We start from the raw sequence: 57,671 nt of genomic DNA, 5'->3' as shown, positions 1-57,671 counted from the left end.
CATCCAACCACTGTGTGCCTCTTAAAAAGAATTCAAGTTTTTTTGGAAAAGTATCATCAATTTTTAAGGGAACAATATGTTTATTGCTTTCAAATGCTGTTTCAATTTCTCGATATACATATTTTGAATCGTCAGAATCTTTGGAATATATTAAAACTATTACTTTAGCTTCATTTAATCCATCAATAATCTCCTGAGCAAAATTTGTAGCTGTTCTGATATTACTAGTGTCAAGCCAGCATTTAATGCCCTCATTGTCTAATTTTTCATGAACAGCATTAGCGTATTCAGCATTTTTAGATGAATAACTAATAAAAACCTCGTGTGCCATGACTTCATCATCTCAAATATTTTATAGATAAATATTTCATTTTTTTAATATATAATAATAGTGGATAACAATTCTAAACTAATTGAATAAAAAAAGAAAAAAGGAATAAATTCATGAAATCTATCCCTAAACTGTACGGAAATATTTTGTACCTTTTGTTGCACTCTTTTTGAGCTTGATTGAATTGGTTGCAGATCCCTTATATTTAATGCTTACCGGCATAAATTTAACCTTATGCTCTCCTGCACTAAACTTATTTGTGGAAAAACCGACCGCTCCATTGTATGTTGCCTGTTTACCTTTAATCTTTTTGGTCTTTAGAATGAAAGTCTTATATTTTTTACCGGTATAGATTAAAACCTTAATCTTAATTCCGTTGACTCCCTTGTTGGTCTTCTTGTTTAAAACTGTATATGAAAGCAAAGACCCCTCCTTATCATTAACTTTGGCCTGAAGTTTGAATTTTAAAGGAGTTGGTTTTATTACCTTAATGGAAGATTTTAGGGAAACGAAATTATAACCTGGATGTGAAGCGCTTATGACAACATTATGACTGCCTTTTGACAGGCCTTTTGTACTGTAGGTAGCTTCGCCTTTGGAATTGGTTTTAAGGTTTACAGTCTTATATTTTTTACCGGTATAAACCTTTAAGGAAACGTCCATATTTGCAATAGGATTATTGCTTTTTGAATCCACAAGTTTAATTGTCCAAACAGTACCGCTTTTAAGAGCAACAGTCAATTTTGAAGCCTTGATTACAGCTGTTGCCTTTTTAACAGTGACTGTTAAATTTTTACTTGTTGAATAATGGTCCTCATCCGGAGTTGTAATTACGGACAATATGTAATTTCCAACATTCAAATTGGAAACTGTCAGGACATTGTTGATTAAAGAAATTCTGGCTTCAGGATGATTTATGACTGAAACGTTTTTTAAAGAGATGGTTCCGCCGGTAACCTTTACATATATGGAACCTGATGAAGCATAATCAAAAATCAAACCTGTACTGATAAATTCAACGCTGGATTCGATTTTTTCAACAGTGAAATTATTATTGCCGCCTATTTCCAAATTGTTTCCATAGATTGCTTCACTTTTACTTTCATCATACCTGAGAACAAAGTCATTGGCCAATACATATGCCTTTGAGGTGCTGTAAATATGATTTCCCAATGAAGCGTAGTTCCTATTGAAATATGAGTTTTTAACTTCATTGCTTTTGCCCAAACTTATGGCACCACCATATGATTCAATTGCCCTGTTTTCATTAAAGGAGCAGTTGTTAATGTTTAAGGCATCGCCATTACTGTAGATTGCTCCTCCACTTGCAACGGAAGTGTTTTTTGGAGAATTAGAAATATAATTGCCATCAAATTTGGAGTTGGAAATTATATTGTCCTTTGCGACAACAGCAATTGCTCCTCCATATCCTTCACGAACATAATTTCCATTAAATGTACAGCCATCAACGCTTAATGATTCGCAGTCACTGAAGATCGCTCCCCCATAGCCAATGGAAGTATTGTCCAGGGAATTGTAAACATAATTGCCCTTAAATGAGCAGTTGGAAATGTTATTCTGCTTTCCGGAGATGAAGATTGCTCCACCCTTTTTATAAGCATTGTTGTTGTTAAAGGTGGAATTGATGACATTACAGTTATCAGCTTCAATAGCTAAAGCACCTCCAAATCCCTCACCCTGAACATTATTGTCGGTGAATACACAGTTACTTATGATTCCTCCATTGCCCTTCCAAAGAACGGCGGCTCCCAAATCAGAATTGGAGTTGCCTGTGAATATCAAGTTATCCAAAACTACATTGGATGCTGAAGATTCGATGTTGAAGAACCTGAATTTGGTGGCAACCAATGCATGCTTCAGGTTAGCTCCATCGCCGGTCCCGACAATACTGATTGTTTTATTGATGTTGATTGTCTTTGTGAAGCTGAAAGTTCCTGTAAGTTCAACTGTATCTCCTTCACTAGCCGAATCGATTGCATTTTGAATGTCATCAAATGTATTGTTATTTGAATCGATCTTATGGGTGGCGGTTAAGAGTGTTTCATCATCCGCCACACCTACAATTTCATCGGCGCTTTGATGTGAACTCTGCAGGCCAGTTGCATTATCTGCTGCACTTACCTGTGAAATAGCAAAAATACTGATTAAAATAAGAAAAATCAGCAATATCTTCTTACTCATTTAATTCACCACATGATTAAATTTGACGGAAATATTTCGGGCGTTTTGTAGCACTTTTTGTAATTTTAATTGTAGTGGTAACTGAACCCTTATATTTAATGTTATCCGGCATGATTTTTACTGTATGCTTTCCTGCTGAGAAGTCATTTGTAGCAAATCCGATTACTCCCATGTAAACTCTCTTTTTATCCTTGACTTTTTTAGTCTTGAGAGTGTAGGTCTTAAATGTCTTGCCTGTGTAGATTAAAACCTTAATCTTCATTCCGTTGATTCCCTTTTTGGTCTTCTTGTTCATTACCATGTATGTACGTAAAGACCCATCCTTGCCGTCAGTCTTCTTATAGAGCTTGAATGTAATAGGGGTTTGTTTAACCACAGTAATTGAAGATGAAATAGGATTGAATGAATAACCTTCATGAGTTCCGCTTACAACAACATTGTGAGTGCCTTTTGCTAGACTTTTTGTACTGTAGGAAGCCATACCGTTTGCATTGGTGGTAAGATATACTGTTGCATATTTACTTCCGGTGTATACTTTTAAAGTGAGTTTCATATTGGCCACTGGCTTGCCGTCTCTTGAATCAACAATTTTTATTGACCATGAAGAACCGCTCTTTAAAGCAACTGTAACTTTAGCCGCAGTGACTACAGCAGTTGCCTTATTGACTGTGATGCTTAAATCTCCACTGACTGAAGTGTGATTTTCATCAGGAGTTGTGACCGCACGCAAGGTATAGGACCCGACACCCAAATTAGAAACTGTCAATATATTGTTTACAAAATTGATTTTCGCTTCCGGATGATTCAAAACTGTAATGTTTACAAGATCTATACTTCCACCGGTAACCTTTACGTAAATGGAACCTGAAGCCCCATACAGGAAAACCATACCTGTATTGAATTCAACGCTTGAATTCATTTTGGTTTTGATGAATGTATTGGCAGCTACAACTGAATCGAATACATCAGGATTTACACGAATGGCATCATGCTGGGTTTCGTTGTAATCAAGAACAAAAGTGTTTGAGGTTATGTTCTTACCGTAAGAAATATCATTTCCATATAACGCATAATTTTCATTGAAATAGGAATTTTTAAGGGCGTCATTTGTGGATAGACTAACGGCTCCGCCCAAAGCTCTAGGAGCCCCGTTTCCAGTAAAATTACAGTTATCAATTAGCAGTCCATTACATGCGCTTAGAATTGCTCCTCCACCGTGAGTATTGTTTGCATCTAAAGCGCCTGCCACATAGTTCTCTGTGAAGTTACAGCCGACGATCCTGTTGCCCTCATTAAGTACGGAGATTGCACCTCCCCAATCGGTACCGTGATTTTTAGTGAAGTTACAGTTAACAACAGCATAATCAGTTCCCCACAATACAACGGCACCACCATGGCCTTTATTACCTGTGACGTAGTTTTCTCTAAATTCACAGTTGCTTATGATACCTCCTGTACCGTTGCATAGAATTGCACCTCCGTACAAACCTGCATGGTTTCCGGTGAAGATACAATCGGAAATTCTGAAATTATCCCCCATCAAAAGTAGGGCTCCTCCAGAAGCAAGATCACCTGTTGCAAAACAGTCCTTAAATTCACAGTTTGTTATGGAACCGTTATCACCCTGCCAGGTAATAGCGCCTCCCCAATAACAGTTTCCTCCAATGAATGTTATGCCTGTCAAGTTTACATTGGCAGCGTTATTAATATGGAAGAATGGAGTTACAAGTGGATTAGAGCTGTTATACTTAATAGTTGCGCCATCAGTTCCAACAATGTTGACCGATTTGTTCACATTAATCAGATAGTCTCCAACATACTCGCCCTTAAGGTAGATTGTACCGCCCTCTTCGGCAGCATCAATATCCTCCTGAATTTTTCTAAATTCAAGGTTTACATCGCCAAGCTTATCATCATCACAAACCTGACAATTGTCCAAATCATCATCTTGCCCAATAATCTGAATATCTGTTGAGTTATCGCTTGCAGCAAAATCCGAATCGTCTGCTGCACTGACATGTGATACTGCACAGATACCAACAAGAATTATCAAGAGCAATATTATTTTTTTGTTCATAGCTATTCACCTTTAAATATATCATATATTTGTTTAAACCATTATTTAAGTTAATTAAATTAGATTGTTTACTTTATTCACCCATTAGTGAAAAAACAATAGGAATAATATTAAACCTCACGGAAATATTTCGGACCTGAAGTGGCCTTTTTCTTAATTTGAATACTGGTAGTCAAAGTTCCTTTGTATTTGATGCTTGCAGGTATGAATTTAACGGTGTGCTTACCTGCCGAGAACTTATTGGTTGAAAAACCGATAGCTCCATTATAGGTTCCTTTTTTACCTTTAACCTTTTTAGTTTTTAAAGTGTAAGTCTTGTACTTTTTACCTGTAAATATTAAAACCTTGAATTTAACGCCATTAACGCCCGCATTGGTCTTTTTATTTGAAACCGTATAAGACAGCAATGATCCCTCATTATCATTCACCCTAGATTTTAAAGTGAACTTCAAAGGAGTCTGTTTTATTACTTTAATTGAAGACATGTATTTGTTGAAATTATATCCGATATGATCAGCAGTTACAACAATATTATGTGTACCTTTAGACAAGGATTTTGTCTGATATCTGGCTTCTCCTTTAGAATTGGTTGTTAAGCTAACAGTTTTAAATTTTTTACCTGTGTAAACTTTCAAGGTAACCTTCATATTACTAATCGGCTTGCGGTATTTTGAATCAACAAACTTCATAGTCCAAAGTTCACCACTCTTAAGTGCAACAGTTAATTTGGATGCTATAATGACGGCAGTGGCTTTTCTAACTGAAATACCAACAGTGCCATCACCTGTTTTATGATCACTATCAGGGATTGATTCAACACGTAATGTATAACTACCCGGATTTAAATTAGATACTGTAATCATATCCTTAACAAAACTTATTTTAGCTTCTGGATGGCCAATTACCTGAATGGTTTTACCATTGACACTACCACCATCAACAGTAACATGAATAGTGGCTGAACCACCATATTCGAATGCAACACCTGTGGAGAATGTTACTTTGGATTTAACCATATTGACATTAATGTTTAAAGTGGCATTGACGGGATTATGATAATCATCCGGAATTGTTTCAACAAGCAATGTGTAATTTCCAACTGACAAACCAAATACGGTAATTTCATTATTGGTTACACTGATTTTAGCTTCACTATGGCCAATGACACTGACATTGCCTATAATTCCCCCATCAATTGTGAAGTTTGTAGAACCGTATTCTCCAAAATCAAAAGTAATGTTATTTGTGAAGTTTATTGAACAGTTCAGTTCATTTGTAATGATTATATTATTAATGTATTCATCTTCAAATTCTTTGAAAAATTTGTCAACAACTACAGATACGGAGTATGTTCCTTTAGGGAAAGGAATATCATAACTAGCAATACCCTCATCATTAGTGACAATTTGCGCTTTTTCACCATTGTTGAATGCTAAATTAATGATAACATTCCTGAATATGTCCAGATTATATGAATTATATAATTTAAACATTAATGTTTTATTACCGTTTAATAATTGATATGAAATTGAACCAAATATCTTATTAATCTCAATGTCTGTTATTGATATGTTGTTGACATCCACGTATTCTTGATTAATGCTTGCCATAACATCATATGTTCCCGGATTGAACGGTATTCTATAGCTGACCAATCCATCAACATCTGTTGTTAAATTAACAATTTCCCCATTTGAAAATTTAACTTCAATTGGAGCTCCTGAAATTGGTTTTTTATTTTTATAATTTGTTAATGTGAATATTAAAAGAGTATCATTGAAATATTTACCGTCAATTTCACAGGTTAAAATTCCCCTATAATCAATAATATAAACGCTCACATTAGTGAAACTTGGATGATTGTTGTCATCACCTTCAAAAGCTACATTCAAATCAAATTTACCTTTACCTGTCAAATAATTCAATACATTAAACTCAACAACACCATATTGATTTGTGGTTCTTCGATAATCAACTCCATCTAAAGTAAATATGACCGTTTTATTGACTAACGGACCTCTCATATTATTTAAACTGCCTGTCAAAATTCCATACTCATTTTTATATAAAACTAATTCAGGAACATTCAAGCTGGAATCATGCTTCTTAATTATAATTGTTACATTAACTGAAGATGGATTGATATAATTGTCCCCATCAAAACTAACCGTTGCATTATATAATCCCATTTTATGTAAATAATTTTCAATATTAAAGTAAGCAATACCATTCAGATCAGTAGTTGTATTATAACTAACACCATTGATTTTTATAAATATCCTCTTATTAGTTAAAGCACCTCTTAAATCAGATAAATTAACCATCATCCTACCAGTTTCACCATTGAAATAAGTTAGATTGTTTGCCAGCAGATTAGAAACATAAGTATAATCCACATTATTGGGATATCTATCAAAAATACAATCCTCAACAACATAAACCTCCTGTGTCAGATTATAGGCTAAAAAGATATTATCTTCACCAGAAGTGCAACCTAAAAAAGTACAATGAATTATATTCGCACTTTTATTCCAATAAATTGCTCCACCTTTACTGTGAGCATGGCAACTTATAAAATCACAATAGGTTATATTACCATTATTTTCAAGATATATTGCACCACCAGTTAAATTAGCTTGATTATTATTAAAAGTGCTGTTGAATGCATTTCCATCATATATGGCACCACCATAAGTGGCAGAGTTATTTATAAAAGAGGAATCATTAATTTGAGAACAATATTTTTCATAAAAACCAGTCAGATACCCAGTAGAAATAAATTCCTCATAAAATCCATATATAGCACCACCATAACTGGCAGAATTATTAACAAAACTACATCCGACAATGCTATATGCCCTTGAAACGGCTCCACCATAAATCGCTGAATTATTAATAAAAGTACAATTCAATATTGAGGAATGAATGTATTCTGAGTAAATTCCTCCAGTTTTATAATTTCCAAATATGGCACCGCCTTCATCTGCACTATTATTGATGAAAGTACAATTTACAATACTCTGCGCACCATATATTGCACCGCCTTCATCTGCACTATTATTGATGAAAGTACAATTCGCAACATATTTTGCTTCTGAAATAGCCCCAGCAGTATTATTTATAAATGTACAATTCACAACAGAACCCCCATTTAGGGCGCGATGATAATTGCCAATGAATTTACAATTCATAACTGTTAAATATGAATATGTAGACAATCCAATTGAATTATTAATAAAACTGCAATTATTAGCATTAACATTTTCAACAGCACAATCGGAGGTATTAATAAATGTACAATTAATTGCAATGCATTCATCATTAAAAGAGGCAGCTCTTATTCCAATTGTATTATTAATGAAGATACAATCTATAACAGACCCGGGATTTTCAGCAAATTTCATTGCACATTCCGCATTATTGATAAAAATACAATTTTTAGCACTTGAATCACGTAAAGCGCCGGCGGAGTGGGCATCATTATTTTTGAAAACGCAATTTGTAGCTGAACCCTTATTTATTGCACCCCCAAATACTGCATGATTATTAATGAAAGTACAATTTTTAGCTTCAGAAATCAAAGACATTGCTCCACCATATGAACTAGCAGAATTATTTATAAAAGTACAATTTGTAGCACTTCCCCTATTCATAGCACCTCCACCCCAATCAGAATATTGGCTAGAAGATGTAACAGTATTATTACTAAATAAACAATCAACTGCATGAACCGTTTGAGTAGCGCCACCCATTTCATTAGCAGAATTATTTATAAAAATACATCCAGTTGCACTACCATAATACATAGCACCACCTTGCCCTTTAGCAGTATTATTTATAAAAATAGAATCAGTTGCACTACCATAATACATAGCACCACCATATGAACCAGCAGAATTATTTATAAAAGTACAATTCACAACACTACATCTGCCATTTATAGCTCCGCCAGAGGAATCGCATTTTCCATTAATAAAAGTGATGTTTTTGAATATGACTCCACCAGATGATACATCGAATAATCTTATATTTTTATTTCCATCGACAGTTGCATCATTTATGCCGAAAAAAGTTAATTGCTTAGAAACGGTGATTGTATTTTCAAGTACATACTTTCCATCTAAAATTATTGTGTCTCCATCATCTGCATCATCAATTGAACTTTGAATATCCGCACTTGTCGGCGGAGTATAATTAGTGCTAATTCTATCTAAATTTTCACTTGCACATAATCCATTGTCCTCATCAGCATTTAAAATGTATTCACTTAACTTATCATTATATGATACATCACTTTCATTTAAATCACTTGCACTTACACAAGCAATAACTGACATTCCAATTATACACATCAATAAAATGAAAATTACGTGTTTCTTTTTCATTATAACTAAAACCTCCAAAATTGTATAAAATACATTACATCATCATGGATGTACAACTATAATATAGTCTATGAAATTTAGAGATATATATTAGTTTTGAAAAAGTTTCAAGCAAATAAAAAGCTTTCATTAACAAAAAAAGAAGAATAAAAATTTTTTCGTTAAACTTTTGTTTCACAATCCGAACTTAAAAAAATATTAAAATAAGGACGTTAAATCCTTATTTTTTTACTTTTATAGATTTTTTGACGGTATCTTTCAAGTAGGTTGCCTGGTATTTTACTTTTTTACCCACTTTGAGTTTCTTCAAGTCTTTGGATTTGATGGTTGCTTTTGCCACTCCTTTTTTGTTGGTTTTAGCAGCATACTTTTTACCGTTGAACTTGAAGGTTATTTTTTTGCCTTTAAGATATTTTCCGTTGACTTTCTTGAGTGTTGCCTGAAGCACAAGCTTTTTGGCTGACTTTTTAACCTTAGCCTTCTTGAGTGAAAGAATATGATTTACATTTAAATTCTTGGTAACGCTTACACCCAAAGCTTTGGAAGTAATCTTGTAGGATCCAGGAGCGTTTGTTATAACAACACTAGCAATACCTTTGGAATCAGTGTTTACAGTCTTGAAAACCTTATTGTTTATTGAGAATGTCACGGCAACTCCACTAGCTACTGCTCCATCAGCATTGTAGACAGTTACTGAATATTTGCCGTTGGCATACAATACATTCGCATCACCTGCATTGATTCTTGCAGTGTTATGTTTAACATTTAAAGGCAGTGAATTGGAGGATGATCCATATTTTTTGTCCCCTGAATAAATCCATGAAAGCACAAAGTCCCCTTCCTTAAATTGGGAAATGTCCAATGTTGCAATACCGTTGACCACTTCCACAACAGCGACCTCAACGCCGTCAATGAAGAACTGAACAGTACCTTCAGCATCCCAGGCGATGTTTCCTGTCTCATTATCACGGACATAAATGGTAACGACCTCCCTATTTGACTGACCTTCTGAGGTAGTTTCCTTAGGCAGGATATGCAACGGATAGTCAATCTTGGTTCTTCCATCTTCCTCATAGAAGATAAATCCGTCAAAGGACTTACCGAAGTAATAGAAGTTTACGGTGTGGTTTCCGTGAGAATATCCTTCTGTTGAGAATGTGTAATTCACAATACCCTCTTCAATTCTTAAAACCTTAGGATCCAAACCGTCCATTGCAATTACAACATCTCCAGTTGCGTTATCCAGGTCCATGAATATGGTTCCGTTGTCCCCCATCACAACATCCTGGGAGATATAAACCTTAGGCATTACTCTGAAAGTAGCTGAAAATGATTTGACTTCATAGTCATCACCATCATAGTAAGCCCTAATCTCATATATGCCGACACCGACATTGCTCAAATCAATGACCGCTTTGCCGTCAACGACTGGAATGCAAGCCAATACTGACTTTCTGTTGTCATTATAAACAGTCAGATTGCCTGTTGCATTAGACGGAAGCATCAAACTGACATATCTCTCATAATCTGACACTTCACCAACAACGGCATAGTGAGTAACATTCAAGATTTTGCTGTAAGTATCGCGAGGATAGCTATTGTCTCCAGAATATGTAAAGATCATTATATGTTCGCCCATAGTCAAATCGGTGACTGTAAATGTCGCCTTACCATCCTTAACTGCAGACTCATAAATTTTTCCATTATCATTTTCATCAGCGCCAATCAGGCCGCTGCCCATACTGCCTGCACCATCGACAGAAAGGCGAACAGTACCTGTGGCATCATCCGGCAGAGTAACGATAATGGCATAAGATCCTTTTAACGGATATCCTTCAACAGTTATATCGTCCTTAAAGATATAGGTCGCATATAATGTTCCTTTCCTTACAAGCCTGTCATGGGTTGCATCTCCTGAGTAAGTAACAACATAGGAATGATTTCCGTATCTGTTTGCACCGGTAATGTAATCAGTCAATTTGAACTCTGCACAACCGTTAGCCAAATCAACAGTACCAACCAATTTACCGTCGATTTCAACTGAAACGCTTCCTGTTGCACCTTCACCCAAGTTCATTCTGATTGTATCATCATCATCTAAAACCAAAGGATCAGGAACTGTTAACCAGTGACCGTCATCACCAACAAATACGTACAGATAGTTGTTATAGAATGATGTGGTGTCATTATTCTCATATAAAACCCATAATGTGTGATTTCCATATGGCAATAAACCTAAATCAATAGCATTTCTGCCTTTAACCAAATCACGATAATTATTTACACCATCAATCTGAATCAGCACTTCCCCATCCTGAGGAACAGTTATTGTCAAAATAACATGCTGATTTTCCTTGACATTATCGTTAAGTGTGACTTCGACATCATCAGTTTGAGCTAAAACCTCAAAGGCAACTGTTGATGAATTTAAAAGTGATCCGAATTCATTGTTTATGACCCTAATTTCTGCAGTGTGATTTCCGACAGCCCATCCGGCTGAAGAAACAAAGACAATCAGACCATCATCAAAGCTGGTTTTATGAGCATACAATTCACCGTCAATGTATAAGTCAACATAAGCGTTTGTTGGCTCAAAGACTTTAACGCTGGCGAAAGGCACTTCAAAATTGTATCTTAATGTTTCATTGATGGTAATTAAAATATTTCTTGAAAATGCAACGTTTAAAGTGTTGTTGGTTATATCCAGGATGTCTTCGCCGTTGGCCGTGAATTTAACGTCGACATCATAGTCCCCATCATCCTCATAGAATCCCAAATCGGAGAGAGACAATTTGAATCCGTCGGCATAGTTTGCCTTAATGTCTGCAACATTGAATCGGTAAACAGCCTGACTTCCAAAGTCACTGGTTACATTCATGTTTGGAAGGTTGGTTGAATGATTTCCCTTGAATTTAAGGGTAACGATTATCTGGCCTGTAGTCAGCAAATCAGGAATGTTAAGATTAATGAAGTCTCCGTAATAGTCGTTAACGTCATCACTTACATCAGGTGTGAAATCAGTGGAATTAACATCTTTCCACAATACATCAATGGTGGTGTTACCACTTCTTTCGCTACCAACATAAATTACGGAAATCTTATCTCCAAAGTCCTTGTTTGTAAAGTCAGAGTATTTAAGGTAATATCTGCCTTCATCATCCTTGGATAAACTTTTAATGTTTGACTTGAATATTTCCTCACCGGCAGAATTTAAAACTGCAATATTTCCGGTTACATCATCAATTACACCGTAATATGTATCCAAGTACAATAGGACAGGATCCATACCGAAACCTGTCAGAACCTCCGAAGTCGCATTTTCGACTTTAACGTTTGATGTTAATGTGACGTCTTGGTCTAATAATAATGTAGTTTCATTATCCAAATGATTATCACCGCCTCTAGCATGATGATATACTTTAACGTTGTAGATACCGTTTTCTGTAATATTCAAGTCTTCCAGTGAAATGTATAGTTCAGGTGTTCCTTCATTGGTACTGGTTAAGCGGAAGAGTTCAAGTTCTGTTTCACCATTCCATCTGTTGATTCTTCCTAAATCTTCAACCTTAACATCATTTATATAGACTTCAAAGTATCCTCCACCCAAATCAATATTTATGCTTTGTCTGTTTGCATCAACAGCAATGATACTTATTGCAATTCCTTCACCCTGACATATTACATTTTTCTCAATAGTTACATTGAACAATAAGGATATGTCATAAGGAGTGTTAATTTTATATAGGCTATCACCAATTCTTACGGCTTTACGGGAAATGCTGTTATTGGCGTAATTGAATGAAAATGTCATATTAACATTTTCAGGGAATTTTCCGTAAATTGATTCATCTGCATTTATAACATATTCCCAAGACTGATGGTCTTCAACAAACTCTAAACTGAATCTGGAATCTGAATTGTCAAATGATGTGAGGGATTTGCTAAACAACACTTCACCAGTATCATCACGAATGATAACTATTTCTCCTTCTTTTATGTCCCTGTATTCTGGAATTTCAAGCACGATAAATGAACCGTCTGAAATTGAACCTGCAACTCCATAACTCGGATTTGCTAGCTTTTCATAATGGATATCGAAATTGATATCAGTATACAACTCAAAGAATTGTACATTATCCTCATCAACAATACGGTAGATTAATGTAGCTGATTGAATCACCTTACCCTCAGAGACTACTGTGAAATTAATCAAGTCCTTATCCTTAAGGCCTTCGAGGTTAAAACCTTCGAAAGGAAGATAGTATCTGGTTCCGCCAGCAGCATAAACATCTTTCTGTTCCAGTTCTGATAATTTTCTGGATAGAATAATCTTATCTCCACTGAAAATAACTATCTCACCATCAGTTACGTTATATTCCTCTCCAATGGTTACTTCTGCAAATATTTCCCCAATTTTAGTGTCATTGAATGTTACAGGAATGTTTTCATCATCATCCTCTTCACCATGCATCAAGATGTTGAAATCAAGGAGCATATCATTTTCATCGAACAAGTATAATTCAAGCGTATTCTTTTTAAGGAAACATGTATAAGTATTTTTACTGTTGTCGGCTTTTTTTATTGTGAAAATAACTTTGGCCTTATCCGGAATGCCTGCAAAGTCATTTACAACACCCCGATTGATTACATAGATATAATTATAATTGTACCATATGTATTCTGAATCCCCATTGAAGTTTATGAAATATTCAAGATCTCCACTGGTGATTGTAACATTGACATTGTCACCGAAGTTATCATATGGTAGAAATACATAAGCTATCTCATTTTTAGAATCAAAGAAGTCATCATGGGAATCATGATAGTTGATGCTGATTCCAGGATAAGTTTTAACATTCTCCGGAGATTCTTCAATGTTTACATTTTCCCCATTACAGGTAACACCATTACATTCCAGGTAAAAATTGCTATTTAAAACATCTTCAATCAGTTCATTTAAATCAACATTCTCCCGATAGTCGATTTCGAAATTGCAAATTGAATTTTCCTCATCCCCGATGCGATATAAATCGACTATAAAAATCTTTTCGCCTTCCTCATCAGTGCTTTCACGGAATTTAGCAGTATACATGCTTTTCAAATCAACACTGTCAACTAAATCATTTATATTAATCCATTTATTATAGTAGGTACTGTTTATTTTGAGTTCAAACTCATCAACACAAGACCAATCATCTGCCTCATGAATTAAAGAAACAACGATAGCGACATCTGAATTCTCAGGAGCAAACAAGTATAAATTATAAGATCCCTCATCGTCCTCAGGATTAGGCTGTCTTTTTACCCTGGCAGTATCGTTTAAAAATTCAACAACATTTAAAGTTTCATCACATAGTATTTCTTCGCTGCCGTCATTTCCAATGAATTTGACGGTGACATTAGATTGACCCGGTGCAGTGATGTTTAAGCTTTCCAGATTCCATTGATACTCCCTATCTGGTTTAACTTTAAAGGAATACAGCTTGACATCGTTTACAATGACTTCAAGTCTTCCGAAATTGCCCCTAGGAATATCAATTCTAATTACACTAGCATCACAATCAAGATAAAGAGGATACTCATCATTCCATACGTCAGGATTAATCTTTTCGACTGAATAGCTCATTGAGAAATGATCAACTTCATCATCACTATCATCCCTAACAAGTATGTCAAAGCCATACTCATTGCCGTCATGCATGAATCCCAAATCTTTTAATAAAAATTCAATCCAGTTATCCTTATCCTCAGCTTGTATTGTATAGTCTTCATCATGTACACTTACAGGGTCTTCATCTTCTTCGCGTCTTTCAACACTGATATAAATAGTTCCGTTTGCATAATCAGGACAATAGATTTTAATAACCTCTGAATCCTTATCCAGTAATGCTCTGAATGCATCATAGTTAAATGTGGTTACATTTAAAAACCCTTCATCAATGTCTTCTTCTTCGTTTATTCCATCATCTTCCCAAACGCGTTTAACGTTGATTTCATATTCACCGGCCTCGGTGATTCCCAAATCACTTAATGACCAGTCATTATAATCATTACCATCAATATCCCAAGTTATCCTTTCTTCGCCATTAACAAGGATTAGAATAGTTCCCCATCTTTCATCATCAGGGATTTCAATTGATATGACCTCATCAGTGCAATCATCATAAAGCACTCCTTCATCCCAGAAATTAACTCTGATTTTTTCCTCAATACAATCAATGTAAAAGTTAATCTGTGCTACCTCTTCATCACCATCAAAGATTCTGACATCATAATCTCCATTTTCATAGATGTTCAAATCCTCCAAGTTCCAGCTCATCAGGGAATCGGTAATCTCCAATTCGGATTCCTCATCATTTACACTTAATGTAAAGGTTTCACCAATTTTATCATCTGGAGATAGGAGGTATAAAACCGGGCCATCCAACTCCCAATCTGAAATACCCAAATCATCAGAAATTAATATGAATGAATCTGTATCATTATAAACATTTAAATTAAATGAAAATTCATCTTCACATTCATCGTTGCTTGCTTTAACAGTGATGGTGTATTCCCCAACTTCTGTAATGTTTAAATCGGATAATGTCCATCTTAACGGGTTTTCTTCTCCATTACTATATGAAGTGCCATTTAAAATAACTTCAACATTGACATCTTCACTCCAAACCCTTATAACATCAAATGGGTATGCAATGTGAATATTGCCCTGATATATATTATATGCAAATTCGGTTAATACTAAAGTGCATTCATCACATAAACCAAATTCTACCTCATCACCGACATATTTCAAGGTTATGAGATATTCTCCAACATCATTAAGTATATCATGCTCCCTTAGCTCATCTAATGACCAATAGACATCATGGTCCTCATTTGCATTTTCTTCAATGGATTTCACTTCACTGAAAATAATTTCGCCATCTCTGACGATAGTTAGGTTTATGCCCCCTTCCTGAACATTGTAATCTACATGAACATTAACTATACATGGGTCTTCCTCAGAATTAACCTGTTCGAAGCTGGACACCCAAGGATTGAAGCTTTCCGATGAAATAATGCAGTTAACATCAAGCCATATGAATGCAAATTCATTATCATCCGCATCACATAATCTGATGCCATGACCACCATTGGAATCTATTCCAAGCTCGGCCAAATTCCAACTCATCCAATTGGAAACGACATCAAAATCATCAAAATACTCATCATCAACATACATGCTAATCTTTTCACCAATCCTGTCTCCAGGTGAAAAGAGATAAATCAATGGAGTTTCCAAATCATTGACCTGATTATCAAATGAAGAATAAGCACAAAACTCATCCAAATCATCAACAACATTCAGATTAAAAGTCAAATTATCAACAACATCCCCATCATCATAAGAAATGAAAGTAATATTATAATCACCAGTGCCGGAAATGCCTAAATCAGACAAAGTCCAATAAATCCCATCCTCATTAAGCATCTCACAAGGAGTTGAATCGTCATTAACATAAACCTCAACATCAGCATCCTCACTGAAAACCCTTAAAACTTCAAAAGGATACTCAAAATAGATTCTACCATCCATAGCCCTGAAATTAACCTGTGTCAAAGTAAAATTACAAGAATCCAATTCCAAATCATCATTATAATATACATTAAAAGCATAAACTCCAGGCTCATCAACAATATCCAATTCACCTAACTGCCAATAAACCTGATTATCCTCCATATCATTCTCAATATCTTTGGAATAACATTGAGAATCGCCATTAGATTTGGTGACATTCAAAACCAAAGTTCCGACACTGACCTCATTCGGCCAAACCTGAACTACAGTAAAATCATTATCCGCCATATAGGAATAAGAATGGAAAAAACAATTAAAGGCATATTTATCTATAACTTTCTCATCAAGTCTAATTACATTTCCATCAAAATCAACATCGTATGTTTTTGTGACAAAATCAGTATCCTGATATTCTAAAACAAATCTTAAAGTGTTTGCAGATGAGACTTCATCATAAAAAGTATTTCCATTTTGAATATGTTCAGAAATATAATTATTTACATCCTCAAAAGAAACTCCGAAGCAGAATTTACCCTCTTTTTCATAGTACTTATCACTAGAGGACAAATAATCTCTATACACTTCTTTTGAATTTTCACCGTCATCACAGCAAATTACAAAGTTTCCAACCCGTTCCGTTACAGAAATAGTAGTAAAATTAGCACTAGGGTTGGCAGTATCAATATCTTCCACTGCAATGCTGACATCATCTTTGTTCATGTCGCTTAATTCATCATTATGAGATATATCCAATATATCTCCATCATCACACGCTGACAGCTCATCGGAAGTAATATTATCCGATGCACCAACAGCGCCTATTGTTAAAACTGCCAGTAAGATAATGCTTACTAGCAAAATCTTTTTAAACTTCATATTTCAACAACCCAAAAATATAAATTTTTCAATACACTATTATTTCTTTAAAATAAATTATATATAATTTAATATAAAGTTAGAACTTTCATCAGCATTTTTGGGAAATTGAAAAAAAATAAGATAAAATAAGGAGAGTTAATTCCTTATTTTTTGACTTTAATGGTTTTTTTGACAGTGTCTTTTAAGTAGGTCGCTTGGATTTGTATTTTTTTACCTACTTTAAGCTTTTTCAAGTCTTTGGACTTAACAGTTGCTTTTGCAATTCCTTTTTTATTGGTTTTAGCAACATATTTTTTGCCATTGAACTTGAAAGTAATTTTTTTGCCTTTAAGATATTTTCCGTTGACCTTCATAAGCTTTGCCTGAAGCACTAGCTTTTTGGCAGACTTTTTAACCTTGGCATTCTTAAGGGAAATAATGTGATTGACATTTAAATTTTTAGTGACACTTATTCCTAAAGCATTTGCGGCAATCCTGTAAGATCCAGGAGAGCTTGTAATCACAACTCTTGCAACACCGTTTGAATCAGTATTTGCAGTCTGATAAAATTTATTGTCAATTGAGAATGTCACTCTAACTCCTCCGGCCACTGTGCCATCAGCATTATAGACTACAACGGAATAAACATTTCCCGCAGAGTACAGGACACTGGTATCCTTGGCAATAATTTTTGCGACTTCATGGTTTACATTTAAAGGCAGCGAATTGGAAGATGATCCATACTTGTTGTCCCCTGAATAAATCCATGAAAGCACGAATTCCCCTTCCTTGAAACCTGAAATGTCCAAGGTAGCGATACCGTTGACCACTTCCACAACAGCGACTTCAACACCGTCAATGAAGAACTGGACGGTACCTTCAGCATCCCATGCGATATTTCCTGTCTCATTATCACGGACATAAATGGTTACAACCTCCCTGTTTGACTGACCTTCAGAAGTGGTGTCCTTAGGCAGAATATGTAAAGGATAATCAATTTGAGTCCTTCCATCCTCTTCAAAGAATATGTATCCATCAAATGACTTACCGAAATAGATGAAATTGACGGTATGGTTTCCATAGGAATATCCTTCTGTTGAGAAAGTGTAATTCACTATACCATTTTCAATTCTTAAAACCTTAGGGTCCAAACCGTCCATCGCAATAAGAATATCTCCAGTTGCATTATCCAAATCCATGAATATATTGCCGTTATCGCCCATTACTATGTCCTGAGTGATATTAACCTTAGGCATTACTCTGAAAGTGGCTGAAAATGATTTGACATCATAGTCATCGCCATCATAGTAAGCCCTAATCTCATATATTCCCACAGGAACACTGCTCAAATCAATGGCAGCCTTACCATCAACAATTGGAACAGAAGCCAATACTGACATCCTATTGTCATTATAAACAGTCAGATTGCCTGTTGCATTAGAAGGAAGCATCAAACTAACATATCGTTTATCACCGGATACTTCACCAACAACAGCAAAGTAATTAACATTTAAAACTGTAGCATAGTCATCACGAGGATAGTTACTGTCACCTGAGTAAATGAAAACGAGCAAATGTTCTCCCATTGTCAAATCGGTGATTGTGAATACCGCCTTACCGTCTTTAACTGTAGATTCAAAATCTTGTCCGTTTCCACCATCGACAAGCAGATGAACAGTACCTGTTGCATCATCAGGCAATGTAACGGTAACAACATAAGAGTCCTTCAAAGGATATCCCTCAGCAATAATGTCATCCTTAAAGATGTAAGTCGCATAGAATGTTCCGTTCCTAGATAGCCTGTCATGATTTGCATCACCGGAGTAGATGACATTGTAGGAATGCATTCCATATTTGCTTGCGCCTGTAATGTAGTCAGTCAATTTAAACACAGCACAACCGTTAACCAAATCAACGGAACCTACAGGTTTACCGTCAATTTCAACTGAAACACTGCCTGTTGCACCCTCACCCAGATTCATCTTGATTGTATCGTCATCACCTAAAACCAATGGATCAGGAACATCCAACCAGTGCCCATCGTCACCGACAAAGACTGAAACGTAATTGTTATAAAATGAAATGCCTCCGTCATCAAGCTGCACTTCGTATAAAACCCACATTGTGTGGTTTCCATAGGACAATTTTCCCAAATCAATAATGTTTAAACCGACATGCAATTCATAACGGACATCATCAATAGTTACATTACCCTCTTTTGGAACGGTAATATTAACGCTAACATGCTCATTTTCTTTAACATTATCTCCAACAGCCACATCAACATCCCTTGTTTGTGTCAACACTTCAAATGTCACTGCTGATGAATTCAATAATCTTTCAAATTCGGATTGAACTACCCTGATCTCAGCAGTATGCATGCCGGGAGCCCATGATTTTGATGAAATGAATTTAATTAAACCCTCTTCAAATGAGGTCATATGAGCAAATAGATTGCCGTCAACGTATAAGTCAACATAAGCGTTTGTTGGTTCAAATACACGCACTCTTGCAAATTCCTGTTCAAAGGCATATCTGGTTGTTTCATCAATAGTGATTAAAATATCATCTGAAAATGCAACTTTGAGTGTATTGTTGGTTATGTCCAATATGTCCACACCATCGGCGGTAAATTTAACATCCACTTCATAATCACCGTCATCCTCATAGAATCCCAAATCAGACAGAGATAACTTGAATCCGCCAGCGTAGTTTGCTTTAATGTCTGCAACTCCAAACCTGTAAATTGCCTGACTTCCAAAGTCACTGGTTACATTCATGTTTGGAAGGTTTGTTGAGTGATTTCCCTTAAATTTCAAGGTAACGATTATCTGACCTTCGCTCAGCAAATCAGGAATGTTCAAATTGATGAAGTCACCGTAATAGTCGTTTACATCATCATTTACAGCGGGAGCAAAATCAGTGGAATCAACATCTTTCCACAACACATCAACTGTTGTGTTTGCGCTTCTCTCATTACCTTCATACATTACAGTGATTTTATCTCCGAAATTCTTATCCTTAAAATCAGAGTATTTCAAATAGTATCTGCCATTTTCAGAGGACAAACTCCTAATGTCTCCCTCAAATATTGCCTCACCTGCAGAATTTAAGACTGTGACATTGCCTGTCACATCATCAATTTCGCCATAATAGGTATCCAAGTACAATAAGATAGGATCTATACCGAAACCTGTCAGCACATCTGATGTCGCATTTTCAACCTTAACGTTAGAAGTCAATGTGATATTCTTATTGAACACTTCAGTTTCAGAATTTGGAGCCGCAGTGCCGTCGTCATAATCCTCGGAGTGATGCGCAATCCTAATGTTATAAATTCCGTTTTCAGTTACATTTAAATCAGACAGGTAAATGTATAATTTAGTTGAACCCACGCTTCCACCATGTAAACGGAAGAGTTCAAGTTCTGTTTCATTTTCAACACGAATCAATCTTCCCAAATCTTCAACTTTTACATCATTAACATAAACGACAAAGTAACCTGAACCCAAGCCAATAACGATACTCTGTCTGTTAGCACGGTCTGTAGCTTCAATGACGATTACGTTGTCCGTATCATTAATCAGCACATTATCGGAAATGGTAATCTTGAAATAATTTTCCACATCCCGTGGAGTATTGATTCTGAATAATTTATCCCCTATTCTTATACCTTTAGCGAACATTATAGTATTGTTACCATAGCTAAATGAAACCGTAAAAGACACATTCTGTTTGAAGCAGCTGTAATCGAATTCAGTGACATTATCTGAAATCCAATAGCTGTATGACTGGTAACCATCATAGGACTTGTATTCATCTTCGAATTCGGATAATGATTTTGAAAATATCACTTCTCCATTTTCATCAGTGATTATAATTGTTCCTTCATTGATGTTTAAATATTCAGGGATGGTCAACTCGATTATGGCATCAGGGTCACCATCCACTCCGTACTCAAGATCACCTATTTGACCATAATAAAATATTAAATCGATTGAATCCTGGTAATAGTCAAATTCCCAACCTTCATCTGTCAAATGCATGACAAATCTGTTTGAACCCAATATTTCATCATTAGATGTCACTGAAACATTTACCACATCCTTGTCTTTAAGGTTTGCCAGATTCAAATCGCCCAACAGGACATAATAATCTTTACCTAAACATTGATAATTGTACTCATAAACCAGATCGGATAACTGCTTAGTCAAATACTGATTTCCATAAGTAATATGAACATTTCCTGTTTCTGTTATGTTTAAAGAGTCCGGCACTGTGATTCTGACGAACTTAATTTCCTCTTGTGGGACATCCTCTTTTTCATAATCCCCTGGAACAAAACCTCCACCAGTTAATTCAAAACCAACCAGTTCGATTTTGATCAAATCTATACGAAGATCCCAGTAATCATAGAATTTACTATAGTTTTCAGTTTTTTCAATAGTATATGTTTGATAAGGAATCCAGCTGGACCGATTAAACGAATCATCAGCATCAAAGAATATGAACACTTTATCCTTATCGTTGAGAGTTCGTAGCAAGTCAAGGTCATCGATTGTGATTGGATATAGGTAATTGCCGTTACACCATTCATCATACTCGCCAAGCTCAGATACCTTTTTAAAGAACGTATAATTTCCGCTTGTAACATTAATCGTATAATTATTATCAATATTGCTTACATATACCCAGATTGCCACATCTCCAGGATAGATTTCATTGTCACTAATCTCATACCAGTTTTCACCGTCATTCCCCCAAGGGTACTCCACGAGAATGTCTGTATCATTTACCTTAACTTCAACATTACCGCCCAGCATCCCACTTAAACAAGTCCATCTATTCCAATGAGTTTCATTAAGTTCCAATATGACTGTATCAACATAGTCAAAGTCATCATTATCCTCATTCCAATTTTTAAAGGTCAATGTGATTGTTCCTATTTTATCTGCAGGAGAGAAGAAATAAAGTGATTTGCGTTCTTCAACATCCACAACCTTAGCCCTGAATGTATCATTTTCAAATTCCCTGACATTAAAATAATATTCCCTATTGATTGTTCTGCCATTATCGCTTTGGAATTTAAATGTAACATTATAGTAACCCTCTTCTGTAATGCCCAATGATTTTAAATCCCATTCATATACCTTGTCAGAATAGATATTTGTCCGAAATTTTTCAGCATTATCAACAAAGAGGCTTAATTTTCCGGACATATCCTCAGGACAATAGATATGAACTATATATCCAGGATTATCCAGATAAAAAATTTCATCCTCATCCCCTACTTCAAAATATATTAAGTCATTGCACCCGACATTAAAATAAGTTCTTGCTACTTCTTCATCATAATAGAGAATTTTAATTTCAAAACCGTCATCCTCTTCGATTCCAAGATCCTCTAAAGTCCAATTCATTAAAGGAGAAGTTATATTCAATTCAGATTCAACATCGTTGATTATGAATGTAACGTTCTCGCCTATTTTGTCGTTTGGAGATATAAGATATAGAATAGGTCCATCACAATCCCACATCCTTACACCAAGATTATTGGAAATGAGCCTGAAATAGTCAGCATCATCATCAACATTTAAAACAAATCTGAACTCTTCTTCAAAATTATCCCGATTCGCTTTAATAACGATTTCATAATCCCCAACACCATCAATGTTTAAATCAGATAATGTCCACCTAAATGGGTTTTCGCCACCATTATCACATAAAACATTATCTACTCGAACTTCAACATCAATATCCTCACTCCAAACCCTTATAACATCAAAAGGATAATCTTTGAAGATACTGTCATCATCATAAACTTCATAATCAAATTGGGTTAATTGAAAATCGTGGTTTTCAGCTAAAAACAATTGATTTTCCCCATGTACATAGGATAGGTTGAATCTGTAAAAACCCAAATCGCTTAATTCCAAATCATTCAAAGTCCAGGAAATTTCATCACCATCAACATCTTTAGAATAATCGCTGTATCCCCCATCAGGATTTTCTATTGTGAAGTTAATATATCCTGAATCCACATCATTAAAATTAACCCAGCATATTTCATCATCGCTTTTTGTAATGGATTCATGAGAACTTAACCAATAATCAAAATTGTCCTCATTAATTTCGCCTTCACCCAAAACATCACTTTGGATGGAACTATCCTCCAAAGAAACATCTTCTGATAGCGTTTCATTAAAATCAACATCTTCATTTGCACTAACAGAACATATTGTTAAAATAGCCAGCAGAATGCATGCCGCCAGCATTATCTTTTTAAGCTTCATAATTAACAACTCATTAAAAAATGTTTTAATTGTTAATTATTTTTAAAAACTGAAGTATTTATAAATTAATATAAATGAAATACTTTGGTTGAAAATTAATGGCTTTCTAAAAATTCATTTTGACTTTTCATTGAAGTGCATACATTAGTCTAGTTTTACTAGTAAATTCTAAAATATTTAAGATTATTTTTCTTTGAAATGAGAACAATTTTTCTAACAGAAAGCAATATTGCCAACTCAAAACAATTTTACATACATATTACAATGAATAAACATCATATACATCCCTAATGAGAATAAATAGATTTATATGCAATTAAAAATATAATTAACCATTAGAGCTATGTCAAGTAGCTCGATTATGGAGGTCATTCCATGAAAAAAAGTGAAGTGATATTAATTGCACTTGGAATTATGCAAATCTTAATTTCAATATTGCAATTAATATTACAAGTATTATGGGGTTACTAATCCCATAATACTTCCTTTCTTTTTTTCATTATATAAACCTTCCCATTACTAAAAAATGGTGTTGATTAAACATGATATGGATATCAATTCTTAATTTAATCATAACAATAATCTTGATTATCTTTATATATCAAATTAAAGAGTTTGAATATAAAAATATTATTATAGGATTGTTTGCATTAAATTTAATTTTAATTATAGCAAATATTCTAATAAACCCCTAAGGATACTTTAAAAAAAATAGAAAGATTATCTTTCTGAATTAATGCCCTTTTCAGAAAGTATCTCATTTTGAACCTTAACAACTTCACCACTGGTATCGGCTTCGCTATATGCCTCAAGCAAATCATGATTCAGCTCTAAAAAAGTATGTCCCCATTTATAGCCTTCCATCAAGTCACGAGCCTCATCTTTAAAGCGAGTAATATACAATGTTGCAGAAATGGCCTCAACGGTTGACAGTATGCATGCCTTTCCATAATTTACGGGATTGGTTGCTATCAAAAAAGGTAGGGAGCGATGGTATTTGGACAGTGAAAAGAATTTTTTAGAACTTGACACCTCATTCCATGAGCAGTCAAGCCCTACAATTCCTCTTCTTTGAACATAACGGTAGTCTTCATAGGATACAGCTTTTTCAGCATAGGGATTAAGAACGATTGCACCTGATGGAATCTTATTGATATTGTCAACAAGACGGCATTTGCCCATCTTTGCCAATTTGATGGCAGTGCATTTCTTCTTATCGCATTCATTTGCATGAAAAACTGTAATTCTCATCTAACCAGTACCTTCAAGTGCGGAAGTGTTTCCTGCCTTGACCTGTTGGACCAATTCCATCTGTTCGGCAAACTGATCTTCTGTCAATCCAAATTCCTCATTGATTTTTGGAACGTTTTTACTTTCCTTTAAAGTTATGCTGTTGAGTAAAGGTTCGACAAAATCAGTGTATGACTCACCATAGGTGTTCAGTGTTGCGTTTACTTTGGAATCCGCATCGATAATCATGTAAATCAGATATCCTTGCTTTTTGGCCTGTGACTGACAAATGACAATATTCATTGTATCGTTAGAGTCTGTTTCATTACCCGGCACTGCCTGAGTAAAGTAGATATTCCATTCATTGCCATTGAAGGTTCTCTTTTCAGGATTCATAACACCCTGCAGGTAATAAATGTCCATCAGTGCATCTGAATCATCCACTGTTGAAATGTTATAAGTAATCTTGTTTTCCTTATCCCTGTAGGAATGCATGAATTTTTCCTTATCGTCTACCAATTTTACATTTCCTGCAAATTTACCTTCCATAAACTCTGTTTTAAAATCAGTAGTCTGTACATTTTTATCTTCACCATTCAATATTCCAGTAGTAAAGATTACTCCTACAACTGCAACGATTGCAACAATTACTACTGCAATTATGATTATATTTTTACTTTCCATTAAAAATACTCCTATAACTGTTAATAATATAAATTTAGTAAAAAGTCTTTAATATAGGTTTAGTTAAATATTTAAATATTAATAAAAGAAATTGGGTCATTTTATGAATAAAAAAATTCAATATCAGATACTGCTAATAATATTGATTGTCATTGTGATAATTAACTTATCCATCATTATAGGCGACGTGACCAGAAGTCCTGAAAATACCTATAACGTTACTGAAATTGGAAGCAATGTTAACGGCAGTGTCTACAAGATTGTAGCGGGAAATACCTCCTCAAATGAAACGGTCGGAATTATACTTGGAGTCCATCCAAGGGAACATGAAATTCACGAAGAGGTAAACAAAACGATTTACAATATCACTTCGGAAAACGGCACTCAGAACTTGTCTAAAAAATATGTAATCTATTATGTCAAAACCAATTCAAACATTACCTCACACGACGATACCCGTGAGGCAGGAGAGGAATTGGCAAATAAATTCATTGTTCCGAATATCGTTAAAGACAATCCTTTCGTTGTTGTTGATGTTCATGAGATAAACCCGGATTATGAGTATTCAAATTTCATTTTCAGCTTATCTCCAAAAAATGCAAAGGTAAATTCATACATTTCCAAGCTGAGCAATGACGTTAATCTTGTAGATTATGAATTTGATGAGGGCACCAGCCCCGAAAAGGTTACAAAACCTATTGCGAAAAAAGGAGTCAATACATTACTTATGGAGACTTCCATTACCGATGCAATAGTTCAAAAACAGAAAACAGCCGAGAATTTAATTAGAAGTTTAGATGGATTGAGCCCGTGATAATATGCAAAAAGTTCGTGGTATTTTAATTGGAAGAATGCAACCAGTCCATAACGGACATATGGAAGTAATCAAACAGGTTTTGAATGAAGTGGATGAAATTATCATAGGAATAGGCAGCGCCCAGCTCAGCCATGAGATAAAAGATCCTTTTACCGCAGGTGAGCGGATAGTGATGATGAATCAGGCATTGGCTGAAAAGGATGTCGATCCGTCAAGATACTATATCATCCCAATGCAGGACATTAACTTCAATGCGATTTGGGCTTCACATGTCAAAATGTTGACACCACCCTTTTCAATCGTTTATTCCGGAAATCCATTGGTCAAACAGCTTTTTGGCGAAGAAGGATATGATGTTCGCCAGCCTCCATTATATGACCGTTTGCATTTGTCCGGTACAGAAGTCAGACGCAGAATACTGAATGATGAAAACTGGCAGGAACTGGTTCCGAAGGCAACAGTGGAACTGATTGATGAAATTAATGGTGTTGAAAGAATTAAGAATTTATCAGTAAAAGAAGTAAGTGATATATAACATAAGTTATATAATTATTTTTGGAGTTTATAATATGACAGTAAGAGTAATAGAAGCAAAAGAAGATAAAGTTACAATGGCTGATTTAATAGCTGAATTAAAGAAAAGTACTAAAGTTGATTATTCAGGTGCAATTTTCACATTTGAAGGGATAGTTCGTGGAAAAGAAGAAAACATGAACCTGGAAAAGCTGATTTTATCTACACCAGATAAAGATAAAACATTAAAGGAAATTGAAAAGATAGTTGAAAATGCAAAAATCAAATATAACGTTCATGAAATATCTGTTGTACACTATATCGGAGAGTTCTACACAGGAGATATGTTATTTTTAGTTGCAGTTCTTGGCGCTCACAGAGGAGAAAGTCTTGATGCCCTAAAAGAAGTTATTGAAACTGTAAAATATGATGTTGAGTTTAAAAAAGAAGAAATCTCAAAAGAAGGTACAAAAACTATTTTAGCCGGTGGTTAAATGACCATAATGTTTATTTTAAAACTAGTCGTATTGTTTTTGATTATATATGCAATCATTAAAAATTTAAAGACATTATTAAAAGCAGGAATTATTATTTTTGTTATTTTAGTATTATTAGGATTTATAGGATTTTAATCCTATTTCCCAATAATCACTTCAGTGGATTTGATGATTGCACAAACATCATCACCTTCACTTAAACCTAATTTTTCAGCAGACTCTTTAGTGATAACTGCAGTAATAGTATTAGGGTCAGCAACTTCGATTTTGATATTTGCCATTACGGCACCTTTGTCCACACCAACAATTTTACCTTTTAACTGATTTCTTGCACTAATTTCCATATCGATCACCATCAATTTTATTTACCTATAATTACTTCAGTGGATTTGATGATTGCAGTTACGTCATCTCCTTCACTTAAACCTAATTATTCAGCAGACTCTTTAGTGATAACTGCAGTAATAGTATTAGGTTCTGAAATTTCGATTTTAACATTAGCCATGACGGCTCCGAGTTCAACATTTGTAATTTTTCCGTTTAATTGATTTCTTGCACTAAGTTTCATATCTTTCACCTCAGTATGTTTTGACACTATAATGTTGTATCGAATTGTATATAAATGTTTCGCTTTTAGGCAAATAAAGACTTTTTTAATCGATTACCTAATTTATTACATATCGAAAATGAAAGATATTTAACCGATGAAAGTGAAATGTATATACATGAAAGTCGAACTCGAATCTATTGGCACAATTCACACACAATTTGATGAAGTTGAAGGAATGCCAATCCAACCTACGGGAGCAAAAGGAATAAAGGGAACAATAGAAATAAAAGACAAATATATTGATGGTCTAAAAGACCTTGACGGATTTTCACACATTCATCTAATCTATTTGCTTCATAAGGTGAATGGATATATGCTTGAAGTGAAACCCTTCATGGACAACGACACCCACGGCGTTTTTGCAACAAGATCACCAAAAAGACCTAACCGCATTGGAATGAGCGTATGCAAAATAAATAAAGTCGAAGGAAATACAGTCTATATTGAAAATGTCGATATTCTTGATGGAACTCCACTGCTTGACATAAAACCATATGTTCCCCAGTTATACGAAGATACAATTGACGAGCTAAAAATAGGATGGTTTGAAACAAAGCACCAGAAAGCAAAATCGCAAAAATCAGATGATAGATTCAAATAATCTATCTCTTAAAACTTTTCAGGAAATTCCAATTTTAACTCATTGATGAAATCCTCAATTATAACATCCTTTAAAGACTTGCCTTCACATTTAAAATCATAAAAACCGCCTTTTGAATCGGATAGGGATAATTCTTTATAAAAATCTGGCAAATCATCTATGGATTTATCAATCACATTAACATATTCCTCACAATATTGAGCAATTATATCCTTCAAATCCAAATCATTATTCCATTTACCATCATAACGCCTAATATTAATATTTGAAATGTTCTCTTTTAGTTTGTCGAATTCCCTCTTATCATGAAAAATCAAATCTTTGGCCATTGCAAGCTTCAAATCATGGACAAACTCATCATCGCATTTTGACCCACAGGTATAGATATCCTTTTGGGATTCAGACAACTCATTCAAATAATCATCATTTCTAAAATAGAACAGGGAATGCTTTACCGGAGGCAATGAGTGCACATCATCATCTTCACATTTTTTAAATGGATGTATGGCATGCATTACTGTTAATTCAGTAAATGATGTATCTCCAATATAATCCACAAGTTCCGGATATTCCCGTATGGTCATTTTATCAATATCTTCACTTGTAGGAACGCAACCTAATTTTTGGCCTCTAAAACAGATGTAGAAAGTTCTGTCGGAATCTATTGAGTTGAAATATTTATGTATTGATCTGCATTTTTGAAATTCCTTTTCAGACAGGGTAAAGAACAAGTCATGGTACTTTAAATCAATATCATGGCTTCTGCATATTTCCTTCAATTGCGGAAAAACTTCCTTGATGAAATAATAATGTTCAGCAAACATGTCAGGAATTGTACTGATAATCATTATGGAAATATTATTTTTACACATGACAAAAACACCTTCAACTTAATTTAATGTATTCTCATATAAATATTATATGTTTTTAAAAAAAAAGAAAAATTAAAAGCTATAAGTTATTTATAGCTTCAGTGATTAGTTTAATTGTATTTTCAACGTCATCCATACTGCACACGCTTACAGGAGTATGGATATAACGTGTAGGAACAGATAAAACACCGGTTGGAATTCCTTCACGGGTCAAGTGAATTGCAGTTCCGTCAGTTGTTCCGCCGTCACTTACCTCCAATTGGTAAGGAATATCATTTTCATCGCCCGCTTTAATGAGCATGTCTTTGACGGATTGCTGGGTTAAAATTCCTCTTCCGCTTGCATCCGCTAAAATAATTGCAGGACCTTTGCCCATTACAACAGGTGCCTCTTCAGGCTTGATTCCAGGATGGTCTCCGGATAAGGTCACATCAAGTGCAATTGCAAGGTCAGGGTTCAATTTGAATGCAGAAGTTTTAGCTCCCTTAAGACCTACCTCTTCCTGGACAGTACCTACTCCATAAACAGTTGCTCTGGTTTTAACTCTTTTTAAAACTTCAATCATCACATAACAGCCTACACGATTGTCTAAAGCCTTTCCCATAACTACATTATTAGGATATTCTTCAAACAGTGAGTTGAAAGTCATTTTATCTCCAATTCTCACCATCTTTTCTGCTTCTTCCTTGTCTTTTGCACCGATGTCGATGAACATGTCAGTGTATTTGACAACCTTGTTTTTTTCCTCAGCAGTGGTTACGTGAGGAGGTTTTGAACCTATTACACCGACAATAGGCTCTCCAACGGAAGAGTGAACTGTTACGGTTTGGTTCATTAACATCTGATCATTGATTCCGCCAATTGTGGAAAACTTAATAAATCCATTATCATCAATGTATCTTACCATCAAACCAATTTCATCCATATGGGAAGCCAACATTACGGTAGGTGCCTTTTTTTCACCTTTTTTAGTGGCAATTAGGTTTCCCATACTATCAGTTTCAATTGTATTAGCTACATCTTTTAATTCACGTGTAATAATTTTGGCTATTTCCTCTTCGCTACCGGATACTCCCGGTGCTAAAGATAGCTCTCTCATTAATTCCATCGTATCACCAAATAATTTTATGTTTTAATAATATTAAATTGTTTCCATTATTTAAAATTCCTAAATCATTGCCCCATACGCCATTATGGACAGCATCATGTCAATTGCTGAAATATTTTCAACTCATCAAGAACTTCCGCAAATGCTGATTGCCGAATAGCTATCATGAGACTAGAAAAGCAATAATTACAAGTGCAGTCTGAAGGACTGCTATAGATTCATTCTCTTTTTTGCAACTTCCCTTACATATTCATTTTCATCATTTATGGAAATGTCCTTTAACACTTTTTTGCTTACAATTTTTTTAACTGCAACTTCACGGACCTTCCAGGAGGATGCATCTCTTGCAATATCTGTCAGCATCTTTTGATTTTTTATTAATGAAACCGCCCTTACAGAGATATTTTCAGATATTCCCTGCTCATAAATTTTAAATAGACATTTTTCAACTTTTATCTTGTTCAATGCTTTAAGCGAAAATTCTTCATCCTCATTGGCAAGTACGATGCGAATCAATGTCTCCAGATCATCAATATTATCGAGAGTGGCTTTTCTGACCGTTTCTATTTTTGCATTCTTCAAGATGTCAATGAAATTTTTCTCATCAGATATGTGGCCTAAGGCTTCAAAAGCAACATCCTCATGAGTGGAGTTGATTGCAATGTAGGTAAAATCATCTTCATTTGTTAAATTGGGATTTGAAATGGCATGATTTCTAACAAACTGATCATCATCATTCAATGCAATTTTGACCAATTCATTAGGGTCAGTTATATTTTTGACGGCAATCTGGCGAACGAATCTGTCGCTGTCGGATGAAATTACCTCAAGCAGTGCATTTTCATCACTTAGCTTTTTAACCGCTTCACTTCTAACAACATTATCCTCATCATTCAGCGCAATTTGAGTGAGCAGTTCCTCATCATCCAATTGATTTACCAAATCAAGTCTTACATCAGCCTTATCTGAATTCAGGGCAATGTCCCTTAGGATATTCACATTATCTATTTTATCAAAAATCATGGATCTTATTTTAGCATTGTCCTCACTGCGTGCAATGTTTGCCAGAGCATCCTCATCATCAATCTTTGCAACGGCAGCCATCTTGACTGATTCATCCTTATCTTCAATTGCAACCTTTTGAAGCATGTCTTCACTGACAAAAGAATCCTTTTCAACGCATGATTTTCTTATTGATTTGTCCTTTGCCTTAAAGACCAAATCATACAGCACATCGCTATCCTCTATTTTTTCAACTGAAGCGTTCCTATATCTTTTGTCCTGGGCTTCGATTGCAATCCATTCAAGAGTTTCCTCATCAGCAACCTTTTCAAATATCTCATCGACCTGAGGATTCTTTTTTGTATTGATTACGACTTCGGCAATTGATTTGTTGTTTTCTCCAAGCCTTTCCCAAGCAAAACTTCTAACGTCGAAAAATTGTGAATTTTGGGCCGCATCAAGAAGAAGCCTCTCATCCTTAACTTTATTTATGGCTATCAGCCTTATGGCCCTATCCTTAATATTCTTTGACAAGTCCAATGCAACATATTGGTCTGTAATTTGATCAGCTGCTGCCGCCCGCTCATATCTGTCCTTGCTGTTTGTTGCTATTTCTTTTAAGATTAATTGATCATCATCAATTTCCAAATCATCCGGAATGACATTCTTCTCTTTAGGCTTTTCCTTTTTAGCATCATTTTTTTTAAATCTGTCGAATAATCCCATTTTAATTAACATCCCTATACATTTTTTCTAAAAAGCTTGCAAGTGAAATTATATCCTGTGCATTATGCTCTATTATTGGAACAACAGGTCCTATATTATTTTTTTCCAGATATGTGTCATAATATCCCGGAATATATTGGCCAGGAACATCTCCTTCACGTTCAATTCCAAAAAGTTCTCTTTCAATTGTCTGAAGCTGACAATTCGGAAGGATATCTCCCCAAAGATTTTTTGCAAAATACATCAAATCAAGGTGTGCCAAATCCAAGTTCGCATCGATTCTATTGTACCTACATCTATTTTTTATGAATGGTATATCAAATGTTTTTCCATTGAATGTCACATGAACAGAATCCTCATCCAAATGAGAAAGATATGCATCAATAATGTTTGCCTCTTCGCCATAGTCCCTTAAAAAATATTGTGAAGCCACAATTTGATTTCCCTTGATTTCAGCAACGCCAATCAATATTATGGGAACGTTTGACAATCCTTTTGTTTCAATATCCATGAATTTGAAGTTCTCCTCATCAGTCAGACTTATACTCTTCAATACATTATCCCTGCATTTCTTTGAATACCTGTTGCTGTCCAGCACATCAATGATTTCACAAAAGGACATTTCATCAAGATTCTTCATGAATTTGGATGCCTCATCTCCATATTTATCATGACCCTTTAGAGATTCTATTGTTGCATAACCATTGTTCTTAAGCTTTTCTTCAGTTTTAAGACCGATTTTCGGAAGCAATTTTAGATTGTGGTTCATTTGAGCTTTAAAATTATTGTCTCCAATATCAAAATTAATCTTTTCTTTTTTGGTTATCTTTAAAACTTCCCCAAAGGAACAGGAAGAAATTCTGCAGTCCATGACATCTTTTAATGATTTATTTTCATATTCAATTAAAAGTTTCTCTTTTAAATCATTGTAATATGAGGGAGATAGCTTCATTGCCCTCTTTTTTGCTTCTTCAGAGGGATTTTGAGAACTTATCGAATTTGACAACACTCTTTTTAAATATTCCTCAAAATTATAATCTTGCATAATCAATTAAACTTTATTAATTCATTGAATATATAGTTTTTTAATAAAGTATACTTGAATTTTTATAAAATACAATAACATTTATATATGTCTAAATCATAATATATAATTGGCTACATAGTAGCCAGAGAGATAGATTAAACAGCCAAATTTTAAAATTCATTTCTCTAAAGCTTGTAAAAACAAGTCGTTAGGTAGTTAATTTTAATTAATTATCTACCTAACCATCCCAAACTTTTTTTGAAATACCGATTCTTAAACAGATAATTAGACTTAGAAAAGTATTTAATATTTTAAACCAAAAGATATTATTAAGTAATATTTTAGGTTTTAAAATGAAATTAAAATTAGCTATACTTTATGGAATTTTAATATGGGCAATAAACTCAATTCTAACGGAGATTTTCAATCCGATTTTTACCTCAAATCTCCCCCGTGTCAATATCATTGTTCCCATAATTACAATAGTTGTAACTGGATTTTTTGGAATCCTATACATCAGAAACATTGAATCCAATGAAGTTGCGGAAGGAATACTCGTTGGAGTAATATTCATCCTAATAGACATTATTTTGGATGTTTTAATTTTCATTTTGCCTAAAACAACAAACATTATCATTGGAGATTACCCTTTACATGTCATTTCAATTACGGTAATTACCTTATCGATTACAACATTACTGGGATATTTAGCTCAAATGACAATAGATTTGAAATAAGGAGATGAATTATGATACCAAAATCACATCCTAGATATGAATCATTACTTTTAAGAGATAAAATTGTACAGGCATCTAAAAAAGGATATCTGGCAGATTCCGGAATGATAGCTCACGGCAGAGGTGAAGCATTTGATTATCTGATTGGTGAAAGAACAACTTATCCTGCAAAAAGAGCCATGTATGTTGCAGTTGCGGCACTGCTTCTATCAAATAATCCCGTGATTTCAGTCAATGGAAATGCTACCGCCCTTGCATGTGATGAAATTATTGAGCTGGCCAAAAGTGTTGATGCAAAAATTGAAATCAATTTGTTTTACAGAACTGACGATAGAGTGAAAATTATAACTCAGATATATAAAGATCATGGATATGATGAAATTTTAGGTACATTAGATGATGATATTGAATATTTAAATGAAATAAAAAATAGCAGATCTTCAGCCAGCAAATCTGGAATATACAGTGCCGATACAATATTGATTCCTCTCGAAGATGGGGACAGAGCAGAGATATTGAAGAAAAGCGGTAAAAATATAATCACCATTGATTTGAATCCGCTTTCAAGAACTTCAAAAATGTCTGACGTTTCAATTATGGACAATATCGTTCGGGCAATACCGTTTATGACAAAAATAGCTGAAGACCTAAAAACACAAGACAAAACAGTGTTGATGGAATTGGTTAATGAATTTGATAATGAAGAAAACATTAAGGAATCATTAGAACAAATAAGAATAAAAGAGTGAATATTATGCAAGTAATGGGAGTATCCGGTTTACCTGGTTCTGGAAAAAGTTTTGTTTCCGATGTGGCTTGTGAAAAAGGCGCAATCATCGTGAGTATGGGAGACATTATTCGTGAAGAAGCCAAAAAAAGAGGCGAAAGTACAAAGGAAACCGCTAAAAATTTAAGAGCCGAACACGGTGAGTACATAGTGTCTGAACTAACTGTCAAAAAGATAAAAAAGCTTCAAGAGGAAGGAAATACAAAAGCCATCCTTGTAGAGGGAATCAGAAGCCCTCCTGAAGTTGACATGTTTAAAGAAAACTTTGATAACTTTATAATTATCTCAATCTTTGCAAATCCTGAAATAAGGTTTAAAAGACTGCAGAAAAGAATGAGGGAAGACGATTCACAGGATTACGCAGGATTTAAAAAAAGAGATGATACCGAACTTGGCTTCGGCATTGGAACCGTAATTTCACTTTCAGATAAACTGATTATCAATGAAAGTGATTTAGAAAGTTATATTGAAGAAATTAGGAAAACACTTGAAGAAATAGGACTCTAACTATTTTTCTTCCAAAACAGCATCTTCGATAATGAAAACACCACTGTCAAGATGCCATTCCTTTCTATATTTTAAGATTTTAATCCTTTTTTTAAAAATTGGCCCATCAACAGCCAGAGTTTCTGCTTCCCCACCTTCAAAAGCGATATCCACTTGATATTTTTCATTAAGTTTTAAAATATCGTCAATGCATTCATCATCAATCACCCTTCCAAGCCATGATTCATCCAGACCCCAGGCAGCAACACCGCAGACAATAACTTTAAAACCTAAAGAGACTATTTTTCTCATATATTCAAGCTCATCAACATGCCAAAAGGGAGAAATAATTTTCAATCCGATTTCAGATCCCAATTTTTCAATTCTAGACTTTTGGTAAACAGAATAAAGCGCACCGGTATATATGGCTTCAACACCCAAATCTTTAAGTTCAATGAATGCCTTTTTTAAATCTTGCAGTTCCTCTTCCTTAATGCCTTCAGTTTCAACAGACATTATGGGAATATCCAGCGCCTGTGAAAGCAAATCAGTAATATGAATATTGGGAACATGAAACATGTAAGATTCATCATTTTTTGATTTTATTGAAAGAAGATATCTGACATCTTCTTTCGCTTCCAAGGCAGAATACAATGCCATCGTACTGTCTTTACCGCCTGAAAATAAAATAGCAACATCCATATTATCTTTTGCGCTTGGTATTCATAAACTTGTTAAATCTTCTATAAGCCGGAACAACGGAATCCATATAGATTCCAATTAATGCCACAATAACTCCTACTCCTCCACAAACAAGAACAAACTGCACGTTTGAAAGCATTGAAGAATTTGTATTGTTGATACTGTCCTGAATAGGGCCATCGATATGGCTTGCAACGATACCCTTATCGAGCAGAGCCTGTTCAAAGCTCTCTAACTCATATGAATCAACAACTAAAACTGCCTGAATTTGAGCATATGAGAGTGTTTCTCCATATACCAATTTATACCAGTCCGAAAATGTTTTCAAAGCTTCAGAAGAAGTATAGTTCTCCTCAAGTTCAATGTTGATTCTGTCTGAGGTTACATTGTAATCCTTATAGTGGCTGTCAATATTGCCGACAATCGAATCAAAATATTCATGCTCCTGCTCATTAAAGGACCACATCGGAATCGAAATGGAAGTTTCATCAAATGATTTGAAACCCTTCATGCCAGACAAGACATTTCGCAATTCATTTGTATCAACAGAAGAAGACAAATCAAGATATAATGTCTCTTCATTATTTGGCATATTCTTTTCAACAACACTGGCCATATTCGGCAGCTCCTCATAAATAGGCTCTAAAAAGAAAGCTCCTCCTACTGAACCGATTAGGAATGCTACAAAAAGCACTAAAATCACTTCACGTTTGGGCATGTAGTGTTTCAACATTCCAATTGAAAAGACAAAAGCCATCATTATAATAAATAAAACAATATAAATAATTGTTGTAACAATATCCATAAATTCACACGCCATTTAACTATTATATTTAGATATTAAAAAATAATAGTTAAAATAATTTTGTATAAATTTGCATATTTTCACTATTTTCAGGCCATTCAACAATTATTATATTTTCCCCTTTATTTATGGAAATTGATGATTTTACCAAATTCGATTTGACATCGACTCGGATATTCTTACTTGAACCGTCATTAAGTTTCAAATTAGATGAAACATGACTGTCTGTAATCGTTGCTTTAAAATCCCTTTGAGAGATTATAACCATCCTTTGTTTTGAACCCTGGCCCTGTCCATAAACTTCACCTATTGCCTGAGCGATTTTTGACAAATCAGACTTAACATCCAAAGTATCTGAAACATCCAATGTGTTTCCAATCGTAAATTCAACCAAAGGCAATGTAAAAACGATTAGAAGAATTAATGAAATTGTAAATATAAGGATATACTCCAAAGCCACCTGTCCTCTCTCATCAACCATCATATCACCAAAAAGACATTTTTTGTAAACAGCATCATGATATCGCCGAAAAATATTGAAATAATCAAACCAACAAATATGGCCGGAGCAAATGGAAATGTGATTTTGATGGAGATGTCCTTGCCTATATACCCCTGAGCACTCATTATCTTAATTAGAAACATGTCCTCCCTTGTAATTCCTCCAGCACTTATTGACTTAAAATAATACTTAGATTCAATTTCATTCTTGCTCCTGAATACCTCCAGGTTCCCATCAAGATCACTGATTAATTCAATGATATACTCATCGTCAAAATAATAATCATTTACAATATTTCCTTCCTCCAAATCATTAATTGGAATAGTCTTGTTTAATGTTGAGTGTATAAGGTTTCTTAAATTTCCTATATTCAAAAGAGTGATTAAGTGAGTAGGATGATTTTTAAATATCTCATTTTTAATGATTAGCGTAATGAAAAATATCATCAAAAACGGAAATGAAACCAGAATACTGTTTACAACAACGCTAAATGCAAATGGATAGATTGACAATTGGGGAAAAATATTCAAAAAATCAATGTTGAGACCATTTGGTATGACTGTAGCGATAGCAGTGAACAGCATTACATCACCACCACCCCACATTTTTAATTTCCACAGCAGATAAGTTATAGCATATGTGATAGTCATTGAAATAATCGAGGCTAAAATGAATTTAATGTTATTTGAAATCAATGACAAAATCATGTTTGAAATGAGTCCGAAAAACAGCAACACATATGTTAACTTCTCCGGAACAAAATTCTTTTTAATATCGAAAATTGCTGCCAAAATACAAAATAGTATTGTTATAATTATTTGAATCAAAAATAAAGTACTTAAAATCATAATAGTACTATTTAACTCAAAATATATTAATTAGATAGAAAATGAACTCATTAAATTGATTTTAGAATATGAAATTGTAATAAAAATAGAAAAATTAATTTTTAGAAAACTCATAAATAGCTTCTAAAAATGATTTGAATAATGGGTGTGGCCTATTAGGTCTTGATTTGAATTCCGGATGGAACTGACAACCAATAGCCCAAGGATGATCTGGCAATTCAACAATTTCTACTAAAAAGTCATCAGGACTTGTTCCTGAAATAATTAAACCTTTATCCTGCAAATCATCTCTGAAATCATTGTTAAACTCATATCTATGTCTGTGACGTTCTTCAATATCAATTTCACCATAAGCCTCATGAGTTTTTGTTCCTTCAATGATTTTGCAATCATATGAACCTAAACGCATGGTTCCTCCCATGTTTTTGATTTTCTTTTGCTCTTCCATCATGTCAATAACAGGGAATTCAAGATTATCATCGAATTCGGAACTGTTTGCTTCAGGATAACCGTTTCTTCTTGCAAATTGAGTTACCATAGACTGCATTCCAAGACATATTCCAAATAAAGGCACATTGTTTTCAATTGCATAGTCAATGGCATCGAGTTTTCCTTCAAAACCACGCTCTCCAAAACCTCCAGGTATCAAAATACCGTCAAACCCTTTTAAAGATTCGGAATCTATCTTATCAACATCGGAACTCAAATATTCAATATTTGCCTTTACACCGATGCTTGCAGCTGCATGCAAAAGAGATTCACGGATACTGATGTATGAATCTTCAAGTTCCACATATTTTCCAACAATACCGATTGTAACCTGAGGGTCTTTAATTCTTAAGGATTCAACAATTTCTGCCCAATCGTCCAATTTAGACGAATCAGCTTCAATATCAAGACCAATTCTATTAACGATCAGCTCACCAATATTTTTTTCTTCAAGAACCAGAGGAACCTCATAGATTGTTCCCGCATCAGGAGTATTGACTACTGCATTGACGTCCACATCACAGAAGTGTGCAACCTTTGCGAGAAGTGCATCATCAATGTGCACCTGTGATCTGCATACAATGACATCAGGATTTATACCGACACTTCGCAGTTCCTTTGTTGAGTGTTGGGTAGGTTTGGTTTTGAATTCTCCAGCTGCATTTAGGTAGGGAATAAATGTAACATGGACAAACATAACATTTTCACGACCTTCCTCATTTCTGAGTTGTCTTAATGCTTCAAGGAAAGGCTGACTTTCAATATCCCCAACAGTACCTCCAAGTTCGATTAAAACCACATCATAATCATCACTTTCAGATGTCATTCTAATCATTTCCTTTATACGGTTGGTGATGTGTGGAATAACCTGTACACATTCTCCAAGGTATCCTCCTTCACGCTCTTTGGCGATTACGGATTCGTAAACCTTACCTGTTGTAATGTTGGCTAGTCCCTTAAGTTCTACATCCAAAAATCTTTCGTAGTGTCCAAGGTCCAGGTCGGTTTCCATACCGTCAGAAGTCACGAATACCTCACCATGCTGATATGGATTGAGTGTTCCAGAATCCCAATTCAAATAAGGGTCTATTTTAATAGCTGAAACTTTTAAACCATATGACCTTAAAATTCTTCCCATAGATGCAGAGGTGATACCCTTGCCTATGGAACTAACTACCCCACCAGTTATTATAATATATTTTGTCAGAAAAATCCTCTCCTTAATAAAAATTACATTTATAATTTTAGTATCTCATTGTATATAAAAATTTAATCTGATGTGAAAATTGCACTGAAAATGACAAAATTAATATGTTAAAATATTTTTAATTCTAATTTAATAAAGGTGATAAAATGATTATCGTTAACGCAAATTTACCTGTAAAAGAAGAAAAAAAAGATGAAGTGATTAAACAGGCCGAGGCACTAATCAATGCTTCAAGAACTCATGAAGGCAACATATCATATAATTTATATCAAGATATGTTGGATGATTCATTAATCTTCATTGAAAAGTGGAAAAGCAAAGAATCACTAGAAGCGCATATGCAAACACCAGAATTCATTGAATTTGGTGAAAATATTAAAGAATCCCTGACCGCACCATTAGACATCAAACTTATTGTTGGCGAAGAAATTGAAGGAAATTAATTTTTCTTCAATATCTGCTGTTTTTCCAGTTATATAATTTATTGGAAATGTCTCTAGATGTTTCATCAAACTGAAACTGGCCTTCATCACCATAATTGGCAAAGTGATGTGACTGTACAAAGTCAAAACAGGTATCGTCAGGTTCCGTTTGTCCGTTGCCCCTTCTGCAGTACATTCCATGAGCGCTACCATATGGACTTACGCTCCAATATGTGCAATTAAGGCATATTTCCTGGCCGTTGTTTACCATGGAATCGTAATCGGGCTCTTCCTCAAAGTCAAAATCATCCGAATCATTGAAAAATTCAATGCATTGGTCGCAATAGTTGTCTTCATCCAACTCGTTACCGCAATTTGGACATTTCATAATTTCACCTAAATCAGTGTTTTAATGAATTCTTTTATATGCTCATCACAGAATTCCCATGTATGCTCGCCTTCAGCACGAACAAAAGTGGCATCAACGTTACTGTCATTTAAAAACCCATAAAAATCAACATTTTTCTCAAATAGAAAATCATCGATACCGCAGGCCATAAAGATATCCGGAATGTCTTCACAGTTTTCAACGAGATACTTGGGATCCATATCTGAATTCTTAATTTTATCCAAATTTCCAAAAATGGATTCATAGAAATCTCTGGAACGCAGGACATTACCGTCATCAGTATAGTTAACGATGTCCTCAGTAATCAGTGCCGCTGAAATCATTCCGATTTTTGAGAAATTCTGATTGTATTTCAAGCCGTTTCTGATTGCACCATAACCTCCCATTGAAAAACCTGCAATATATGTATCTTCACGCTTGTGTGAAAGCGGAAATATGTTTCTTGTAATGTCCAAGAGTTCCTGACCCACATATTCACCATAATATGCATGAGCATTAACATTATCAACATAAAAACTGTTTTCACCACATGGAATTACTATAGCTATCCCATTGTCCTCGGCAAATTTCTGGATGGAAGTGTTTGCCAGAAAAATATCGTCACTGCCATACAGTCCATGAAGCAGATACAGTGTTTTATATGGCTGCGGAACGATTTCCTCCACATCCTGCAGAAAATGAATGTTGTCTGCAGGCAAAATCACACTAATTGATGTACGTCTCTGTAAGCTTTTGCACTTTATATCTCCTCTAAACAATACCATAGTTACACCTAGGTCCACAACTCTGTAATGAACATCGCACTTGCATCCTCTGCCTTTTCAAATCCGCAATACTCATAGAACTTAAGCTCATCATCATATGCCACGACAACGATTCTGAGATAATCCTTATAATGATTTTTGACCCTCTCAACCAATTCCTTTCCGATTCCCTTAAGCTGATAGTCAGGATGAACCAGCAAATAATGAACATAGGCCGTCATTATTCCATCATCCATTGCACAAATCATCCCAACAAGTTTATCGCCGTCCCATGCGGAATAGACTGTTTCGAAGTTTTTCATGGCAACTACAAGCTTTTCCGAAAAATGACCTGAGGACCATCCGACAGACAAAAACAAATCTTCAAGCTGCTTTTTGCTAAAGTTATGCGTATTCTTATATTTTATATTTACTCTAATCTAAACCACCCTGTATTCTGTCCATTTATCTGAGAAATATCTGTAAACGTAAATTCCTGCCCTTACATACCAGTCAATAAACATTGCAATCCATGTTCCGAAAACTCCAATTCCCATCCAATCGGCAATTACATAGGAAAGGCCTATTCTGCATGCAAACATTACTGCCAGACTGATGTACATCACTGATTTTGAGTCTCCTGCCCCCCTGAATGTTGCAGGCAGAGTAAACGACAGCGGCCAGATGATTATTGCAAAAATTCCGTGCCATATTACCATTTCTGTTGTCATGGCTGCAGTCTGGGCAGACAAGTTATAGATGCCTAAAATTAAAGGCAGCACAGCAAAGATTACTGCATTGATAATAATATGTGTGATGATAACTATAATTAACATTTTCTTATTGTAGTATCTTGCCTGTTCATAATCATTGGCTCCAACACAATTTGATATGACTGCTGTGAGACCCAAATTGATTGCAAAACCCGGCAGAACTGAAAATATTCCGATTGCATATCCTACAGAGTTAGCGGCAATAGCCATAGTCCCGAATGTTGCAACTATGCTTAAAACCAAAACCCTCCCCAATTGGAAGAGTCCATTTTCAACACCATATGGAATGCCTACCTGCAATACCTTTTTAAGTATGAAAAAGTCAAATTTGTGCTTTAAAGTCCTTTTAAGATGGAGTTTGTAGCCATCATCCACAACAAAGTACAATATCAGGACTGCCGCAAGAGCCCTTGAAATTACCGTTGGAATAGCCACTCCACGAACATCCCAACCGAGATAATATATGCAGAATGCATTGCCGATGACATTTAAAATGTCGCAAACAAGCAAAATCTTCATCGGAAGCGATGCATCATTGGTTGTTCTAAAAATTGCCGCTCCAGCATTGTAGATGGCTAAAAACGGAATTGACAATGCAACAATGTAGAGATACATGTCCGCATTCGCCCAGACGTCTGCTTCAATTTGACCGAAGAGGATTCCGATTAAAAACTGCCTTAAAATGATTACAAAAATCATCAGGACCGTTGAAAGGATTGTTGAAAACCACATTAGTTGAGTTGCAGAGTTTCGTGCCTTTTTAATCTGTTTGTCTCCCAAATACTGTCCGGCAACAACCGCCCCTCCTGTTGCAAGGGCTGAAAAGGAAAAGATAAGAAGCTGAACTAGAAAGTCAACCAGCGAGACACCTGAAATTGCAGCCTCACCCAGCGATGCAACCATTACCGAATCGGCAAAACCGACAAAGAATTCCAAGGAATATTCTATTAAAAGCGGAATGAACAAAGCAAGCAATGCCCTATTTGAATACAAATATCCTTCGGGAGTTTTGATTAAATTGGAAACGTTCATAATATCAAAAATAATAATTCTAAATAATAATATTTAAATGACCCCATATGAACTTTTTTATAGGTTAGGTCAGAAAATAGTCAATTAAAGAAAAAAAATAAATTTAAAGGTAGATGACTACCTTATAAAGTTTGTACGAGCTTTAGGCTCTTCTCTTAAAGTCAAACCTTTTTCAGCACCGGCTTCAATACATTTAAGGAAAAATGCCATATTGCGACCTAACTGCCTCATTGTGGATAATCCTTCCTCATCCTGAAGTACCTCTTCGGGAGTGTTTCCGTGAACCATGTTCCAGTAATAGGATGAAATGATTGGCATGCAGGAGATTCCCAGATATTTGATTAGCTGGTCATAGGTTGAAGTTGTACCGGCACGTCTAGCAGAACACACTACAGCTCCAGGCTTGTTTTTGAATGCCTTTGCTCCATCACCGTGAGAGTTTGAGTAGAATGCCCTGTCGAGAAATGAAACCACAGACCCGTTTGCACCTGCATAGTATACCGGTGAGCCAAATACAAATCCATCTGCATCATATGCCTTTTTGACGAATTCGTTAACAACATCATTGTCAAATGTGCATTGGCCTTTCTCGCCACATTTCATGCATGCGATGCAGCCTGTAATGGGTTTTGTCTTAATCCAGAAAATCTCGGTTTCAATTCCTTCATCATTTAAGGTTTTTTCCACTTCACAAAGTGCTGTATATGTACATCCGTTTTTATTCGGACTTCCGTTAACTAGAATTACTTTCATTTTAATAATCTCCATCAATCAATCTTTGAACAAGGAAATGACCCTCTCTAAATTCAAGTGAACCTTTCTTTACTCCCTCTTCATCAAATGATTCGCACCCATCACCTTCACGCTCTGAATCGAAGATGATTATAGGCACATTATCACGGGTATGGGTTCCGACACTGATTGGTGTTGGATGATCCGGCAGTATAGCTCCCCTATAAGGTTCGCCTTCCAGGCTTTCAATGATTGGTCCAACAATGAACTCATCGATTCTCTCAATGGCCTTTACTTTCTCAGCAGTGTTTTGAGCATGTCCTGCCTCATCAGGAGCTTCAATATGAATCAATAACAAATCATGATTTTTTAAAGCTTCAATTCCATATTCACCTTTTTGTTTATAGTCAGTGTCAAAGTATCCTGTAGCTCCGGGAACGTCTATAGTATCCATTCCTGCAAAGTTGCCGATTCCCTTAAGCAGGTCCACACCAGTGATTACTGCTGCGGTTATTCCATAGGTCTCTTCAAAGTTAGGCAACTTAGGTGTTACGCCCTGACCCCATAGCCAGATCATGTTTGCAGGGATTTCCCTTTTCTGATTGACTTCAGCAGTCTCAAGATACTCCTTTGCCTCAAACATTATATTATGGAATTCTTCGGCCAGCTCGCAGTCACCGAAGAGGTTATCCAATAACTTTTCACCTGCAATATCATGAGGAGGCATGGTTTTGATGCCTGACAATATTTGAGCATCCTCCACGCTGTCACATGAGTAGACAAAAAGATGCCTGTAGCTTACTCCAGTGTAGAATTTGCCCTTAAAGTCGGGATATTTCTCATTGAAGAATTCGTTCAGCCCTTTCATCAACTCATCAGCTTCGGCAGTTGAAATATGGCCCGCATTGAAGTCATCCATTTCATCATTTTCCGTATAGATTGTATTGCATCTGAATATCACATCTTCAGGTTTTGTTGGAATTCCTTCGCTGCCCGCCTCAAGAGGTCCACGGCCGGTATAGTAATCTGCAGGGTTGAACCCGAAAATGCTCATGTTTGCAACATCAGACCCCGGAGTGTACTGGTCGGGAACATTGTTTGTAAATCCTCCAAATCCTTTCTTGGCCAATTTGTCAATATTTGGTGTATTGGCCACCATCAAAGGAGTCTTGCCGCCTAATTCGTCTACAGGATAATCGCTGGAACCGTCAGGAATAAAAATTACGTATTTCATGTTATCAAAAAAAGTATAAGAATTAGTATTTTGATTTTAAAATACTAATCAAATCAGTCAACATCGCAGAAGCAGTTTCAAGGGAACCTGCTCCGAGTCCAATTACAGACACTTCATCAGCCAAATCAGTCTTGATTGTAGCCATATTTAAGGTGCCGCTTACATCATAGGAACTTCCTCTTTTAACCAAACGAGGAGATACCTGCAAGTTATCAGGAGATACTTCAGCTATTAATTTTATTAAATAGTCATCTTTTTTAGCTAGTTCAATAGCCTGTGAATTAATCTTTGAAATACCTTCAACTTTAACATCGCTGTATGTTGCATCAATTCCCAAAAGAGAATTGGCCAAAATAACTGTTTTGCAAGCTGCATCAATACCTTCAACATCCTGTGTAGGGTCAGTTTCTGCAATGCCCAGTTCCTGTGATTCTTTTAAAATAACTTCATACTCAGAGCCTTCTGAAGTCATCCTTGACAAGATATAGTTTGTAGTGCCGTTCAAAATACCCTTGATTGATTTTATCTCACAGGAAGCGAGAGTGTCTTTTGTGAAATTGATGATAGGCATTGAACCGCCAACACTGGCCTCATATTTGAATTCCACGCCAGCCTCTTCAGCTGCCCCAACTACCTCTTTGAATTTTAAAGCTAAATGTCCCTTATTTGATGTTACAACATCCTTTCCCTGTTCAAATGCTTTAAGTGTTAGTGAAAATGCAGGCTCTGCATCGACGATATTTGTAGGAGTTGCTTCAATAAGACAATCGTATTCAACGGCATCCAAAACATCCTCACCACTTACATCAGACCCGAATTCAGGGTATGCGGATAGTTTTCCTTCTTCATTTTTAGTTTTAACAAGCAATTCTTCATCCAAACCTTCTTGTGAGATTGCAGATGAAGATGAATCTGCTGCTGCCACTACCTTTACCGCAACACCAGTTTTATCTTTAATCAAATCTTTCTTCATGGAAATGGCATTGGCAACACCTTGGCCAACTGAACCGAATCCCATAATAATGACTTTACACTCATCCATAATAATCATCACTTAAACTTCATTAATCACTAATAATTCCTTTTCTTCGGCAATTTCTGCAATTCTATCAAATACGATTTGCTTTTTGCCAATATCAGTTTCAATATTAATCAGTGCAGTGGATTTTTCCTCACCATTCAGTTTGATATCAAATGCCACAATTACGACACCTTCCAATTCATTGATTCTATCCATAGTGTCCCTTAAGTCCTGATCTACAATGTGGCCAAAGAATATTGTAGTGATTGTTTCCTTTTTAACAACACCATCCATTTCAATAATGGTAAATCCCAATTCCTCAAATCTGCCAACTACTTTTTTAAGTTCTTCATGTTCTCCTTCCAAAGTCAACTGAACCGGAACTTTTCCGTTTTCATTTTTATAATCTCTTTTATGGATAACAGTTACCAGATTGGCACCAAAGACACTTATTGGCTCCAATGCTTTAACCAACTGTCCCGGAGAATCTAAAAGTTCTAGAACCAAGTTTATTCTCATATAAACCCCTCTTAATTTGTCCAATCTGCTCTTTTTACAATAAGATTTCCATCTTTGTCAATATTGGCATTTCTTAGTATTTTTTCAGGATTTTTTTCTCTGGATTCGTCTTCACGGGTTAAATTCAAGTTATCAGTAATATACCAGGTTTCATCTGAATCCGGAATGTCTTCTAAAATCTTTGAGAATTTTTCTATAATATCTTCTGCATCTTTTTCGATTGTCATAATTAAACTCCTAATTAATAATATAATTATTTTGTTTTTCAATATTAATAAAGTTAAAGAATTTTTTCCCAAAAAAAGGCGCATACCCCTATTTCAAATTCTTTAAATTTTGAGGGAATGTGCTTGCTGTTTTTTAGCAATTTTATTGATTACCATTGTTGTCTTTGCAGAACCGCTGTATTTAATACTTGCCGGCACTATTAAAACCTTATGTTTTCCTACAGACAATTCATTTGTTGAATAACCGAATGCACCATTGTAGGTTTCCTTTTTGCCTTTAATTTTCTTACTTTTCAAATGGATAACCTTATATTTTTTCCCGGTATAAATCAGCAAGTTAATTTTAACGCCATTAATGCCCTTGTTGGTTTTCTTATCCTTAACGATATATGAAATCAGGGCACCGTTATTGTCATTGACCCTTTTTTGAACCTTAAAAGTTAATTGCTTTGGCTTTATAACCTTAATAGAAGAGGTTACTGTATTAAATAAATATCCTGGATGTGTCGCGCTAACAATGACCTTATGATTGCCTTTGGACAAACCGGAAGTCTTGAAAGTAGCCACCCCATTGGCATTGGTAGTAACTTTAACGAATTTAGACTTTTTACCGGTAAAAATCTGTAAGGTCAACTGCATATTGGCAATTGGTTTGTTATTTTTAGAATCAATCAAATAAACAGACCATAACGTACCCTTTTTCAAAACAACAGTTAATTTAGAAGCCTTAATAACAGCAACTGCCTTTTTGACATTGATGCCGACAGTTCCAGTAGTAGGAAAATGATTTTCATCAGGGGTTGTCTCAACCTGAAGCGTATAGGTACCAACATCCAAACCGGATATTGTAATTACCTTATTTGCATAAGTAATCCTGGCATTGGGCTGACCCAATACCCTAATGTTTTTCTCCTCAACAGTGCCTCCTTCAACTGTAACAAATATGGAACCTGACCCTCCATATTCAAATGCGACACCAGCACTGAAGCTAACAGTAGACTTCAAAATTCCCAAATTTAAAGTGTAGGTTTCTTCAGAATCATTATATAACTTATTTGAAAATGAAACAGTAATTTTGTATGTTCCATTTGCAAAATCCGACAATGGTATGCTGACTACACCATATTCATCACTGCCAAGGGAGTAATGACTGACATGATTAAGTTTATCAGCAATTTTAATATCTAACCACACGCTGGAAACCTTTTCATTGCCCGGATTGCTTAATACATCAAAATCCAATGATTTGTCCAAACCTCCCTTTTCAAAAACCAAATTTCCAGGTTTGACATATAATCCTGTTGAGTTTACAGTGCCGAAAAAGTTTCTAGGGTCATTATTTTCACATGTGCAGTTGAATATTACTCCCTCATATAGATTGTTGCCTCCTTTTGCATTTGCAGTATTTTTAGCAAAAGAACAGTTTATAGCAATGGTTGAATACATTGCCCCACCGTATTCCGCAGCATTGCCATAAAAAGACGAATTGTAGACTTCACAGATATACGTATTCACATTCATTATGGCTCCGCCACAGATTGTTGCGGCATTATTCTCAAAATGACAATTAGAAATTATGCTTTCATTGAAAGAGTATACTGCTCCACCGGACCTTGCAAAACAGTCATAGAACCTGGAATCATTAACTTCAAGTTTTGAATAGGAAATTATGGCCCCTCCGAAATTTCCGATTTCACCAACTCTGGAAACTGAAGTGTTTAAAAATGTACAGTTATTTACATATAAGCTAATGTCTTTTCCTTTCGAATTGTAAACGGCACCTCCAAAGTGATTGGCATGGCAATCAATGAAAGTACAATTTTCTAAGTATAGTTCCCCCTGATTATAAATTGCACCACCATAATCTCGAACAAATATGCTGTTATAATCTTTAATGCCCGGAGGATAGCTAATTTTAAAAATCAAATTGCTTATCTTCACTTCCTTAACCCCAGGAAGAACATTGAATATCCTTCCGGTATTTCCATAGATCGTATGTCCGTTACCGTTTAGGGCAATTTCATGCTTTATATCAATTCCTTCATATGAAAAATCAGAATCTTCTTCATCAAACAGATAATCCTTATCCAAATCAAGGGCATACTTTCTGACAATCTGATATTCCAAATCGGCGAATGTACCATATCCCCCATTTTCACTTAGATGCATATCATTTTCATCAGTTTGTGAAATTGCATCATCTAAAGAATATTGATTTAATATGTCACCAGAATCTTCATATGTGACATTGTCAAGAGTTTCAGAAGCCGTAACCTGAGGCAAAATACAGATTACAAGCATTAACGCCAGTAATATCAGATATCTCTTCTTTAACATGTGAAAACACCATTATTTATAGTTTATGTGAATAAGTTTGTTTCTTTTTAGCTGCCTTTTTAATTATCATTGTTGTCTTTGCAGATCCACTGTATTTGATATTTGCAGGAATAACCAAGACCTTATGTTTTCCAACAGACAGATCATTTGTTGAAAAACCCATAGCTCCATTATATTTGCCGCTTTTTTTGGTTTTAAGAGAGATAACCTTATATTTCTTTCCAGTGTAGATTAAAAGGTTAATCTTAACGCCATTGATTCCCTTATTGGTCTTTTTATCCTTAACAACATATGAAATCAGCGCACCGTCATTGTCATTTACCCTTTTTTGAACCTTAAAGGTCAACTCTTTCGGCTTTATGACTTTAATGGAAGAAGTAACAGTATTGAAAGAAAATCCCGGATGTGACCCGCTAACAATTACCTTATGATTGCCTTTGGACAAACCGGAAGTCTTGAAAGAAGCCACCCCATTGGCATTGGTGGTGACCTTAACGATTTTATATTTTTTGCCCGTGTAAACCTTTAAAGTCAACTGCATATTGGCAATAACCTTGTTAGTTTTAGAATCAACCAGATAAACAGACCATAAAGTACCTTTTTTCAATGCAACTGTCAATTTGGAAGCCTTAATAACAGCAACCGCCTTTTTAACATTGATTGGCACTGTTCCTACAGTAGCGAAATGATTTTCATCAGGAGTTGTCTCAACCTGTAATGTATATGTGCCGACATCCAGACCGGATATTGTGATTAGCTTATTTACTAAAGTAATTTTAGCCTTAGGCTGGCCCAATACCCTAATATTTTTCTCTTCAACAATACCACCGTCAACTATGACAAATATGGAACCTGATCCTCCGTATTCAAAAGCGACACCTGCACTGAAACTAACAGTAGAATTCAGAATGCCCAAATATAAAGTATATTCCTTTTCATCACAATTAAATAATTTATTTGAAAATGAAACCCTAACCTTATATGTGCCGTTTGCAAAATCAGACAACGGTATTCCAACTACACCGTATTCATCACTGCCCAAAGAGTAGTTCCTGGTCTGATTGAATTTATCTGTAATTACAATATTTAATCCTACACCGGACACTTTTTCATTACTAGGATTGCTGAATGTATAAAACTCCAGTGATTTGTCAAAACCTCCCATTTCAAAATTCAGCCTTCCAGGATTAAAATAAAATCCTGTGGAATTTGGAGTACTATAAAAGTCTTCAGGAGCATTCCTATCGCTTGTACAGTTTAATATTGCCCCTCCATTTGCATTATTTCCCTGTTTGGTGACTGCCGAATTATTTACAAAAGAACAGTTTACAGCAATTACTGAAAATAGTGCACCACCATATTGGGCTTTATTATCATGAAATGAAGAATTATAAACCTCACAAATATCTGGAAGCATGTTAAATATGGCGCCACCACTTATGGATGCAAAGTTATTCTCAAAATAACTATTTAAAATAGTGGTGCGATTAAATGAAAGTACTGCTCCGCCAAATCTTCCGTAATTATCATAAAACTTGGAACTGATGATTGCGAGTTTGCCAGCCGACCAAATTGCTCCTCCACCATAATAATTTTTATAAATGGAATTTCTTAAGAAAGTGCAATTGTCTGTGGTTAAAGTATTGTTATTGAAAATTGCACCGCCCTGAGCATTTGAATGACAGTCGGTGAAAGTACAGTTTTCCAAATATAATTCCCCATCATTAAAGATTGCTCCGGCATAGTCAAGTCCCGGAGAATAATATTCATCAGCATTAGGATAATAAACGTTTTTGATGTTTAAGTTATGGATTTTTACATCAGATACTCCAATATTGACATAAAATACCCGGGACATATTCGTATAGATTGTATGGCCCTTACCGTCCAATGTCATTTCATGGCTAATCCCAATACCTGATACATTATATCTTGAATCAGATTCCTCCAGAATATAATCCCTATCCAATTCGATTTCATGATTATTGACAATTAAATCCTCTAACTGCGAATAGGTTCCGTAACCATTTTCCCCTATTAGAATTTCATCGTCCTGTTTTAATGTTTTTGAAGAATCATCCTGCGTGAGATTATTCAGATTTTCAGCCGCTACAACATGAGATATGCTAAAAATAAAAATTATCAGAAATAATATTGCAATATACCTTTTCTTAAACATGATGATTCAGACTCCTTTATAATATATGTGAGTAGGTCTGTTTCTTTTTAGCCGCCTTTTTGATAATCATTGTTGTCTTTGCAGATCCGCTGTATTTGATATTTGCAGGAACGATTATTACCTTATGTTTACCTACGGACAAATCATTGGTTGAAAAACCCATAGCTCCATTATATTTACCGCTTTTTTTAGTTTTGAGACTTATAACCTTATATTTCTTTCCGGTGTAAATCAATAAGTTGATTTTAACACCATTGATTCCCTTATTGGTCTTCTTGTCCTTGACAACATAAGAAATCAAGGCACCATTCTTGTCATTGACTCTTTTTTGAACCTTAAAAGTTAACTGTTTTGGTTTAATGACCTTGATAGAAGAGGTTAGCGTATTGAATGAATATCCAGAATGTGTTCCACTAACAATAATCTTATGAGTTCCTTTAGACAAACTGGAAGTCTTATAAGTCGCAACACCATTGGCATTGGTGGTAACTTTAACGATCTTATATTTTTTACCTGTAAAAACCTGCAGGGCCAACTGCATATTGGCAATAGGCATGTTGGTTCTGGAATCAACCAAATAAATAGACCACAATGTGCCCTTTTTCAAAGCAACAGTTAACTGTGAAGCCTTAATGACAGCAACCGCCTTTTTAACTGAAATACTTATTGTACCTTCACCTGGAGAATGGTTTTCATCAGGAATTGATATGACCCTTAAAGTGTAACTACCGACATCCAGACCGGAAATTGTCACCAATTTTCCATTCAAATCGATTTTAGCTTCGGGATGGCCAACAACTTTAATATTTTTAAGTTCAAGAGTGCCTCCCACTACATTAACATAAACAGATCCCACACGACCATATTCAAAAACAATACCTGCACTGAAACTGATTTTTGATTGGACTTTACCCAATACTAAGGTATAGTTTATCTGAGTATTGTTATAGAAATCCTCTGCGAAAAATACGGTCAATTTATATGTTCCGTTGGTTAAATTTGATAATGGCATGCTGGCAATTCCGGTTTCATTAGTCCTTACAAGATAATAGTTGTAATCTCCATATTCATCTTCAATTCTTAAATATAAGTCAATTGCAGAAATAACTTCACCATTAGGATTGCTTTTTACAAGAAGTTCCAATTTTGCATCTTCCCTATTATCGAAAATTAAATTTAGCGGTTCACATGAAAATGATTCGGAATTAATCACATCATAGAAATATTCGCTAGTCTGTTTTTCACTAATGGAATCGATATTTACGCCGGAATACATATTATGTCCTTTTTTGGTATCTGCATGATTGTCACTATCGAAATAACATCTTATAGCAGACACATCATAGACGGCACCCCCATATGCCGCCTGATTGCTTTTAAAACTGCAGTTATACACACTGGATGCATTATACCTGTGATTGTAGATTGCGCCACCTCGGGTAGTTGCCCTGTTGTTTACAAAAGTACAGTCATAAATGTAAGATTCACAAGAAGTTGCTATTGCACCACCATCATTTCCGAAATTGTTCTCAAAAGTTGAATTTATAATCATGGCTCGACCATAGGCAGCTATTGCGCCACCTCCTACCAAATCCTCATCATCAAAGTATTCATCAGTATCCAGAACCGAATTGTTAATGAATTTACAGTTATTCAAATACAATGTAGCATAATCTGCATTTAAGATTGCACCTCCCAGTACCAAGGCAAAATTATTTATGAATGTGCAATTTTCCAAATAAATACTGCCCGTATTAATCAATGCTCCACCATAATAAAGTGCATTACCGTCATATGTTTCTAAAAATTCTGGAGAATATATATTTTCAAAATTCAGATTGTAAATATAGACATCCCTAACTATTTCCAATGCAACAAATGTTCTTGCACCATTTGCATAAATCGTATGATTATTACCATTCAAGACAAGTTCATGGCCAATATATATACCGCTCTTTAAAGATTCATCATCCTTTTCAGGGTTAAAAGCATAATCCCTATCCAATTCTATAACATATTGTTCATATACTAAAGTATCCAAATCTGTGAACGTTCCACATTCCTTACTTGAAAGTTCAACTTCTGCAGTTTCATCAATCGTTTCCTCAAAGTCTGTGTCCGTTAAATTATCAAAATCCTCTGCTGCACTGACCTGAGACATCATACAAATCAATACAAACAGAAATCCCAAAATCACCAAATGTTTTTTCATTGACATGTTTAATCTCCGAATTATCTTTAATGTTAATTTGTCATATTATAATTTATGTGAGTATAATGGTTTCTTTTTAGCTGCCTTTTTGATTATCATTGTTGTCTTTGCAGAACCGCTATATCTGATATCTGCAGGAACAACCAAAACCTTATGTTTGCCTACAGACAAGGCATTAGTTGAAAAACCAATAGCCCCATTATATTTGCCGCTTTTTTTAGTCTTGAGAGTTATAATCTTATATTTTTTACCTGTGTAAATCAATAAGTTGATTTTAACACCATTGATTCCCTTATTGGTCTTCTTGTCCTTGACAACATAAGAAATCAAAGCACCATTCTTGTCATTGACTCTTTTTTGAACCTTGAAAGTTAACTGTTTTGGTTTAATGACCTTAATGGAAGAAGTCACCGTATTGAATGAATATCCGGGATGTGTACCGCTGACTATAACTTTATGAGTTCCTTTAGACAAACCGGAAGTCTTGTAAGTCGCAACACCATTGGCATTAGTAGTTACATGAACAATAGAAGACTTGCTGCCAGTGAAAACAGTTAATGTCAACTGCATATTGGCAATAGGCCTATTTGTCTTAGGATCTACCAAATAAACAGACCACAAAGTGCCCTTTTTCAAAGCAACAGTCAACTGAGAAGCCCTAATAACAGCAACGGCCTTTTTAACAGAAAAGTCAATGACTCCCTCACCGGCCAAATGAATATCGTCGGGAGTTGAAACAACCTTCAATGTATACTTGCCCACTTCCAAACCGGATATCAGAATAATATTCTTATCCAAATCAATATTCGCTTCAGGGTGACCTACAACCTGAATGTTTTTACGTTCAACGCTTCCTCCCTCAACATTAACATAAATTGACCCTACACTGCCATATTCAAAAATAACGCTGGAACTAAAACTAACCAATGAATTCTGTTTGCCTATCATCACCTTATAGGACATTTCCGTATCATTGTATCTTTTATCTAAAAAAGACACCTTCATCTTATAAGTTCCATTTGAAAAACTCTTTAGATATAGGCTGGCTATACCTCCTTTAACCGTGTCTATAATACATTCACGAACATTCTGTTCTTCATCTTCAAATACTAATCTTAATGAAACGCCACCAATTCTTTCACCGCCAGGATTGCTTGAAACAATTATGTCAAGCGTTTCATTGTTATAATTAAATAATAATCTTTGCACCCCAAATGAGAATCCTGTTGAATTTGTGGTATTGAAATAGTTTCCTGCATTGTCGTTTTCGCCCGTACAATTTATATTGACACCATTATACATGTAATTTCCATTGGCAGTTGCATAATTGTCATTTCCAAAATAGCAATTTGCAGCAATGCAGTCTTTTAATGAACCTCCATTTTGAGCAGTATTTTGATAAAACGTTGAATTGAAAACATCACAGATATAAAAATTCCTGTTGTGAATTGCTCCCCCATCTGAAGAGGCAGTACTATTTTTAAAGCTGGAATTTGAAATATACGCTTCGCCATTGGTATAAATGGACCCTCCAAAATTAGAGGAAGTATTGTAAAATTCAGAACCTATTACATAAAGCGTATGTAGAGAATATATGGCTCCTCCATAATTTGCAGATGAACAGTTAACAAATGTGCAGTTATTGATGACAAGATTGGCAGTTGTGAAATAATTATTGTAAATCGCCCCTCCATTTTTTGCATACTGATTGGCGAAAGTGCAATTTTCAAGATACATATTTGCACGATTGGATATCGCTCCGCCATAGTCAATACTGCCAGAAGATTCCTTAAGTTTTTCGGGAGTGTAGATGTTTACAAAATTCAGATTGTATATTTCAATGTATCCTCCATCGAGAACCTCAATGGAGCGAACCCCATTCCCATAGATTGTATGGCCATTTCCATTTAAATATACATCACCCAAAATACGAACTCCGGAACTAAGAAATGACTTGTCATCAATCTCCGAACAGTATCTGTAATCCTGATCTAATTCAACAACTCCCATACTTGTACGTATCAAATCTTCCAAGTCTGTAAATGTCCCAACTTCATCATCATTATCTTCTAAGACACCATCATCATCATTTAAGCTAATGCTTTCATCACAATCCTCATTTTGAGTATTGCATGTGACATTGTCCAAATTATCTGTTGCACATGCATGTGAAATAGACAGAATGCCTACCAAAATAAGTAAACACAATATTGCTTTTTTATTCATGGAAATTCACCATTAATATAATACTATTATATCAAAATTAATATTTAAATTCTTTTAAAAATTGAAAAGTTATATTGGCAAAATGATTCCTATTTGTTTAATTGCTCTAAGAATAATTATATCCATTATATTTAATGAAAACATGATATAATATGGCGAATACTTGATAAATAGATGACAAATACTTCATTTATTTTTGAATTTTCTAGAAACCCCTTCCAATTTCATGATTAGATCATTTCTTAATTAATTTTATGGAAACATAGCCTATAAAACATTAAATGAAATGTTTATCAATAATTTTTCAAATTATTAACTCCAGATATAAAGTCAATATACAAAAAAGTATACAAAATATAACACTCTTTAGAAAAAAAGACCAGATTAATTCCTTAAAAAAATACTTATTTTTTAAAAATAAGATAATATTACACTTAATAAAATAATTAAAAAAGTTATATTAAGTTAATAAAAAAATAAACTTAATATTAACGATTAATAAGCCAAATAAACCAAAAATAATGAGATTTTATTTTGCCCGCATACTATACAAAATATTTACTACTTTTAACTCTTACAGTATAATATTAATATAATTTCATATAAAGATTATGAATATTGGTGTTTTTAAAGTGGAAATAATAATATTGGACTACGTGTAAAAAAGGAAGCTATAAAACACATATTAAAGCTAATTATCATCTAAATTGTCAGTTTATCAAATTAGAAAATTTCGGATGAAATCCAACTAGGCTTCCAATTCGACATCATAGATTGTTTTACATTAACAGGTTAATTGCCAACAATATGTAGTAACTTGCTAGGAATAAATAAGAGACAGCAAGCATCATATTTTCAACTACCACAATATCAATTCTCCAAATTGAATTGGAGTGTTTTTAATTGAATTCTCTTTCCACTTCATAAAAACACCATAGATATAAATTATTATATTAGTGTTTTAGAATTAGATATTTTGTCCTTAAACTATTTATAATTTCATATTTTTAAAAATAAATATTGTTTTTGGAGTATAAAATTATTTTAAGAATGAAATATTGCTTAGATATAGTAATAACTAATAAATGAAACTTTTATATACTTTGATTTTCATAATATTATATGACATCTTAGGATGTTTTGGCTGGCACAGTACCAACCAATAGATATGAATGTTGAATGAGGATGTGTCAAAATTTGTTTAACAAATTTGTCCTTATTCAATTTTTAAAAATCTATTTTTTATACCCTTCATTTAATTGTTAACATCAGTACAGATGAATTCATTATTGGAAACATGATTCTGTTGAAATTTCAAGGAGATAGTTGATGATTTTTAATTTTTAATTAATTCGTCTAATGTGATTAACTGTTCTTTTAAGGCTTTAATTTCATTTTCACCTATTTTGGAAATTATTGATTCTTCTATTTCATCATTAATTTGAAGAGCTGCCTTTTGTATTTCTTTACCTTTTTTTGTGATTTTAACAATTTTTTTGCGATTGTCTTTAGGATCAATTTCTTTTGTCAGAAATCCTTTCTTTTCAAGTATCTTCACAGATTTGGTTACACTACTTTTTCCTATGTTTGCTTTTTCTGCAAGATAATCAATAGACACTCCATTATTCAATGCTAAAACTAGGAGCAC

40 protein-coding genes and 1 pseudogene (1 of these 41 running past the window's edge) are annotated in these 57,671 nt (G+C 34.8%); 8 read left to right on the top strand and 33 right to left on the bottom strand.

The annotated features are described in order from the left end of the window. From ACJMLO_RS00755 to ACJMLO_RS00720, 8 genes are all read right to left on the bottom strand, one after another. Positions 1–331 carry the 5' end (the start) of a toll/interleukin-1 receptor domain-containing protein gene (locus tag ACJMLO_RS00755; protein WP_405292953.1) on the bottom strand. The gene continues 563 nt to the left of window position 1, outside the view, so the window shows 331 of its 894 coding nt (coding positions 1–331); it begins with the start codon at positions 329–331; the stop codon falls past the left edge of the window. Positions 332–457: 126 nt separating this feature from the next. Continuing rightward, positions 458–2,533 carry a hypothetical protein gene (locus ACJMLO_RS00750; protein WP_405292951.1) on the bottom strand — a complete coding sequence of 692 codons (2,076 nt, stop codon included), beginning with the start codon at positions 2,531–2,533 and terminating at the stop codon, positions 458–460. A gap of 16 nt (positions 2,534–2,549) precedes the next feature. Beyond that, positions 2,550–4,610, bottom strand: coding sequence for a right-handed parallel beta-helix repeat-containing protein (locus ACJMLO_RS00745; protein WP_405292949.1), 2,061 nt, complete (start codon positions 4,608–4,610; stop codon positions 2,550–2,552). A 110-nt stretch (positions 4,611–4,720) separates the two neighbouring features. Continuing rightward, on the bottom strand, positions 4,721–8,995 hold the full coding sequence (locus ACJMLO_RS00740) for a hypothetical protein (protein WP_405292947.1): 4,275 nt from the start codon (positions 8,993–8,995) through the stop codon (positions 4,721–4,723). Positions 8,996–9,215: 220 nt separating this feature from the next. Continuing rightward, positions 9,216–17,432: a hypothetical protein gene (locus ACJMLO_RS00735; RefSeq protein WP_405292945.1), complete on the bottom strand. Its 8,217-nt coding sequence runs from the start codon at positions 17,430–17,432 to the stop codon at positions 9,216–9,218. Between the two features lie 146 nt (positions 17,433–17,578). Continuing rightward, positions 17,579–23,707, bottom strand: coding sequence for an Ig-like domain repeat protein (locus tag ACJMLO_RS00730; RefSeq protein ID WP_405292943.1), 6,129 nt, complete (start codon positions 23,705–23,707; stop codon positions 17,579–17,581). A gap of 720 nt (positions 23,708–24,427) precedes the next feature. Next, entirely contained in the window at positions 24,428–24,958 is a 531-nt protein-coding gene (locus ACJMLO_RS00725) for a DUF367 family protein (protein WP_405292941.1), read from the bottom strand. Beyond that, positions 24,959–25,621, bottom strand: a complete 663-nt coding sequence (locus tag ACJMLO_RS00720; RefSeq protein WP_405292939.1) for a hypothetical protein — start codon at positions 25,619–25,621, stop codon at positions 24,959–24,961. 103 nt (positions 25,622–25,724) lie between these two features. Between ACJMLO_RS00720 and ACJMLO_RS00715 the strand changes: the two genes are divergently transcribed. From ACJMLO_RS00715 to ACJMLO_RS00705, 3 genes are read left to right on the top strand one after another with little or no spacing between them, the layout of a single operon-like run. Beyond that, entirely contained in the window at positions 25,725–26,435 is a 711-nt protein-coding gene (locus tag ACJMLO_RS00715; RefSeq protein WP_405292937.1) for a hypothetical protein, read from the top strand. A gap of 4 nt (positions 26,436–26,439) precedes the next feature. Next, a complete protein-coding gene (locus tag ACJMLO_RS00710; protein ID WP_405292935.1) occupies positions 26,440–26,973 on the top strand; it encodes a nicotinamide-nucleotide adenylyltransferase in 534 nt (177 codons plus the stop codon). 34 nt (positions 26,974–27,007) lie between these two features. Next, positions 27,008–27,445, top strand: coding sequence for a molybdenum cofactor biosynthesis protein MoaE (locus ACJMLO_RS00705; RefSeq protein ID WP_405292933.1), 438 nt, complete (start codon positions 27,008–27,010; stop codon positions 27,443–27,445). A 140-nt stretch (positions 27,446–27,585) separates the two neighbouring features. Here ACJMLO_RS00705 and ACJMLO_RS00700 read toward each other — a convergent pair whose 3' ends face one another. Continuing rightward, positions 27,586–27,792, bottom strand: coding sequence for a molybdopterin-binding protein (locus ACJMLO_RS00700; protein ID WP_405292931.1), 207 nt, complete (start codon positions 27,790–27,792; stop codon positions 27,586–27,588). Positions 27,793–27,809: 17 nt separating this feature from the next. Continuing rightward, positions 27,810–28,016: pseudogene (locus ACJMLO_RS00695) on the bottom strand (molybdopterin-binding protein). 136 nt (positions 28,017–28,152) lie between these two features. Here ACJMLO_RS00695 and tsaA point away from each other — a divergent pair. After that, on the top strand, positions 28,153–28,659 hold the full coding sequence (tsaA, locus tag ACJMLO_RS00690; protein WP_405292929.1) for a tRNA (N6-threonylcarbamoyladenosine(37)-N6)-methyltransferase TrmO: 507 nt from the start codon (positions 28,153–28,155) through the stop codon (positions 28,657–28,659). Between the two features lie 8 nt (positions 28,660–28,667). Here the strand turns inward: tsaA and ACJMLO_RS00685 are convergent, their stop codons facing one another. From ACJMLO_RS00685 to ACJMLO_RS00670, 4 genes are all read right to left on the bottom strand, one after another. Then, positions 28,668–29,531: a hypothetical protein gene (locus ACJMLO_RS00685; protein WP_405292927.1), complete on the bottom strand. Its 864-nt coding sequence runs from the start codon at positions 29,529–29,531 to the stop codon at positions 28,668–28,670. Between the two features lie 79 nt (positions 29,532–29,610). Continuing rightward, a complete protein-coding gene (locus ACJMLO_RS00680; RefSeq protein ID WP_405292925.1) occupies positions 29,611–30,639 on the bottom strand; it encodes a M42 family metallopeptidase in 1,029 nt (342 codons plus the stop codon). Between the two features lie 210 nt (positions 30,640–30,849). Further along, positions 30,850–32,379 (bottom strand): HEAT repeat domain-containing protein, encoded by a 1,530-nt coding sequence (locus tag ACJMLO_RS00675; protein WP_405292923.1) that lies wholly within the window; start codon positions 32,377–32,379, stop codon positions 30,850–30,852. Further along, entirely contained in the window at positions 32,369–33,412 is a 1,044-nt protein-coding gene (locus ACJMLO_RS00670; RefSeq protein WP_405292921.1) for a ribonuclease H-like domain-containing protein, read from the bottom strand. Before ACJMLO_RS00670 ends, ACJMLO_RS00675 begins: the two co-directional genes overlap by 11 nt. Positions 33,413–33,747: 335 nt before the next feature. On the opposite strand from ACJMLO_RS00670, the gene ACJMLO_RS00665 reads away from it, so the two are divergent. The 3 genes from ACJMLO_RS00665 to ACJMLO_RS00655 are packed head-to-tail and all read left to right on the top strand — an operon-like array spanning position 33,748 to position 35,425. Next, positions 33,748–34,131 (top strand): hypothetical protein, encoded by a 384-nt coding sequence (locus ACJMLO_RS00665; RefSeq protein WP_405292919.1) that lies wholly within the window; start codon positions 33,748–33,750, stop codon positions 34,129–34,131. An 11-nt stretch (positions 34,132–34,142) separates the two neighbouring features. Next, positions 34,143–34,880, top strand: coding sequence for a 4-phosphopantoate--beta-alanine ligase (locus ACJMLO_RS00660; protein ID WP_405292917.1), 738 nt, complete (start codon positions 34,143–34,145; stop codon positions 34,878–34,880). A 5-nt stretch (positions 34,881–34,885) separates the two neighbouring features. After that, positions 34,886–35,425, top strand: a complete 540-nt coding sequence (locus ACJMLO_RS00655) for a nucleoside monophosphate kinase (protein WP_405292915.1) — start codon at positions 34,886–34,888, stop codon at positions 35,423–35,425. On the opposite strand, the gene ACJMLO_RS00650 is transcribed toward ACJMLO_RS00655, so the two are convergent. The 5 genes from ACJMLO_RS00650 to ACJMLO_RS00630 all read right to left on the bottom strand — a co-directional run bounded on the left by ACJMLO_RS00650 (position 35,426) and on the right by ACJMLO_RS00630 (position 39,975). Next, positions 35,426–36,106: a TIGR00289 family protein gene (locus tag ACJMLO_RS00650; RefSeq protein WP_405292913.1), complete on the bottom strand. Its 681-nt coding sequence runs from the start codon at positions 36,104–36,106 to the stop codon at positions 35,426–35,428. 1 nt (position 36,107) lies between these two features. Then, entirely contained in the window at positions 36,108–36,926 is an 819-nt protein-coding gene (locus ACJMLO_RS00645; RefSeq protein WP_405292911.1) for a hypothetical protein, read from the bottom strand. 34 nt (positions 36,927–36,960) lie between these two features. After that, positions 36,961–37,392: a class III signal peptide-containing protein gene (locus ACJMLO_RS00640; RefSeq protein WP_405292909.1), complete on the bottom strand. Its 432-nt coding sequence runs from the start codon at positions 37,390–37,392 to the stop codon at positions 36,961–36,963. Next, complete coding sequence (locus ACJMLO_RS00635; protein ID WP_405292907.1) at positions 37,392–38,261, bottom strand: prepilin peptidase; 870 nt, start codon at positions 38,259–38,261, stop codon at positions 37,392–37,394. The genes ACJMLO_RS00640 and ACJMLO_RS00635 overlap by 1 nt, the downstream gene beginning before the upstream one ends. A 94-nt stretch (positions 38,262–38,355) precedes the next feature. Beyond that, positions 38,356–39,975, bottom strand: a complete 1,620-nt coding sequence (locus ACJMLO_RS00630; RefSeq protein WP_405293009.1) for a CTP synthase — start codon at positions 39,973–39,975, stop codon at positions 38,356–38,358. A 128-nt stretch (positions 39,976–40,103) separates the two neighbouring features. Here ACJMLO_RS00630 and ACJMLO_RS00625 point away from each other — a divergent pair, with 128 nt between their 5' ends. After that, positions 40,104–40,400: a putative quinol monooxygenase gene (locus tag ACJMLO_RS00625; RefSeq protein ID WP_405292905.1), complete on the top strand. Its 297-nt coding sequence runs from the start codon at positions 40,104–40,106 to the stop codon at positions 40,398–40,400. A gap of 7 nt (positions 40,401–40,407) precedes the next feature. On the opposite strand, the gene ACJMLO_RS00620 is transcribed toward ACJMLO_RS00625, so the two are convergent. The 14 genes from ACJMLO_RS00620 to ACJMLO_RS00555 form a co-directional block, all read right to left on the bottom strand. Continuing rightward, positions 40,408–40,767, bottom strand: coding sequence for a hypothetical protein (locus ACJMLO_RS00620; RefSeq protein ID WP_405292903.1), 360 nt, complete (start codon positions 40,765–40,767; stop codon positions 40,408–40,410). A gap of 8 nt (positions 40,768–40,775) precedes the next feature. Further along, positions 40,776–41,552 (bottom strand): alpha/beta hydrolase, encoded by a 777-nt coding sequence (locus tag ACJMLO_RS00615; RefSeq protein ID WP_405292901.1) that lies wholly within the window; start codon positions 41,550–41,552, stop codon positions 40,776–40,778. Between the two features lie 8 nt (positions 41,553–41,560). After that, on the bottom strand, positions 41,561–41,905 hold the full coding sequence (locus ACJMLO_RS00610; protein WP_405292899.1) for a GNAT family N-acetyltransferase: 345 nt from the start codon (positions 41,903–41,905) through the stop codon (positions 41,561–41,563). A 66-nt stretch (positions 41,906–41,971) separates the two neighbouring features. Then, a complete protein-coding gene (locus tag ACJMLO_RS00605) occupies positions 41,972–43,336 on the bottom strand; it encodes an MATE family efflux transporter (RefSeq protein ID WP_405292897.1) in 1,365 nt (454 codons plus the stop codon). 117 nt (positions 43,337–43,453) lie between these two features. Then, a complete protein-coding gene (locus tag ACJMLO_RS00600) occupies positions 43,454–44,089 on the bottom strand; it encodes a flavodoxin family protein (RefSeq protein ID WP_405292895.1) in 636 nt (211 codons plus the stop codon). 1 nt (position 44,090) lies between these two features. Further along, positions 44,091–45,302 (bottom strand): cofactor-independent phosphoglycerate mutase, encoded by a 1,212-nt coding sequence (locus ACJMLO_RS00595; protein ID WP_405292893.1) that lies wholly within the window; start codon positions 45,300–45,302, stop codon positions 44,091–44,093. Positions 45,303–45,324: 22 nt separating this feature from the next. Continuing rightward, on the bottom strand, positions 45,325–46,344 hold the full coding sequence (locus ACJMLO_RS00590; protein ID WP_405292891.1) for a homoserine dehydrogenase: 1,020 nt from the start codon (positions 46,342–46,344) through the stop codon (positions 45,325–45,327). Between the two features lie 12 nt (positions 46,345–46,356). Beyond that, the gene (locus ACJMLO_RS00585; protein WP_405292889.1) at positions 46,357–46,842 is read right to left on the bottom strand and encodes an amino acid-binding protein; all 486 of its coding nucleotides are present in this window, start codon (positions 46,840–46,842) and stop codon (positions 46,357–46,359) included. An 11-nt stretch (positions 46,843–46,853) separates the two neighbouring features. After that, positions 46,854–47,069 (bottom strand): Asp-tRNA(Asn) amidotransferase subunit GatC, encoded by a 216-nt coding sequence (gene gatC / locus ACJMLO_RS00580; protein ID WP_405292887.1) that lies wholly within the window; start codon positions 47,067–47,069, stop codon positions 46,854–46,856. Positions 47,070–47,171: 102 nt separating this feature from the next. Next, entirely contained in the window at positions 47,172–49,406 is a 2,235-nt protein-coding gene (locus tag ACJMLO_RS00575) for a collagen binding domain-containing protein (RefSeq protein WP_405292885.1), read from the bottom strand. Positions 49,407–49,422: 16 nt separating this feature from the next. Next, positions 49,423–51,585 (bottom strand): hypothetical protein, encoded by a 2,163-nt coding sequence (locus ACJMLO_RS00570; protein ID WP_405292883.1) that lies wholly within the window; start codon positions 51,583–51,585, stop codon positions 49,423–49,425. Positions 51,586–51,601: 16 nt separating this feature from the next. Continuing rightward, a complete protein-coding gene (locus tag ACJMLO_RS00565) occupies positions 51,602–53,803 on the bottom strand; it encodes a hypothetical protein (protein WP_405292881.1) in 2,202 nt (733 codons plus the stop codon). Between the two features lie 39 nt (positions 53,804–53,842). Next, on the bottom strand, positions 53,843–56,023 hold the full coding sequence (locus tag ACJMLO_RS00560; protein ID WP_405292879.1) for a hypothetical protein: 2,181 nt from the start codon (positions 56,021–56,023) through the stop codon (positions 53,843–53,845). Between the two features lie 1,336 nt (positions 56,024–57,359). Continuing rightward, the coding region (locus ACJMLO_RS00555; protein WP_405292877.1) for a MarR family winged helix-turn-helix transcriptional regulator at positions 57,360–57,671 on the bottom strand (312 nt) is incomplete at its 5' end.

The organism is Methanobrevibacter sp. (genome assembly GCF_045120835.1).
In the GTDB taxonomy this organism is placed as follows: Archaea; Methanobacteriota; Methanobacteria; order Methanobacteriales; family Methanobacteriaceae; genus Methanocatella.
Note: the sequence above shows the minus strand (reverse complement) of the source record. Positions and strands in the feature narration are given on the sequence as shown.

What these genes read in the sequence shown, in the direction of transcription:
- ACJMLO_RS00750 (WP_405292951.1), bottom strand. Translation starts at nt 2,533, where the DNA reads ATGAGTAAGAAGATATTGCTGATTTTTCTTATTTTAATCAGTATTTTT.
- ACJMLO_RS00745 (WP_405292949.1), bottom strand. Translation starts at nt 4,610, where the DNA reads ATGAACAAAAAAATAATATTGCTCTTGATAATTCTTGTTGGTATCTGT.
- ACJMLO_RS00740 (WP_405292947.1), bottom strand. Translation starts at nt 8,995, where the DNA reads ATGAAAAAGAAACACGTAATTTTCATTTTATTGATGTGTATAATTGGA.
- ACJMLO_RS00735 (WP_405292945.1), bottom strand. Translation starts at nt 17,432, where the DNA reads ATGAAGTTTAAAAAGATTTTGCTAGTAAGCATTATCTTACTGGCAGTT.
- ACJMLO_RS00730 (WP_405292943.1), bottom strand. Translation starts at nt 23,707, where the DNA reads ATGAAGCTTAAAAAGATAATGCTGGCGGCATGCATTCTGCTGGCTATT.
- ACJMLO_RS00725 (WP_405292941.1), bottom strand. Translation starts at nt 24,958, where the DNA reads ATGAGAATTACAGTTTTTCATGCAAATGAATGCGATAAGAAGAAATGC.
- ACJMLO_RS00720 (WP_405292939.1), bottom strand. Translation starts at nt 25,621, where the DNA reads ATGGAAAGTAAAAATATAATCATAATTGCAGTAGTAATTGTTGCAATC.
- ACJMLO_RS00715 (WP_405292937.1), top strand. Translation starts at nt 25,725, where the DNA reads ATGAATAAAAAAATTCAATATCAGATACTGCTAATAATATTGATTGTC.
- ACJMLO_RS00710 (WP_405292935.1), top strand. Translation starts at nt 26,440, where the DNA reads ATGCAAAAAGTTCGTGGTATTTTAATTGGAAGAATGCAACCAGTCCAT.
- ACJMLO_RS00705 (WP_405292933.1), top strand. Translation starts at nt 27,008, where the DNA reads ATGACAGTAAGAGTAATAGAAGCAAAAGAAGATAAAGTTACAATGGCT.
- ACJMLO_RS00700 (WP_405292931.1), bottom strand. Translation starts at nt 27,792, where the DNA reads ATGGAAATTAGTGCAAGAAATCAGTTAAAAGGTAAAATTGTTGGTGTG.
- tsaA (WP_405292929.1), top strand. Translation starts at nt 28,153, where the DNA reads ATGAAAGTGAAATGTATATACATGAAAGTCGAACTCGAATCTATTGGC.
- ACJMLO_RS00685 (WP_405292927.1), bottom strand. Translation starts at nt 29,531, where the DNA reads ATGTGTAAAAATAATATTTCCATAATGATTATCAGTACAATTCCTGAC.
- ACJMLO_RS00680 (WP_405292925.1), bottom strand. Translation starts at nt 30,639, where the DNA reads ATGGAATTAATGAGAGAGCTATCTTTAGCACCGGGAGTATCCGGTAGC.
- ACJMLO_RS00675 (WP_405292923.1), bottom strand. Translation starts at nt 32,379, where the DNA reads ATGTTAATTAAAATGGGATTATTCGACAGATTTAAAAAAAATGATGCT.
- ACJMLO_RS00670 (WP_405292921.1), bottom strand. Translation starts at nt 33,412, where the DNA reads ATGCAAGATTATAATTTTGAGGAATATTTAAAAAGAGTGTTGTCAAAT.
- ACJMLO_RS00665 (WP_405292919.1), top strand. Translation starts at nt 33,748, where the DNA reads ATGAAATTAAAATTAGCTATACTTTATGGAATTTTAATATGGGCAATA.
- ACJMLO_RS00660 (WP_405292917.1), top strand. Translation starts at nt 34,143, where the DNA reads ATGATACCAAAATCACATCCTAGATATGAATCATTACTTTTAAGAGAT.
- ACJMLO_RS00655 (WP_405292915.1), top strand. Translation starts at nt 34,886, where the DNA reads ATGCAAGTAATGGGAGTATCCGGTTTACCTGGTTCTGGAAAAAGTTTT.
- ACJMLO_RS00650 (WP_405292913.1), bottom strand. Translation starts at nt 36,106, where the DNA reads ATGGATGTTGCTATTTTATTTTCAGGCGGTAAAGACAGTACGATGGCA.
- ACJMLO_RS00645 (WP_405292911.1), bottom strand. Translation starts at nt 36,926, where the DNA reads ATGGCGTGTGAATTTATGGATATTGTTACAACAATTATTTATATTGTT.
- ACJMLO_RS00640 (WP_405292909.1), bottom strand. Translation starts at nt 37,392, where the DNA reads ATGGTTGATGAGAGAGGACAGGTGGCTTTGGAGTATATCCTTATATTT.
- ACJMLO_RS00635 (WP_405292907.1), bottom strand. Translation starts at nt 38,261, where the DNA reads ATGATTTTAAGTACTTTATTTTTGATTCAAATAATTATAACAATACTA.
- ACJMLO_RS00625 (WP_405292905.1), top strand. Translation starts at nt 40,104, where the DNA reads ATGATTATCGTTAACGCAAATTTACCTGTAAAAGAAGAAAAAAAAGAT.
- ACJMLO_RS00620 (WP_405292903.1), bottom strand. Translation starts at nt 40,767, where the DNA reads ATGAAATGTCCAAATTGCGGTAACGAGTTGGATGAAGACAACTATTGC.
- ACJMLO_RS00615 (WP_405292901.1), bottom strand. Translation starts at nt 41,552, where the DNA reads ATGGTATTGTTTAGAGGAGATATAAAGTGCAAAAGCTTACAGAGACGT.
- ACJMLO_RS00605 (WP_405292897.1), bottom strand. Translation starts at nt 43,336, where the DNA reads ATGAACGTTTCCAATTTAATCAAAACTCCCGAAGGATATTTGTATTCA.
- ACJMLO_RS00600 (WP_405292895.1), bottom strand. Translation starts at nt 44,089, where the DNA reads ATGAAAGTAATTCTAGTTAACGGAAGTCCGAATAAAAACGGATGTACA.
- ACJMLO_RS00595 (WP_405292893.1), bottom strand. Translation starts at nt 45,302, where the DNA reads ATGAAATACGTAATTTTTATTCCTGACGGTTCCAGCGATTATCCTGTA.
- ACJMLO_RS00590 (WP_405292891.1), bottom strand. Translation starts at nt 46,344, where the DNA reads ATGGATGAGTGTAAAGTCATTATTATGGGATTCGGTTCAGTTGGCCAA.
- ACJMLO_RS00585 (WP_405292889.1), bottom strand. Translation starts at nt 46,842, where the DNA reads ATGAGAATAAACTTGGTTCTAGAACTTTTAGATTCTCCGGGACAGTTG.
- gatC (WP_405292887.1), bottom strand. Translation starts at nt 47,069, where the DNA reads ATGACAATCGAAAAAGATGCAGAAGATATTATAGAAAAATTCTCAAAG.
- ACJMLO_RS00575 (WP_405292885.1), bottom strand. Translation starts at nt 49,406, where the DNA reads ATGTTAAAGAAGAGATATCTGATATTACTGGCGTTAATGCTTGTAATC.
- ACJMLO_RS00570 (WP_405292883.1), bottom strand. Translation starts at nt 51,585, where the DNA reads ATGTTTAAGAAAAGGTATATTGCAATATTATTTCTGATAATTTTTATT.
- ACJMLO_RS00565 (WP_405292881.1), bottom strand. Translation starts at nt 53,803, where the DNA reads ATGTCAATGAAAAAACATTTGGTGATTTTGGGATTTCTGTTTGTATTG.
- ACJMLO_RS00560 (WP_405292879.1), bottom strand. Translation starts at nt 56,023, where the DNA reads ATGAATAAAAAAGCAATATTGTGTTTACTTATTTTGGTAGGCATTCTG.